65 protein-coding genes and 3 pseudogenes (2 of these 68 running past the window's edge) are annotated in these 55,006 nt (G+C 68.9%); 26 read left to right on the top strand and 42 right to left on the bottom strand.

From position 1 onward, the window contains the following. Window positions 1–66: the end of a nitroreductase family deazaflavin-dependent oxidoreductase gene (locus Q5696_RS18055; protein WP_305092629.1), read on the top strand. 444 nt of this gene lie to the left of the window's left edge; only the last 66 of its 510 coding nucleotides appear in the window; the start codon falls outside the window, past its left edge; it ends in the stop codon at window positions 64–66. Window positions 67–91: 25 nt separating this feature from the next. On the opposite strand, the gene Q5696_RS18060 is transcribed toward Q5696_RS18055, so the two are convergent. The 4 genes from Q5696_RS18060 to Q5696_RS18075 all read right to left on the bottom strand — a co-directional run bounded on the left by Q5696_RS18060 (window position 92) and on the right by Q5696_RS18075 (window position 2,967). Then, entirely contained in the window at window positions 92–694 is a 603-nt protein-coding gene (locus Q5696_RS18060) for a suppressor of fused domain protein (RefSeq protein ID WP_305092630.1), read from the bottom strand. A 38-nt stretch (window positions 695–732) separates the two neighbouring features. Further along, window positions 733–1,746, bottom strand: a complete 1,014-nt coding sequence (fgd, locus tag Q5696_RS18065; RefSeq protein ID WP_305092631.1) for a glucose-6-phosphate dehydrogenase (coenzyme-F420) — start codon at window positions 1,744–1,746, stop codon at window positions 733–735. 73 nt (window positions 1,747–1,819) lie between these two features. Further along, entirely contained in the window at window positions 1,820–2,296 is a 477-nt protein-coding gene (locus tag Q5696_RS18070) for an RDD family protein (RefSeq protein ID WP_305092632.1), read from the bottom strand. Further along, window positions 2,293–2,967 carry a hypothetical protein gene (locus tag Q5696_RS18075; RefSeq protein WP_305092633.1) on the bottom strand — a complete coding sequence of 225 codons (675 nt, stop codon included), beginning with the start codon at window positions 2,965–2,967 and terminating at the stop codon, window positions 2,293–2,295. The genes Q5696_RS18070 and Q5696_RS18075 overlap by 4 nt, the downstream gene beginning before the upstream one ends. Before the next feature lie 151 nt (window positions 2,968–3,118). Between Q5696_RS18075 and Q5696_RS18080 the strand changes: the two genes are divergently transcribed. After that, entirely contained in the window at window positions 3,119–4,105 is a 987-nt protein-coding gene (locus tag Q5696_RS18080) for an alpha/beta hydrolase (protein ID WP_305092634.1), read from the top strand. 54 nt (window positions 4,106–4,159) lie between these two features. Then, window positions 4,160–4,921: an HAD-IIA family hydrolase gene (locus tag Q5696_RS18085; RefSeq protein ID WP_305095365.1), complete on the top strand. Its 762-nt coding sequence runs from the start codon at window positions 4,160–4,162 to the stop codon at window positions 4,919–4,921. Here Q5696_RS18085 and Q5696_RS18090 read toward each other — a convergent pair. The 7 genes from Q5696_RS18090 to Q5696_RS18120 form a co-directional block, all read right to left on the bottom strand. Then, a complete protein-coding gene (locus Q5696_RS18090) occupies window positions 4,852–5,730 on the bottom strand; it encodes an MBL fold metallo-hydrolase (RefSeq protein ID WP_305092635.1) in 879 nt (292 codons plus the stop codon). The two genes, Q5696_RS18085 and Q5696_RS18090, sit on opposite strands and share 70 nt — an antisense overlap. After that, window positions 5,730–6,497, bottom strand: a complete 768-nt coding sequence (locus Q5696_RS18095) for an ABC transporter ATP-binding protein (protein WP_305092636.1) — start codon at window positions 6,495–6,497, stop codon at window positions 5,730–5,732. Before Q5696_RS18095 ends, Q5696_RS18090 begins: the two co-directional genes overlap by 1 nt. Then, a complete protein-coding gene (locus tag Q5696_RS18100; protein ID WP_305092637.1) occupies window positions 6,494–7,516 on the bottom strand; it encodes a FecCD family ABC transporter permease in 1,023 nt (340 codons plus the stop codon). The genes Q5696_RS18095 and Q5696_RS18100 overlap by 4 nt, the downstream gene beginning before the upstream one ends. Window positions 7,517–7,523: 7 nt before the next feature. Further along, a complete protein-coding gene (locus Q5696_RS18105) occupies window positions 7,524–8,384 on the bottom strand; it encodes an ABC transporter substrate-binding protein (RefSeq protein ID WP_370654948.1) in 861 nt (286 codons plus the stop codon). Between the two features lie 38 nt (window positions 8,385–8,422). After that, a complete protein-coding gene (locus Q5696_RS18110; protein ID WP_305092639.1) occupies window positions 8,423–9,646 on the bottom strand; it encodes an O-succinylhomoserine sulfhydrylase in 1,224 nt (407 codons plus the stop codon). Beyond that, complete coding sequence (locus Q5696_RS18115) at window positions 9,643–10,062, bottom strand: rhodanese-like domain-containing protein (protein WP_305092640.1); 420 nt, start codon at window positions 10,060–10,062, stop codon at window positions 9,643–9,645. Before Q5696_RS18115 ends, Q5696_RS18110 begins: the two co-directional genes overlap by 4 nt. 63 nt (window positions 10,063–10,125) lie before the next feature. Then, complete coding sequence (locus Q5696_RS18120) at window positions 10,126–10,548, bottom strand: Rv0361 family membrane protein (protein WP_305092641.1); 423 nt, start codon at window positions 10,546–10,548, stop codon at window positions 10,126–10,128. A 250-nt stretch (window positions 10,549–10,798) separates the two neighbouring features. Between Q5696_RS18120 and Q5696_RS18125 the strand changes: the two genes are divergently transcribed. Next, window positions 10,799–12,178, top strand: a complete 1,380-nt coding sequence (locus Q5696_RS18125) for an FAD-dependent oxidoreductase (protein ID WP_305092642.1) — start codon at window positions 10,799–10,801, stop codon at window positions 12,176–12,178. Between the two features lie 113 nt (window positions 12,179–12,291). After that, a complete protein-coding gene (locus tag Q5696_RS18130; RefSeq protein ID WP_305092643.1) occupies window positions 12,292–13,035 on the top strand; it encodes an amidohydrolase family protein in 744 nt (247 codons plus the stop codon). A 43-nt stretch (window positions 13,036–13,078) separates the two neighbouring features. Here the strand turns inward: Q5696_RS18130 and Q5696_RS18135 are convergent, their stop codons facing one another. Further along, window positions 13,079–13,789, bottom strand: a complete 711-nt coding sequence (locus Q5696_RS18135; RefSeq protein ID WP_305092644.1) for a GAP family protein — start codon at window positions 13,787–13,789, stop codon at window positions 13,079–13,081. Further along, complete coding sequence (locus Q5696_RS18140; RefSeq protein WP_305092645.1) at window positions 13,779–13,931, bottom strand: hypothetical protein; 153 nt, start codon at window positions 13,929–13,931, stop codon at window positions 13,779–13,781. Before Q5696_RS18140 ends, Q5696_RS18135 begins: the two co-directional genes overlap by 11 nt. Before the next feature lie 189 nt (window positions 13,932–14,120). Between Q5696_RS18140 and Q5696_RS18145 the strand changes: the two genes are divergently transcribed. Together Q5696_RS18145 and Q5696_RS18150 are read left to right on the top strand one after the other, a co-directional pair. Continuing rightward, the gene (locus Q5696_RS18145) at window positions 14,121–15,308 is read left to right on the top strand and encodes a sensor histidine kinase (protein ID WP_305092646.1); all 1,188 of its coding nucleotides are present in this window, start codon (window positions 14,121–14,123) and stop codon (window positions 15,306–15,308) included. Further along, a complete protein-coding gene (locus tag Q5696_RS18150; RefSeq protein WP_305092647.1) occupies window positions 15,305–15,961 on the top strand; it encodes a response regulator transcription factor in 657 nt (218 codons plus the stop codon). The genes Q5696_RS18145 and Q5696_RS18150 overlap by 4 nt, the downstream gene beginning before the upstream one ends. A 32-nt stretch (window positions 15,962–15,993) precedes the next feature. Here the strand turns inward: Q5696_RS18150 and Q5696_RS18155 are convergent. From Q5696_RS18155 to Q5696_RS18170, 4 genes and pseudogenes are all read right to left on the bottom strand, one after another. Further along, a pseudogene (locus Q5696_RS18155) lies at window positions 15,994–16,269 on the bottom strand (DUF456 family protein); the annotation flags it as partial. 3 nt (window positions 16,270–16,272) lie between these two features. Then, window positions 16,273–17,487: a formate-dependent phosphoribosylglycinamide formyltransferase gene (purT, locus tag Q5696_RS18160; protein WP_305092648.1), complete on the bottom strand. Its 1,215-nt coding sequence runs from the start codon at window positions 17,485–17,487 to the stop codon at window positions 16,273–16,275. Between the two features lie 157 nt (window positions 17,488–17,644). Continuing rightward, entirely contained in the window at window positions 17,645–18,367 is a 723-nt protein-coding gene (locus Q5696_RS18165) for an alpha/beta fold hydrolase (protein ID WP_305092649.1), read from the bottom strand. Beyond that, complete coding sequence (locus Q5696_RS18170) at window positions 18,364–18,744, bottom strand: VOC family protein (protein ID WP_305092650.1); 381 nt, start codon at window positions 18,742–18,744, stop codon at window positions 18,364–18,366. Before Q5696_RS18170 ends, Q5696_RS18165 begins: the two co-directional genes overlap by 4 nt. A gap of 129 nt (window positions 18,745–18,873) precedes the next feature. Between Q5696_RS18170 and Q5696_RS18175 the strand changes: the two genes are divergently transcribed. After that, the gene (locus tag Q5696_RS18175; protein WP_305092651.1) at window positions 18,874–19,971 is read left to right on the top strand and encodes a CaiB/BaiF CoA transferase family protein; all 1,098 of its coding nucleotides are present in this window, start codon (window positions 18,874–18,876) and stop codon (window positions 19,969–19,971) included. Window positions 19,972–20,029: 58 nt separating this feature from the next. On the opposite strand, the gene yczR is transcribed toward Q5696_RS18175, so the two are convergent. Then, window positions 20,030–21,493, bottom strand: coding sequence for a MocR-like transcription factor YczR (gene yczR / locus Q5696_RS18180; RefSeq protein WP_305092652.1), 1,464 nt, complete (start codon window positions 21,491–21,493; stop codon window positions 20,030–20,032). Between the two features lie 63 nt (window positions 21,494–21,556). Here yczR and Q5696_RS18185 point away from each other — a divergent pair, with 63 nt between their 5' ends. The 4 genes from Q5696_RS18185 (at window position 21,557) to Q5696_RS18200 (ending at window position 24,962) form a co-directional block, all read left to right on the top strand. Then, on the top strand, window positions 21,557–21,778 hold the full coding sequence (locus tag Q5696_RS18185; protein WP_305092653.1) for a hypothetical protein: 222 nt from the start codon (window positions 21,557–21,559) through the stop codon (window positions 21,776–21,778). A gap of 69 nt (window positions 21,779–21,847) precedes the next feature. Then, complete coding sequence (locus Q5696_RS18190; protein ID WP_305092654.1) at window positions 21,848–23,110, top strand: helix-turn-helix transcriptional regulator; 1,263 nt, start codon at window positions 21,848–21,850, stop codon at window positions 23,108–23,110. A 134-nt stretch (window positions 23,111–23,244) separates the two neighbouring features. Next, window positions 23,245–24,333, top strand: a complete 1,089-nt coding sequence (locus Q5696_RS18195) for an S-(hydroxymethyl)mycothiol dehydrogenase (RefSeq protein WP_305092655.1) — start codon at window positions 23,245–23,247, stop codon at window positions 24,331–24,333. After that, window positions 24,330–24,962: an MBL fold metallo-hydrolase gene (locus tag Q5696_RS18200; RefSeq protein WP_305092656.1), complete on the top strand. Its 633-nt coding sequence runs from the start codon at window positions 24,330–24,332 to the stop codon at window positions 24,960–24,962. The genes Q5696_RS18195 and Q5696_RS18200 overlap by 4 nt, the downstream gene beginning before the upstream one ends. A 78-nt stretch (window positions 24,963–25,040) precedes the next feature. Here Q5696_RS18200 and Q5696_RS18205 read toward each other — a convergent pair whose 3' ends face one another. Then, entirely contained in the window at window positions 25,041–25,649 is a 609-nt protein-coding gene (locus Q5696_RS18205) for a maltokinase N-terminal cap-like domain-containing protein (RefSeq protein ID WP_305092657.1), read from the bottom strand. A gap of 340 nt (window positions 25,650–25,989) precedes the next feature. On the opposite strand from Q5696_RS18205, the pseudogene Q5696_RS18210 reads away from it, so the two are divergent. Then, window positions 25,990–26,332 (top strand): annotated as a pseudogene (locus tag Q5696_RS18210) (DUF488 family protein). A 69-nt stretch (window positions 26,333–26,401) separates the two neighbouring features. Here Q5696_RS18210 and Q5696_RS18215 read toward each other — a convergent pair. Further along, the gene (locus Q5696_RS18215) at window positions 26,402–27,691 is read right to left on the bottom strand and encodes an adenylosuccinate synthase (RefSeq protein ID WP_305092658.1); all 1,290 of its coding nucleotides are present in this window, start codon (window positions 27,689–27,691) and stop codon (window positions 26,402–26,404) included. Between the two features lie 232 nt (window positions 27,692–27,923). Here Q5696_RS18215 and Q5696_RS18220 point away from each other — a divergent pair, with 232 nt between their 5' ends. Both Q5696_RS18220 and Q5696_RS18225 read left to right on the top strand, forming a co-directional pair. After that, a complete protein-coding gene (locus Q5696_RS18220) occupies window positions 27,924–28,598 on the top strand; it encodes a hypothetical protein (protein ID WP_305092659.1) in 675 nt (224 codons plus the stop codon). Between the two features lie 36 nt (window positions 28,599–28,634). Continuing rightward, the gene (locus Q5696_RS18225) at window positions 28,635–29,411 is read left to right on the top strand and encodes a site-2 protease family protein (protein ID WP_305092660.1); all 777 of its coding nucleotides are present in this window, start codon (window positions 28,635–28,637) and stop codon (window positions 29,409–29,411) included. Between the two features lie 60 nt (window positions 29,412–29,471). On the opposite strand, the gene Q5696_RS18230 is transcribed toward Q5696_RS18225, so the two are convergent. Continuing rightward, the gene (locus Q5696_RS18230) at window positions 29,472–29,777 is read right to left on the bottom strand and encodes a chorismate mutase (RefSeq protein ID WP_305092661.1); all 306 of its coding nucleotides are present in this window, start codon (window positions 29,775–29,777) and stop codon (window positions 29,472–29,474) included. A 61-nt stretch (window positions 29,778–29,838) separates the two neighbouring features. Continuing rightward, a complete protein-coding gene (locus Q5696_RS18235; RefSeq protein WP_305092662.1) occupies window positions 29,839–30,759 on the bottom strand; it encodes an aminotransferase class IV in 921 nt (306 codons plus the stop codon). A gap of 106 nt (window positions 30,760–30,865) precedes the next feature. Between Q5696_RS18235 and Q5696_RS18240 the strand changes: the two genes are divergently transcribed. After that, complete coding sequence (locus Q5696_RS18240) at window positions 30,866–31,828, top strand: DUF389 domain-containing protein (RefSeq protein ID WP_305092663.1); 963 nt, start codon at window positions 30,866–30,868, stop codon at window positions 31,826–31,828. Between the two features lie 20 nt (window positions 31,829–31,848). Here Q5696_RS18240 and Q5696_RS18245 read toward each other — a convergent pair whose 3' ends face one another. From Q5696_RS18245 to Q5696_RS18265, 6 genes are all read right to left on the bottom strand, one after another. Beyond that, window positions 31,849–32,181: an SH3-like domain-containing protein gene (locus Q5696_RS18245; RefSeq protein WP_305092664.1), complete on the bottom strand. Its 333-nt coding sequence runs from the start codon at window positions 32,179–32,181 to the stop codon at window positions 31,849–31,851. Continuing rightward, window positions 32,178–32,876: a thiocyanate hydrolase subunit gamma gene (scnC, locus tag Q5696_RS18250; RefSeq protein WP_305092665.1), complete on the bottom strand. Its 699-nt coding sequence runs from the start codon at window positions 32,874–32,876 to the stop codon at window positions 32,178–32,180. Before scnC ends, Q5696_RS18245 begins: the two co-directional genes overlap by 4 nt. A gap of 8 nt (window positions 32,877–32,884) precedes the next feature. After that, window positions 32,885–33,187, bottom strand: coding sequence for an SH3-like domain-containing protein (locus Q5696_RS21515; protein ID WP_370654818.1), 303 nt, complete (start codon window positions 33,185–33,187; stop codon window positions 32,885–32,887). Continuing rightward, window positions 33,184–33,618: a hypothetical protein gene (locus Q5696_RS21520; protein ID WP_370654819.1), complete on the bottom strand. Its 435-nt coding sequence runs from the start codon at window positions 33,616–33,618 to the stop codon at window positions 33,184–33,186. The genes Q5696_RS21515 and Q5696_RS21520 overlap by 4 nt, the downstream gene beginning before the upstream one ends. Window positions 33,619–33,683: 65 nt before the next feature. After that, window positions 33,684–34,499, bottom strand: coding sequence for a CbtA family protein (locus tag Q5696_RS18260; protein WP_305092666.1), 816 nt, complete (start codon window positions 34,497–34,499; stop codon window positions 33,684–33,686). After that, window positions 34,490–34,684, bottom strand: a complete 195-nt coding sequence (locus Q5696_RS18265) for a CbtB domain-containing protein (protein ID WP_305092667.1) — start codon at window positions 34,682–34,684, stop codon at window positions 34,490–34,492. Before Q5696_RS18265 ends, Q5696_RS18260 begins: the two co-directional genes overlap by 10 nt. Window positions 34,685–35,113: 429 nt before the next feature. Between Q5696_RS18265 and Q5696_RS18270 the strand changes: the two genes are divergently transcribed. Next, window positions 35,114–35,575 (top strand): pyridoxamine 5'-phosphate oxidase family protein, encoded by a 462-nt coding sequence (locus Q5696_RS18270; protein WP_305092668.1) that lies wholly within the window; start codon window positions 35,114–35,116, stop codon window positions 35,573–35,575. A 3-nt stretch (window positions 35,576–35,578) separates the two neighbouring features. On the opposite strand, the gene Q5696_RS18275 is transcribed toward Q5696_RS18270, so the two are convergent. The 3 genes from Q5696_RS18275 to Q5696_RS18285 are packed head-to-tail and all read right to left on the bottom strand — an operon-like array spanning window position 35,579 to window position 38,123. Beyond that, entirely contained in the window at window positions 35,579–36,514 is a 936-nt protein-coding gene (locus tag Q5696_RS18275) for a cation diffusion facilitator family transporter (RefSeq protein ID WP_305092669.1), read from the bottom strand. Window positions 36,515–36,574: 60 nt separating this feature from the next. Continuing rightward, a complete protein-coding gene (locus Q5696_RS18280) occupies window positions 36,575–37,666 on the bottom strand; it encodes an FUSC family protein (protein WP_305092670.1) in 1,092 nt (363 codons plus the stop codon). Between the two features lie 40 nt (window positions 37,667–37,706). Further along, window positions 37,707–38,123 carry a DUF3151 domain-containing protein gene (locus tag Q5696_RS18285; protein WP_305092671.1) on the bottom strand — a complete coding sequence of 139 codons (417 nt, stop codon included), beginning with the start codon at window positions 38,121–38,123 and terminating at the stop codon, window positions 37,707–37,709. Between the two features lie 94 nt (window positions 38,124–38,217). Here Q5696_RS18285 and Q5696_RS18290 point away from each other — a divergent pair, with 94 nt between their 5' ends. Further along, on the top strand, window positions 38,218–38,745 hold the full coding sequence (locus tag Q5696_RS18290; RefSeq protein WP_305092672.1) for an Rv0361 family membrane protein: 528 nt from the start codon (window positions 38,218–38,220) through the stop codon (window positions 38,743–38,745). 116 nt (window positions 38,746–38,861) lie between these two features. On the opposite strand, the gene fbaA is transcribed toward Q5696_RS18290, so the two are convergent. Then, window positions 38,862–39,902, bottom strand: a complete 1,041-nt coding sequence (gene fbaA / locus Q5696_RS18295) for a class II fructose-bisphosphate aldolase (protein WP_305092673.1) — start codon at window positions 39,900–39,902, stop codon at window positions 38,862–38,864. Window positions 39,903–40,045: 143 nt separating this feature from the next. Between fbaA and Q5696_RS18300 the strand changes: the two genes are divergently transcribed. From Q5696_RS18300 to Q5696_RS18310, 3 genes are all read left to right on the top strand, one after another. Next, the gene (locus Q5696_RS18300; protein ID WP_370654820.1) at window positions 40,046–41,020 is read left to right on the top strand and encodes a DUF368 domain-containing protein; all 975 of its coding nucleotides are present in this window, start codon (window positions 40,046–40,048) and stop codon (window positions 41,018–41,020) included. Between the two features lie 78 nt (window positions 41,021–41,098). Beyond that, the gene (locus tag Q5696_RS18305; RefSeq protein WP_370654821.1) at window positions 41,099–41,821 is read left to right on the top strand and encodes a DedA family protein; all 723 of its coding nucleotides are present in this window, start codon (window positions 41,099–41,101) and stop codon (window positions 41,819–41,821) included. A gap of 7 nt (window positions 41,822–41,828) precedes the next feature. Beyond that, a complete protein-coding gene (locus Q5696_RS18310) occupies window positions 41,829–42,488 on the top strand; it encodes a DedA family protein (RefSeq protein WP_305095367.1) in 660 nt (219 codons plus the stop codon). Between the two features lie 3 nt (window positions 42,489–42,491). Here Q5696_RS18310 and Q5696_RS18315 read toward each other — a convergent pair. From Q5696_RS18315 to Q5696_RS18330, 4 genes and pseudogenes are all read right to left on the bottom strand, one after another. Then, a pseudogene (locus Q5696_RS18315) lies at window positions 42,492–43,614 on the bottom strand (glycoside hydrolase family 76 protein). Window positions 43,615–43,648: 34 nt separating this feature from the next. Next, the gene (locus tag Q5696_RS18320; RefSeq protein WP_305095368.1) at window positions 43,649–44,329 is read right to left on the bottom strand and encodes a TrmH family RNA methyltransferase; all 681 of its coding nucleotides are present in this window, start codon (window positions 44,327–44,329) and stop codon (window positions 43,649–43,651) included. Between the two features lie 120 nt (window positions 44,330–44,449). Next, window positions 44,450–45,604, bottom strand: a complete 1,155-nt coding sequence (locus Q5696_RS18325; protein ID WP_305092675.1) for a hypothetical protein — start codon at window positions 45,602–45,604, stop codon at window positions 44,450–44,452. Beyond that, window positions 45,601–46,533, bottom strand: coding sequence for a metal-dependent hydrolase (locus tag Q5696_RS18330; RefSeq protein ID WP_305092676.1), 933 nt, complete (start codon window positions 46,531–46,533; stop codon window positions 45,601–45,603). The genes Q5696_RS18325 and Q5696_RS18330 overlap by 4 nt, the downstream gene beginning before the upstream one ends. A gap of 141 nt (window positions 46,534–46,674) precedes the next feature. Here Q5696_RS18330 and Q5696_RS18335 point away from each other — a divergent pair, with 141 nt between their 5' ends. After that, entirely contained in the window at window positions 46,675–47,289 is a 615-nt protein-coding gene (locus tag Q5696_RS18335) for a TetR/AcrR family transcriptional regulator (protein ID WP_305092677.1), read from the top strand. 41 nt (window positions 47,290–47,330) lie between these two features. After that, on the top strand, window positions 47,331–47,777 hold the full coding sequence (locus tag Q5696_RS18340) for a hypothetical protein (protein ID WP_305092678.1): 447 nt from the start codon (window positions 47,331–47,333) through the stop codon (window positions 47,775–47,777). Here the strand turns inward: Q5696_RS18340 and Q5696_RS18345 are convergent. Then, entirely contained in the window at window positions 47,774–48,517 is a 744-nt protein-coding gene (locus tag Q5696_RS18345) for a lysoplasmalogenase (protein ID WP_305092679.1), read from the bottom strand. The genes Q5696_RS18340 and Q5696_RS18345 overlap by 4 nt on opposite strands. A 175-nt stretch (window positions 48,518–48,692) precedes the next feature. Between Q5696_RS18345 and Q5696_RS18350 the strand changes: the two genes are divergently transcribed. Together Q5696_RS18350 and Q5696_RS18355 are read left to right on the top strand one after the other, a co-directional pair. Then, a complete protein-coding gene (locus Q5696_RS18350; protein ID WP_305092680.1) occupies window positions 48,693–49,163 on the top strand; it encodes a MarR family winged helix-turn-helix transcriptional regulator in 471 nt (156 codons plus the stop codon). Next, complete coding sequence (locus Q5696_RS18355) at window positions 49,160–50,407, top strand: MFS transporter (protein WP_305092681.1); 1,248 nt, start codon at window positions 49,160–49,162, stop codon at window positions 50,405–50,407. The genes Q5696_RS18350 and Q5696_RS18355 overlap by 4 nt, the downstream gene beginning before the upstream one ends. Window positions 50,408–50,525: 118 nt before the next feature. On the opposite strand, the gene galK is transcribed toward Q5696_RS18355, so the two are convergent. Next, window positions 50,526–51,629: a galactokinase gene (gene galK, locus Q5696_RS18360; protein ID WP_370654949.1), complete on the bottom strand. Its 1,104-nt coding sequence runs from the start codon at window positions 51,627–51,629 to the stop codon at window positions 50,526–50,528. A 56-nt stretch (window positions 51,630–51,685) separates the two neighbouring features. Beyond that, entirely contained in the window at window positions 51,686–52,786 is a 1,101-nt protein-coding gene (gene galT, locus Q5696_RS18365) for a galactose-1-phosphate uridylyltransferase (RefSeq protein WP_305092683.1), read from the bottom strand. 125 nt (window positions 52,787–52,911) lie between these two features. On the opposite strand from galT, the gene Q5696_RS18370 reads away from it, so the two are divergent. After that, window positions 52,912–53,421 (top strand): hypothetical protein, encoded by a 510-nt coding sequence (locus Q5696_RS18370; protein WP_305092684.1) that lies wholly within the window; start codon window positions 52,912–52,914, stop codon window positions 53,419–53,421. An 82-nt stretch (window positions 53,422–53,503) separates the two neighbouring features. Here Q5696_RS18370 and pyrE read toward each other — a convergent pair whose 3' ends face one another. The 3 genes from pyrE to Q5696_RS18385 form a co-directional block, all read right to left on the bottom strand. Beyond that, window positions 53,504–54,037, bottom strand: a complete 534-nt coding sequence (gene pyrE, locus Q5696_RS18375) for an orotate phosphoribosyltransferase (RefSeq protein WP_305092685.1) — start codon at window positions 54,035–54,037, stop codon at window positions 53,504–53,506. Window positions 54,038–54,122: 85 nt separating this feature from the next. Next, a complete protein-coding gene (locus Q5696_RS18380) occupies window positions 54,123–54,713 on the bottom strand; it encodes a LemA family protein (RefSeq protein WP_305092686.1) in 591 nt (196 codons plus the stop codon). Window positions 54,714–54,780: 67 nt separating this feature from the next. Continuing rightward, on the bottom strand, window positions 54,781–55,006 hold the final stretch of the coding sequence (locus Q5696_RS18385; protein ID WP_305092687.1) for a TtfA family protein. Its footprint extends 470 nt past the window's final position; 226 of the gene's 696 nt are visible here — the last part of the coding sequence; its start codon lies beyond the right edge, outside the window; the stop codon is at window positions 54,781–54,783.

Here is a 55,006-nt window from a genome sequence, read left to right on the forward strand (position 1 = left end):
GCCTACGGCGTCTACCGGGGACGCACCGACCGCGACCTGCGCATGTTCGTGCTCACCCGCCGCTGATCAGGCGACCTCGGCGGTGCCGGGATCAAGCAACCGACGGCCGGTCGATGTTCGACACGTCCGCGCCGGCTTTTTCGAGGCGGGTGAACAGCTCGTCGGTGCCGTAGCGGGATGCGAACTGCAGTTCGGCGTCGGTGACGGGGACGGCCTGCAGCCACGTGTCCACGGCGTCGTCCCGGTCGACGAGGATCTCGAGGTCGGGCCAGAGGAACGGGACGACCAGCAGCACGTGCCGTGTGGAGTGTCCCGGGTCGGCGTCGTGAACGGCGTTGGGCACGATGGTGTTCGGGGTGACGTGGAAGGAGCCGGCGGCGATCCGGAACGCGCACCGGGCGAGGACGTCGGACATGGGCCGGTAGTCGGCGCGGCCGACGGTGATCAGTTCGGTGCGGATCGGGCGGCCGTCCTCGGTGGTGACGTTCGTCGGGAACCGCGTCATGTCCAGCGTCGCGTACGACGCATATCCCGGGCCGGGGCAACCGTCGCCGACCGCGATCGCCACCTCGTCCGGCTTCTCGCCGTCCGTGTCGTCCGGGGTCGCGTCCCGGAACCGCAGCACCTGGGGTGCTCCACCGAACACCTCACCGATGCGGTGTGCTGCGGCCCGGACGTCTTCGCTGGATTCCATGGGAACGAGCCTAGAGGCCGGTTCCGGTGGAACCCGCGTCAGGCCAGTGCGCGCAGCCGCGGTGCGAGGTCACGCTCGAACAGGTCGAGGAACCGCTTCTGGTCGTGGCCGGGTGCATGGAACACGAGGTGGTTGAGTCCGGCGTCGAGGTAGGGCTTGATCTGTTCGACGGCGGCGTCGGGGTCGGAGGCGACGATCCACCGCTTGGCGACCTGTTCGATGGGCAGGGCGTCGGCGGCGGCCTCCATCTCGATGGGGTCGTCGATGGAGTGCTTCTGTTCCGCGGTCAGCGACAGCGGCGCCCAGAACCGGGTGTTCTCCAAGGCGGCCGCCGGATCGGTGTCGTACGAGATCTTGATCTCGATCATGCGGTCGACGTCGTCGAAGTTGCGGGCCGCCTTCTCGCACCCCTCCTTCACGGCGGGGATCAGCTTCTCGGTGTACAGGTCCATGCCCTTGCCGGACGTGCAGATGAACCCGTCGCCCGCGCGGCCCGCGTAGCGGGCGACGACGGGACCACCGGCAGCGATGTAGACCGGGATGCCGCCCTCGGGGACGTCGTAGATCGACGCACCCTTGGTGCGGTAGTACTGGCCCTCGAAGTCGACGCGGTCACCGGTCCACAGGTCCCGCATCAGCTGCACCGCCTCGCGCAGCCGTGCGAACCGCTCCTTGAATTCGGGCCACTCGCCCTCGAAACCGGTGGCGATCTCGTTGAGGGCTTCACCGGTGCCCACACCGAGCATGACGCGTCCCGGGTACAGGCAGCCCATCGTCGCGAACGCCTGCGCCACCACCGCCGGGTTGTACCGGAACGTCGGGGTCATCACCGATGTCCCCAGTTGCAGCCGCCGGGTGCGTTCCCCGACCGCCGTCATCCACGAGATCGAGAACGGGGCGTGCCCGCCGTTGTGCCGCCACGGCTGGAAATGGTCACTGACGGTGACGCTGTCGAGGCCGTGTTCCTCGGCCATCACCCCCAGCTCCACCAGATCACGCGGCCCGAACTGCTCCGCGGACGCCTTCAACCCCAACTTCAGTGCCTGTGCCACCGGTTCTCCGATCGTCTACCCGATTCGATGGTTCGAGTATGCCTGCCACCGGGTCGCGGATGTGGGCGGCATCTCACTCGTGGCCGGTCACCAGTTGCGGATCCGGTTTCCAGTCGTAGACGACGGACGTTCTCAGCACGATGTCCTGCAGGGAGCGCCGCCGCGGGTCGACGATCACCCAGGCCAGCCCGAATCCGAACAGCACGCACAGGATCGCGCGGGCCGCGCACCGCGGCCACCGCACCAGACGCCCACGACTGCCGACCAGGCGCAGCCCCATCGCGACCGCGCCGACCGTGCGCCCGTTCGTCGCCCAGCACACCGTCAGATAGGCGACGGACAGTCCGACGAACGTCGTGGCCGACTGCAGGAACTGGGCCTGCGGGAAACGGAACTCCTGCGGCGAGAACAACAGTCGGGCGAACACGAGGCCCATGTAGATGGTCCCCATCAGGAACAGCACCACCCCGATGTCGATCAGGGCCGCGATCCCGCGGGTGACGATGCCGGCCGGCCGATGCTCGGGGTCGAGCCGTGGGGGCGTGTTCACTCGGTGCCACCGTCACGGCCGAACAGGCGTCCGACGAACCCGGAGACGGCGTCGTCGGCGGCCATGCCCTGCGCCCGCGCGCCACGCACCGCCTCGGTCGACATCGTGCTGGTGGACTCACGGATGATCCGCTGCAGGTCGACACCGTCGATCACCTGGTTCGACAGGCCGACGAGGTCGAGGCGGTCGATGATCCGTTGCAGGTCGACACCGTCGGCGACAGCGTCCACGTCCACCCGCTCGAGGATCGGGGCGATGTCGACCTTCGCGGCGATGCCGTCGACGTCCACCCGGTCCACGATGCGGTCGATGTCGACCTTCGCCGCTATGCCGTCGACGTCCACCCGGTCCACGATCCGTTCGATGTCCACGCCGTCGACGATCGCGTCCAGGTCCACGTGGTCCCGGACGACGGCGGTGAGGTCCACCTCGGTGAGCGCGACCGCCACCACCTTGCGCAGCACCGCGCGCAGAACGTCGTCGACGACGCCGGCCGTGGCCCGGATCGCGGTGTCGCCGCGGGATTCGAGGGTCGCGAGCCCGTCACCCAGGACGGGGATCCTGGCGGCGGTGTCGAGCACGGTGCTCGCGGCGGCCCGGGCGCCGTCCCCGACGAGTGCGGCGAATCCGGCGATCACCCGCACCGGGTCGGGAGTTCGACTGCCGTCCATACCGACATCCAAGACTCTGTGGGCGCGAATGTCGATTCCCGGTCCCGGTCGCGGCCCCGATCGCACCCACCGGGACCGTTCGGGCCACTATGCTGGGACGAGCTTCGTTCAGCCGGAATGCAATTCACGCCGAATCGGCGGGAGGTGCGCGATGAGAAGCTTCGGTGCGATTCTCACGCTCGTCGGAATGCTCGTACTCACGGCCCTCGGCGCCGCCCCCGGCGGCGCGGCCACCGCACAGGCCAATCCGTCGCCGGTCGGGGCAGTGACGGGGACGACGGTCGTGAGCGATCGGGTGACGCGGGTGTCGGTGTTCTCGCCGTCGATGGGCCGGATCGTGACGAGCGATGTCATCCACCCGGCCGGGGGCGGACCGGCACCCACGTTCTACCTGCTCACCGGCATCACCGGCGGCGAGGACGGCGTCTCGTGGTTCAACAACACGAACGTCACCCAGTTCTTCGCGGACAAGCACGTCAACGTGGTGCTCCCGGTGGGCGGCGCGTTCTCGATGTACACCGACTGGGTCGCCGACGATCCGGTGCTGGGTCGCAACAAGTGGCAGACGTTCCTCACCCGCGAGCTGCCGCCGGCGATCGACGCCATGTTCGGGACGACCGGGGTGAACGCGATCGGCGGGGTGTCGATGGCGGCGGGCCCGGTCCTCGACCTCGCGATCCAGGCGCCCGACGTGTACCGGGCCGTCGGCTCGTACAGCGGCTGCGCGGGCACGAGCAGCGCGGGCGGGCAGGCGATGGTGCGGTCGATGGTGGAACTGCGCGGCGGCGGCAACGTGAACAACATGTGGGGTCCCGGCGGCGGCCCGCTGTGGGTGCAGCACGATCCACTGGTGCAGGCGGAAGGCTTGCGCGGCAAGGCCTTGTACCTGTCCGCGGCGTCCGGAATGCCCGGCGCGATCGACCAGCTCGATCCTCGGTGGGCGCTGCCGCAGGCCATCGGGGGCGGTGTCGTGGAGGCCGTCACCGACAACTGCACCCGCATGATGGACGCACGGCTGCGGTCGCTCGGCATCCCCGCGACCGTCGTGTACCGCGACGTCGGCGGCCACACGTGGGGCGTGTTCGAGGCCGAGATGCGCGATTCGTGGGCCGTGATCGGCCCGGCGATCGGCGCATGACGGATACTGGACCCCGTGAGCACCGATGAGCGGAACCCCGGCTGGACGTACCTCATGGACATGGACGGGGTTCTCGTCCACGAAGAACACATCATTCCCGGCGCCGACGACTTCCTCGCCGAGCTGCAGGAAGCCGGCACGCCCTTCATCGTGCTGACCAACAACTCGATCCGGACACCCCGTGATCTACGGGCGCGTCTGCTGCGCAGCGGACTCGACATCCCGGAGAAGTCGATCTGGACCTCCGCGCTGGCGACGGCGACGTTCCTGAAGAACCAGCGCCCCGGCGGGAGCGCCTACGTGGTGGGCGAATCCGGTCTCACCACCGCCCTGCACGAGATCGGTTACGTCCTCACCGACAACGACCCCGACTACGTCGTGCTCGGCGAGACCCGCACCTACTCGTTCGAGGCGATCACCACCGCGATCCGGCTCGTCGAACGCGGCGCCCGGTTCATCGCCACCAACCCCGACGCCACCGGCCCGTCCCGTGAAGGTTCGCTTCCGGCAACCGGTTCGGTGGCCGCACTCATCACGCGTGCGACGGGCCGCGAGCCGTACTACGTGGGCAAACCGAATCCGCTGATGATGCGCTCGGCGCTGCGCGCGATCGGGGCACACTCGGAGAACACGCTCATGATCGGGGACCGGATGGACACCGACGTCGTGTCCGGTCTCGAGGCCGGCCTGCAGACCATCCTGGTGCTCACCGGTATCTCCACCCGGCAGACCGTCGAGACGTTCCCCTACCGTCCGACGCTGGTGCTCGACTCGGTCGCCGATCTGGTGGGACGCACCGCCGACCCGTTCGGGTGAGCCCCCACCGGCACCCCCGCACCGACCGGTACCACCGTGCCGTCGTCGACGATGCGGGCACCGAACGGCCGCAACCGATCCGGTAGATCGACGGGATTGTGGTGGCCGAGGTGCACGGCGACGACGTCGGTGCGGCCGGTGATCGCACCGACGTTGCGCAGTGCCGCGAGCGCCTGCGGGAAGGTGCGCAGGTCGAGGTGGTCGCCGGCGTGCTCGACGAGGTCGCCGAACGTTTCCTCGAGGAACACGGCGTCGTAGGCGGCGCCGGACACCACGTCCATGGTCGACTCGGGGAGAGGCCCGGTATCCGTGGCCCACAACAGTTTCCGAGTATCCGCCGCCACCTCGTACAGCACACAGTCGCCGTCGCGCTGCACCCGGTGGGCGGCGCCGAGCACCCGGATCCGGTAGCCGTCGAGGTCGACGACGTCACCGGCCGCGACCGGGATCCAGCGAACCGCGGCGTCGGGCGCCACCCACTCCCGGCACAGGTCGAGTGCCTCGGGTGGGCCGACGACGTCGAGCGGTGCGACGCTCACCCACGAGCGCATCAGCAGCGCCATCGGCCCCACGTGGTCGGGGTGGGCGTGGGTGAGCAGCAGGTGCCGCACCCGGGACAGGGATCGTCCGGCCCGCACCGCGGACCTGGGCACCTCGGGCCCGCAGTCGAGGAGCAGGATGTCGTCGACGAGGGCCGCGGTCTGGGCGCGGACCTGCCCGCGCGCCATCGTGGTCCGGCACGAGTCGCAATCGCAGAACGGGTTGGGCCAGCCGTCGGCGGCACCGGTCCCGAGCAGCACGACCTCCATCAGACACCCACGATCGGCAGCACCACGGGCCCGCCCGGCCGGTCCAGGACCTCCACCCGCGCCCCGTACACGGCGGCGATCCGCTCCGCGGTGAGCACGTCGGCCGGGGTGCCGTCCGCGACGACCGCGCCGCCCGAGAGCATCACGATCCGGCGGCCGTACTGGCCCGCGAGGGTGAGATCGTGCATCGCCGCGACCACCGTCAACCCGTCGGCCTCCTGCAGGGAGCGCACGAGATCGAGCACCTGCTGCTGGTGGCCGATGTCGAGGGCGCTGGTCGGTTCGTCGAGCAGCAGGACCCGCGGCTGCTGTGCGAGGGACCGGGCCAGCACCACCCGCTGCAGTTCGCCGCCGGACAGTTCGGTGGCCGGCCGCGACGCCAACTCCCGCAGGTCGAGCCGGTCGAGGAGGTCGTCGACGATCGACAGATCGGCCGCCGTCTCGGTGCCGAACCGGGGCACGTGCGGGGTGCGGCCGAGCAGGATCAGTTCGCGCACGCTCACCCCGTCGGGGACGATCGGCCGCTGCGCCATCAACGCCACCGACCGGGCCATCGTCCGACGCGACGTCCGGGCCGGGTCGTGCCCGTCGACGGTGACCGTCCCGGTCGACGGCACCAGCCCCGCCAGGGCGTGCAACAGGGTGGTCTTGCCGGCGCCGTTGGGCCCGACGACCGCCACCCACTCCCCCGCCGTCACCGTGAGATCGACGCCGTCCAGGACGACCGCCCGCCCCCGCTCGACCCGCAGGCCCGCCGAGGTGATCACGAGACCGCCCGGGCGCGGCGCAGCACCAGCAGGAAGAACGGCGCCCCGATCGCGGCGGTCACGACACCGATCGGCAGTTCGGCCGGCGCGGTGAGGGTGCGGGCGAGGACGTCGGCCACCACCAGGAACGCGGCCCCCAGCAGCAGCGACAGCGGCAGCAGCAGCCGGTGTCCGGGGCCGACGACGAGCCGGATCATGTGCGGCACCACGATGCCCACGAACCCGATGAGCCCGCTGACCGACACCACCGCGGCGGTGCCGAGGGTCGCGGCCGCCACCAGCGTCAACCGCACCCGGGTGGGGTGCACACCGAGGGATGCGGCCTCGGTGTCGCCGACGGCCATCACGTCGAGCATCCGCCGGTGCAGGGCGATCACGACGGTCGCAACCACCACGTACGGCAGCACCATCACGACCTGCGTCCAGCCGTCGGTGGCGAGCCGGCCGAGCAGCCACGAATACACCTGCCGCAGGGTCTCGTCGTGCCGCTGCTGCAGGAACGTCTGGGCGGCGTTCGCGAACGCCGCGACCGCGACACCGGCGAGGATGATGACGACCTCGCTGCGGACCCCGCCGACACCGCGGCCGAGCAGATAGGTGACGGTGACCGCGAGGACGCCGCCGACGAACGCGGCCGCGGGAATCCCGAACGTGCCCATCGCGGCCCCCGACACGATCGCCGCGGTGGCGCCGAGCCCGGCACCGCTCGAGACACCGAGCAGGAACGGGTCGGCGAGCGGGTTGCGGAACACCCCCTGGTAGGCGGCACCGGCGAGGGCGAGCATCGCCCCGACCACAGCACCGAGCACCACCCGCGGCAACCGGATCTTCCACAGGATCGCGTGCTGCTGGGACGTCAGCCCCGAGTCGACGTCGATGCCGGGCACCGCGTCCAGGAGGTCGAGGAACACCCCGCGGGTCGTCAGCCCGGCCGGGCCCACCGTGATCCCGACGGCCAGTGCCGCCAGCAGCAGGATCACGGCGGCACCGACGACGACGGCCCGGCGGGTGGTCGTCACGCCGGGGTCACCTCGCCGGGGCGGGCTGTGCCGCGACGGCGGCCGCGACGGCGTGGACCAGGTCCACCACCCGCGGCCCCCAGCGGCTCGCCAGATCCTCGTCGAGAGTGTGGATCCGGCCGTCCTCGACCGCCCGCATCCCGGCCCAGCCGGGCCGCGCCGCGACGGTGGCCGCGGTGACGCCGTACTCGCCGTCGGCCAGGAAGATCAGGTCCGGGTTCGCGGCCACCACGAACTCCGGGGACAGCTGCGGATAGGTGTCGGCGGATCCGTCGGCGATGCTCTCGAGGCCGAACAGCCGGTAGATCTCGCCGAGGAACGTGTTCCCGGTGATCGTGTACAGGGTGTCGTCCACCTCGTGGAAGTACCGCAGCGGCTGTTCCCGGTCCGGGGCGGCGGCGACGGCGGCGTCGATCTCACTGCGCATGCGGGTGGCGAGTTCGTCGGCCTCGTCGGCGTGCCCCGTCGCGGCCCCGACCTGCTCGACCTGCTCGTACACGTCGTCGAGGGTCTTCGCGGCGGGCAGCAGCAGCGTCGGGACGCCGGCGGCCTGCAGTCCGGAGACCAGCCCGCCGATGTCGTCGGATGCGACCACCAGATCCGGATTGTGGCCGAGTACCGCCTCCACGTTCGGGGAGAACCCGGACAGGTCGGTGGTGGGGACACCGGCCGGGTAGTCGGACAGCGCGTCGACGGCGATCACCTGATCGCCGGCCCCGACCGCCCACAGTGTCTCGGTCAGCGACGGGCTGAGCGAGACGATCGCCTCGGGACGCTCGGTGCCGGCATCGGAGTCGGTGGCTGTCGTGCAGCCGGAGACGAGCGCGACGACAGCGGCGGCCGCACCCGCGACCGCCGACCACCGCATACGTGAAAACTTTTGTGCCACAGTCCGTTCCTTCGACGTCAGCGCAGTGCCTGCGCCACGTCCTCGAGCAGGTCCTCGGGGTCCTCGAGGCCGACCGACAACCGGACGACGCCGTCGGACAACCCGATCGCGGCGCGGCCCTCCGGCCCCATCGCGCGATGTGTCGTCGTCGCCGGATGCGTGATGAGGGTCTTGGCGTCGCCGAGATTGTTCGAGATGTCGACGATGCGCAGTTTGTTCAACAGCTCGAACGCCCGCTTCTTGCCTTCTCCGTCGGCCGACGCCAGCTCGAACGTGACGACGGTGCCACCGCCACTCATCTGCGACGTCGCCAGCGCGTACTGCGGATGCGATTCGAGGTACGGGTACTTCACCCAGCTCACGGCCGGGTCCGCCTCGAGGAACCGGGCGATCCGCAGCGCGGTGTCCACCGACCGCTCCACCCGCAGCGCCATCGTCTCGAGCCCCTTGAGCAGGGTGTGCGCGTTGAACGGGCTCAGCGACGGGCCGGTGTGCCGGATGAGGTTCTTGACCGGGCCGTCGATGTACTCCCGGCTGCCGAGGATCGCGCCGCCGAGGACCCGGCCCTGGCCGTCGATGTGCTTGGTGCCCGAGTACACGACGACGTCGGCGCCGAGGTCGAGGCTGCGCTGCAGCAGCGGCGTCGCGAACACGTTGTCGAGGACGACGGTCGCGCCGGCGGCGTGCGCCATCTCCGAGACACGTCGCACGTCGACGAGGGTCTGCATCGGGTTCGACGGCGTCTCGAAGAACACGGCCGTGGTCGGCACCGACAGCGCCTGCTCCCACTGGTCGAGGTCCTCGCCGTCGACGAACACCGTCTCCACACCCCAGCGGGGCAGGATCTCGTTGCACACCACGAAGCACGACCCGAACAGGCTGCGGGCCGCGACCAGGCGGTCGCCCTTGCCGAGCAGCGCGGCGAGTGCCGTGAACACCGCGGACATGCCGGACGCGGTGGCGTAGGCGGCCTCGGCGCCGTCGAGGGCGCGCAGCCGCTCCTCGAACATCGTGACGGTCGGGTTGCCGTACCGGGAGTAGACGAAGTGGTCGACCTCACCGGTGAACGCCTGCTCGGCGGCCTCCGCGGACTCGTACACGAAACCCGAGTTGAGGAAGATCGCCTCGGACGTCTCCTCGAAACCGGACCGCAGGATGCCGGCCCGCACTCCGATGGTGGCCGGACGGACGGTGTCGGGCAGGGTCTTGCGGAAGGATCCGCCCTGCGGGATGGCGCTCACGATTGCCTCCACGGGAGTCCGAGGGCGCGCCAGCCGGTCGCGCCGCGATGTCCGTCGGTGTCGAGTCCGCCCTCGAAACCGTCGAGCACGTTGTACGACGGCCCGATTCCGGCGGCGGTGGCCGCCTCGGCCGCGGCGATGGACCGTTGACCGGAGCGACACAGGAAGACGACGGGGTGTGCACCGTCCGCCACGATCCCGGAGCCGACCAACTGGTCGACGAAGGACGTGTTACGGGCGCCCGTGGGGTAGCTCACCCATTCGACGAGCACGGTCCGACGGTCGATCGACGACGTATCGGGCACACCGACGTATCGCCATTCCGCATCGGTACGCACATCGACGAGCACGGCTTCCGGATTCTCCCGCAGCAGCTCCCAGGCTTGCTGCGGCGTCATGTCACCTGCGTAGCTCACCGTGCCAGCTTTCCACACGGCCGATCGGGCAGGGCACGCGGACGGGTACGCGGTGGACCGCGGTCAGTTGCAGACGAGCCAGCGGTTGTCGCCCCGGACGAACTGCCACGACTCGGTGGTCTCGCCCTTGCCGTCGGGGGCGTCGATCCGCACGTCGGCGGTCGCCTCGTGGCCCACGACCCGGGCGTTCGCCACCTCGACGATCTCGATCTCGCCGTCGCGTCCGGCGATCGGGGACCGGTCCTCGGCGAAGGTGTCGCACAGCATCCGTGCGACCGCTTCGTCGTCGTCGTTGTTGTGGGCGCGCACGAAGTCGGAGACGGACGCGGTGAGCCGGTCGGTCTCGGTGAGTTGCTCGTCGGCCGGGGAGATGATCGCGGCCAGGACCATTCCGATCATCACGATCACGACTATTGACACTGCGAGAAGAAACGGGGTGGCCGTGGTCCGCGACGGGTCCTCGGCGGGCTCGGGCTGATCGGTCATACCTGCAAGTTTCCCGTGTCCAGCGGCATCGGAGCCGGCCGGGTCCCGATTCCCCTCGGCCACAAAAATTGCTTGTGCCCTCTCAAGGCGGAACCCGGTACCCGGACGCATCCCGTCACGGGAGCATGGGGTGCACTCGCCTCCCGGGTTCTAGCATGAAGACGTGGACGCGACCGCGCCCGGGGAAAACCGGGCCCGATCCACCGCCCACGCACGCTTGTCCGCCCGATCGAAAAGGTACCCGCCTCAGATGACTGACCAGACTCGTCCACTGCGCGTCGCCATCGTCGGCGCCGGCCCTGCCGGTATCTACGCTGCCGATGCGCTCATGAAGTCCGACACCGAGGTGAGCATCGATCTGTTCGAGCGGATGCCGGCCCCGTTCGGCCTGATCCGGTACGGCGTCGCCCCCGACCACCCGCGCATCAAGGGCATCATCACCGCCCTACACAAGGTGCTCGACAAGGACGCCGTCCGCCTCCTCGGCAACATCGACTACGGCACCGACATCACCCTCGAAGACCTGCGCCGCTTCTACGACGCGGTGATCTTCTCCACCGGCGCCAACGCCGACCGTGCGCTGAACATCCCCGGCATCGACCTCGACGGCAGCTACGGTGCCGCAGACTTCGTGTCCTGGTACGACGGCCACCCGGACGTGCCGCGCGACTGGCCGCTCGACGCCGAGAAGGTCGCCGTGCTGGGCGTCGGCAACGTCGCACTCGACATCGCCCGCGTCCTCGCGAAGACCGGTGACGAGCTGCTGCCCACCGAGATCCCCGCCAACGTGTACGAGGGCCTGAAGAACAACAAGGCCGTCGAGGTCCACGTGTTCGGCCGCCGCGGCCCCGCACAGGCCAAGTTCACGCCCCTCGAGCTGCGCGAACTCGACCACTCCCCCACCATCGAGGTCATCGTCGACCCCGAGGACATCGACTACGACGAGGGCTCCGAGATCGCCCGGCGCAGCTCCAAGCAGGTCGACATGGTCGCCAACACGCTGCAGGACTGGGCCATCCGCGACCAGGGCGACCGCCCGCACAAGCTGTTCCTGCACTTCTTCGAGTCCCCCCACGAGGTCCTCGGCGAGGACGGCAAGGTCGTCGGACTGCGCACCGAGCGCACCGAACTCGACGGCACCGGCAACGTCCGCGGCACCGGCAAGTTCAACGACTGGGACGTGACGGCCGTCTACCGCGCCGTCGGCTACCTGTCACAGAACATCCCGTCCATCCCGTTCGACGACCAGGCCGGCACCGTGCCCAACGAAGCCGGACGCGTCATCGGTGACGACACCGCGGACGGCGCATCGCGCTTCATCCCGGCGACCTACGTCACCGGCTGGATCAAGCGCGGCCCCGTCGGCCTCATCGGCCACACCAAGGGCGACGCCAACGAGACCATCGCGTGCCTGCTCGAGGACGCCCCCACCTTCGCAGGCGCGGCCGAGCCGAACACGGACGCCGTCATCGAGTTCCTCGAAGGCAAGGGCATCCCCTTCACCACCTGGCAGGGCTGGTACCGCCTCGACGCGCACGAGCGTTCCCTCGGCGAGCCCGAGGGCCGCGAACGCATCAAGGTCGTCGAGCGCGAGGACATGCTCCGCGCCAGCGAGCCGCACAAGGCCTGATCCGGCCCGGAACACCCAGTGGGGCCGTGCCCCCGAAACAGCTGAAGGGTCCCTTCGTTCGCCTCAGGCGTATGAAGGGACCCTTCAGCTGTCGGCGGGGCATGATGGAACACGTGTTTGACGCGCACGTGCACATCATCGACCCACGGTTTCCGCTGGTGGAGAACAACGGGTATCTGCCGGATCCGTTCACGATCGAGGACTATCGGGCCCGGATGGCGGGGTTCGGCGTGGACGGCGGGGCGGTGGTGACGGCGTCCTATCAGGGGGTGTTGGGGCGGCCGCAGTTGCTGGCGGCGCTGCGGGAGCTCGGGGACGGCTGGGTGGGGGTGACCCATCTCGATCCGGATGCCACGGACGAGGACATTCTGGAGTTGGATCGGGCCGGGGTGCGCGGGGTGCGGTTCAATCTGCGACGCAGCGCCACCGATGTGCAGATCTTGACGCGACAGGCGTTGCGGGCGTACGACCTGGCAGGCTGGCATGCGGAGTTCTACGTGGATGCGACGCTGTTGTTGTCGCTGGAGCCGGTGTTCGCGAAGCTGCCGGCGGTGAGTATCGACCATCTGGGGATGTCGACGCGGGGGCTGCGGTATCTGCTGAATCTGGTGGATCGGGGCGCGAAGGTGAAGGCGACGGGGTTCGGACGCACCAGTATCGACGACGTCGGGGATGCGATCCGGCAGATCCATGCCGTGAACCCGAAGGCTCTGATGTTCGGCACGGATCTGCCGGGGACGCGGGCCCGGCGGGCGTTCGAGGCGGCGGACGTCGACGTCATCGCCGACGCTGTCGGGGACGATCTCGAGGCGGTGTTGTGCACGAATGCCCGCGAGTGGTACCGCTGCCCGGCCTGACTCACAGCGCCACTACCACGCCCAGCCACAGCCCGACGGCTACTCACAAGGCGAGCAGGACATTCGCGGCGTCCATCGCGAGTAGAAAACCTGCGATTCCCATCGCCCATCCCACGGCGCTGTCCGCGTTGCGGGTGAAGAACTCGTCGAGGTTGTGCAGGATGCCGTCGGCGTGCTGCCCAACCAGCATCCGCAGCCCCAACAGGGCAACGGCGGGGAGGATCATTACCACGCAGTAGGCGGCCAGCAACGGAATCGACAGTGCGGCGGGCGCTCCCACGGAGACGATCAGTGCGATGGCGGCGAGATAGGGGACCATCGTGATCAGTTCCAGCGTTCCAACCGAGAGAGCCAGCGTGGTGACACCACCCGACCCACCCGCCGAGAGGGCTCGATCCCGCCAGCGGACGACCCGACTCGACTCGCCACGGTCACGGCGCTTCTTCGAGTCGAAGCGGAAGCTCAGTGCGAACAATGCCGCGCCGACCGCCAGTTGGACGGCCTTTGCCGCAGACGAATCCAGCATCCGGCCACCGACGTCGAGGCCGATCCGCGCCGCAGTCAGGAGCGCCATACCGACGAGGAGGTAGAATCCGGCGATTGCGACGAGGTAGCGGACGATACGACCGACAGGCGGGCGCCCGGGCGCGAGCAGCATCCACACCGGCAGCACCAGGGTTCCGATGCTCGTGCTGTCCACGAGTGCGAGACCCACCAGCGACGCGAGCAGCACCGCGTTCACGTCAATGGTCACCGCTGTTGGTCCTCCATGCGCTGACGACATCGATCACTCCGACCACCACGAGCACGACGCCGAGCGGTCCGCCGCGAAACCAGAAGAACTCGGCGTCTCGCGCAAACACCCACATCGCCGCCCCGGCGAGGATCAAAAGCACTCCGAACGCTGCCGCTGGTCGTATCTGCATGCCACGAATCCTGCGGGCACCCCGGCCCCGACACATCGGCCGCCGGGCAGACGCGATGTCATCACTTGGAATGACGAGGCCGGTATCCCGCTGTGCTGTGATGGAGCAATGGCGCACCCACCGACACCGCCGCGTGGTGGCCTGCGGGCTCGTCGACACGTGCACACTGCCCGTTCCCGACGCCGGGATGACGTCCTGATCGCCGGAGGGATGCTCGTCATCGGGCTGGTGCTGTACGCCGTCGGCGCCTTTCAACTCGGAACCGGGCCGAGCTCCGCCCCCAGCGGTGTGCGCGTCGCGCTGCTCGTCGCGATCGCCGCTGCGGACACCTTCCGTCGGACCTATCCGGCCACCGTCCTGGCCGTGGGGGCCGTCCTGTCCGCCATCGACCTCGTGCTCGGCCCCACCCTCCCGGTGTGGCTCGTACTCTCCGATCTCGTCTACGCCGCCGTGTTGTACGGGCGCCCCCGCGTCAGCCGAGCGGTCTGCTACACCACCGGGGCGACGGTCGTCGCGCTCACGACCGCCGCATACATCGGATGGCAGGACATCCGAGCGGCCGCCGCCGCGGGGATCGTGCTCGCGCTGTTCTTCACGACTCCCGTATGGTGGGCGCTCGCGATCCGTCGGCACCAGGAGGTCGCGGCCGCCGAACGGGAACAGGCAAAGACCCAGCGGGCGCTCGCGGAAGCGGATCGGGCGGCTGCCGTCGCCCACGAACGCAATCGCATGGCGCGGGATCTGCACGACGTCATCGCAAGTCACCTGTCCGCGATCGCCATTCAATCCGAGGCTGCGCTGTCACGCCGGACCGCCTCCACGGACCCGGCGCTGGACGACGTGCTGACCGCGATCCGGGCCGGCAGCGTGGCCGCTCTGGACGAGATGCGCTCGATGATCGATCTGCTTCGCGCCGAGACCGATCCGGACGAGTGCGGCGCCCCACCACGGCTGAGCGATCTCGACTCGCTGATCGCCGGTGCGAACGCCGCCGGAAGCGTCGTCGCCGCCAGAGTCACCACGAATCCCGACTCACTGACCAGCGTCGTGGACCACGCCGCATACCGAATACTGCAGGAGTCGATCACCAATGCGGTCAAACATGCTCCTGGCCAAAGGATCTCACTCACGATCCAGCAGGATTCCGATGCCGTGCGGCTGTGCGTGCGCAATCCCGTCCGGCACGGCCCGAGCAACAGTCCCCCACCCCCATCCGCCGGTCAGGGCCTGCAAAACATGACAGAACGTGCCCAACTCCTCGGTGGCCGGCTACACGCCGGAGCGACCCGGGACGGCTGGATCGTGGATTCCGTTCTTCCGCTCGAGCCGGGACGAGCGGCCGAGTGAACAAGCAGAAGGTATCACCGATCCGAGTGGTACTGGCCGACGACCATGCCGCCATCCGTGCCGGACTCGCGATGATTCTCGACGGCCAACCAGACATCGCCGTGGTGGCCGAAGCGGATTCCGGGACATCGGCGGTGACACTGGTCCGAACCCATCGACCGGACGTCGTCCTGATGGACGTGCGCATGCCCGGTGTGGACGGCATCACCGCGACGCGGGAAATCACCGACACCACCGGGAGCCGTGTCGTCGTACTCACCACGTTCGACCTCGACGAGTACGTGTTCGGGGCGCTGCGCGCCGGTGCGTCGGGGTTCCTCGTCAAGACCGCGACCGCGGACGAACTGACCGCGGCGGTGCGCACGGTCGCGGCTGGAGAGTCCGTGCTGGCGCCCAGCGCCGCGTCAGCGTTGATCGACCACTTCGTTCGCTCTCCTGCGCACCGCACTCCGCCCACGGCACTGGCCGAACTGACCCAGCGGGAACTCGAGGTACTACGGCTGCTGGGGCAGGGCCTGTCCAACGCCGAGCTGTCCGGGGCCCTGGGGGTGGGAGCGCCGACAGTGAAGACACACGTGTCGCGGGTGCTGTTCAAGCTCGGACTCACGTCGCGAGTCCAGGCCGCGCTGCTCGCTCGCGAACTCGACGTGTGACGAGCGCGAGTGGTACCGCTGCCCGGCCTGAGTCACAGCGCCAGTACCGCGCCCAGCCACAGCCCGACGGCGAGCAGCGCCCCGAACAGCTCGACGAGGATCAACAGCCCCACGGCCTTCGTCGCATGCACCGTCGAGGTCCACGCGTCGCGGTGGGTGCGGTGCCGAGCGGCCTCGGCGACGTAGGTTCCGAGCAGGAAACCGAGCAACAGCCCGACGACCGGGACGACGAAGAACCCGACGATCCCCACCAAGCCGCCGAAGATCACCGACCGACCCGGAACACCGGCGTCGCGCATGCGCAGGCCTGATCACTCCGGAACGACGACGCGCACCCGCGAGGCCGCCTCGCGGGCCCGCTCGCGGGCGGTGTCGACGTCCGCAGCGGTGGATACGGCGACACCCATGCGGCGCCGGGTGAACGCCTCGGGCTTGCCGAACAGGCGCAGGTCGGTGTCGGGGACGGCGAGCGCGTCGGCGACACCCTCGAAGGCGACTCCGACGGCGTCGACGCCGCCGTAGATCACGGCGGACGCGCCGGGTGCGGCGAGGCCGGTGTCGACGGGCAGGCCGAGGATCGCGCGGGCGTGCAGTTCGAACTCCGAGAACCGCTGCGAACGCAACGTCACCAGTCCGGTGTCGTGGGGGCGGGGGCTGACCTCGGAGAAGTAGACGTCGTCGCCCTTGACGAACAGTTCGACGCCGAAGATGCCGCGGCCACCGAGGGCGGTGGTGACCTTCTCGGAGACGTCGCGGGCGGCGGCGAGGGCGGCGGCGCTCATGGGCTGCGGCTGCCACGATTCGATGTAGTCGCCGGCGTCCTGCAGGTGCCCGATGGGTTCGCAGAAGTGGGTGCCGTCGGCGGCGCGGACGGTGAGCTGGGTGATCTCGTAGTCGAAGTCGACGAAGCCTTCGACGATGACCCGACCGAGATTGAGGCGTCCACCGGAAAGCGCGTATTCCCAGGACTTTTCGAGGTCGTCGACGCTGCGGGCCACGGACTGGCCCTTGCCGGACGACGACATGACGGGCTTGATCACACACGGGAACCCGACGCGTTCGGCGGCGGCGCGGACGTCGTCGAGGGAGTCGGCGAACGCGTACGGCGACGTGGGCAGGCCCAGCTCCTCGGCGGCGAGGCGGCGGATGCCCTCCCGGTTCATGGTGAGCTGGGTGGCGCGGGCGGTGGGGATGACGACGGTGAGACCGCGTTCCTCGGCTTCGGCGAGCGCCTCGGTGGCGATGGCCTCGATCTCGGGGACCACGAGGTGGGGTCGTTCGGCCTCGATGAGGCGCAGCAGTTCCGCCGGATCCCCCATGTCGACGGTGTGGGCGCGGTGCGCCACCTGGTGGCCGGGGGCGTCGGCGTAGCGGTCGACGGCGATCACCTCGACACCGAGACGTTGCAGCGCGATGATCACCTCCTTGCCCAGTTCACCGGAGCCGAGCAGCATCACACGGGTGGCGTTCGGGCTGAGCGGGGTACCGATCCGGGCGGGGGCGTCTGCGGGGATGTCACGGCGCATAGCTCGGACTATAGGCGCACCCGTACGTCGACATCGCACGTCGCGACACCACCGACCAGGTCGAGCACCCGGACACCGGGCTGCGTGTGTCGATGATCGCACTCGTCGTCGGTGAGATCGGCGCGTTCGCGGTCCTGCCGGCCGGGTTCGCGGCCGGTCAGCTGTTCCAGGTTCGGGCCAGGAACTCGAGGACGGCCGCATTGAACGTGTCGGGGCGCTGCGCGGCGCACGCGTGTCCGGCGTCGGGGATCGTCACGAGCTGCGCGCCGGGGATCGCCCCTGCGATCAGTTCGGTGTGCGGCCGCGGGATCAGTTCGTTCTCGCCGACGATCACGAGCGTCGGGACGGTGATCGACGCCAACGCGGATTCCGGGATGTGCGGGTGACGGACCATGAGCCCCAGCAGTTCCCGCTTGCGCGCCAGGTTCGGCGACAGTGGGGCGACGAGCCCGCCGGCGAGCCACAGGGCGGTCGCGGGGATCCGGAACTTCCAGCCGAGCCCGACCGGATCGAGGTTGGCGCCGTTGACGATCAGCGACCGCACCCGGTCGGGTCGGCGCAGTGCCAGGGTGAGCGCAGTGTTGCCGCCGTCGCTGTATCCCAGAACGTGTGCGTCCGGCACCTCGAGCGCGTCGAGGACGGCGCACACGTCGGCGGCGAACCGCGGGAAATCGAGGGGGCCGTCGCCGCGGGTGGAGCGTCCGTGCGCGCGGGTGTCGAGCGCGATCACCCGGTAGTGCTGCGCGAACACCGGCATCTGCGCCGCGAAATAGCCCAGGTTCTCGCCGTTGCCGTGCAGCAACACCAGCGGCTCACCGGCCCCGGTCGCCTCGTAGTACAGCCGCGCGCCGACGGCGTCGACGAATCCGGTGTCGGTCACCGGGGCGGCTGGTGCAGCGACAGCACGTTGCCGTGCGGGTCCCGGAACCACGCGACGCGGGTGCCGTCGGGTGCCGTCCACGCGTCGTGCTCGTCCTGATCCATGCCCTGGTAGCGCAGGAATTCGACACCCTTGCCGCGCAGTTCCTCGACGCTCGACGCCAGGTCCGGCGTCCGCCAGCCGAGCACCGTGTAACCGGCATCGACCTTCGATTGGACGAGCGTGATGCGCAGTTCGGTGCCGCTGCCACCGTCGACGACGAGTGCGAACGGCGTCCGCTCGGTGACCGTGAGCCCCAGCGTGTCGACGTAGAACATCGACGACACGTCCAGATCCGTGCTGGCCACGAACGCAACGAGAGCTTCGGGGAAGGACATGCCGTCCACTCTGCGTCACCGCCACCACCACAGACAAGGGGACATCCGGTAGTGGCCCGGACCACACGGGACGATCCGGACGGGTTACCGTCACACGAATCGGGTGTTCCTTACAGAAAGAGGTGTGACGTGACTGCAGGTGCCGAGCGGAAGGGCCCGCTGGCCGGGATCCGTGTCGTCGAACTGTCCGGGATCGGGCCGGGCCCGCACGCCGCGCTGCTCCTCGCCGACCTCGGCGCGGACGTCGTGTGCATCCAGCGCGCCGGCCAGCTGCCGGCCGAGGGCAAGCGGGCCGCCCAGACGCAGCGCAACCGCCGGGTCGTCGAGGCGAATCTCAAGGACCCCGCCGACGTCGAGAAGGTGCTCGGCCTGATCGAGCGCGCCGACGTGCTGATCGAGGGTTTCCGTCCCGGCGTCACCGAGCGCATGGGCCTCGGCCCCGACGTGGCACTCGAACGCAACCCGCGCCTCGTCTACGGCCGCATGACCGGCTGGGGGCAGGAGGGCCCGCTCTCGCAGTCCGCCGGCCACGACATCAACTACATCTCGCTGACCGGTGTCCTGCATGCCATCGGCCGCAAGGGTGAACGGCCCGTCCCGCCCCTGAACATGGTGGGCGACTTCGGCGGCGGCTCGATGTTCCTGATCTTCGGGATCCTCGCCGCCCTCGTCGAACGTCAGACCTCCGGGCAGGGTCAGGTCGTCGACGCTGCCATGGTCGACGGCACCCTCGCCCTGTCGCACATGATGTGGAGCTTCCGCGGCACCGGCATGTGGAACGACGAACGCGGCGTCAACATGCTCGACGGCGGCGCCCCCTACTACGACACCTACGAGACCGCCGACGGCAGATACATGGCGGTCGGCGCGATCGAACCGCAGTTCTACGCCGAACTGCTGCGCCTGCTCGAACTGGATCCGGCCGAGCTGCCCGGCCAGCACGACGCCGCCCGCTGGACCGAACTACGCCAGATCCTCACCGACCGGTTCCTGACCAAGACCCGCGACGAGTGGACCAAGATCTTCGACGGCACCGACGCCTGCACCACCCCCGTCCTCACCTTCGCCGAAGCCCCCCAGGACCCGCACATCGCGGCCCGCGGCTCCCTCGTCGAGGTCGACGGTGTCACCCAGCACTACCCGGCACCGCGGTTCTCCCGCACCCCCACCCGCACCCCGGAGCCCCCGGCCCGCACCGCCACCGATATCGACACGCTCTGGCGCTGACCCCGGTGCGCCTTCCGGCGACTACTGCTCCCGGAAGGCGCACGGGCGGCGCAGCCGTCTACACCACCAACGCGGGCTCGGCGGGGTCACGGGTGACACCGAGGGCCTCGTAGGCGGAGGCCACGGCGGCGACGGCACGACGCAGTTCGTCGGCGGGGCGGGCGTACGGCAGCCGGACGAAGCGTTCGAACGCCCCCTCGATACCGAAACGTGTGCCGGCCGCGAGGATCACACCGTGACTCGGCGCGGTCGCGGCGAGTGCCGACGAGACCGGTGCCGGCATTTTCAGCCACAGCGACATTCCACCCGCACCGACGGTCGGCACCCAGTCCGGTAGCCGTGCCGACAGTTCGTCGAGCAGTACACCGCGTTGTGCCCGCAGCACCTCGCGCCGCTCCGCGACGGGGCCGTCCCCGAGACCGAGCAGTCGGGTGGCTGCCAGTTGATCCATGACGGGGGTGCCGAGATCGTTCGCGGACCGGCCGCCGACGAGCCGGGTGATCAGTTCCTGGTCGGCGCGGATCCAGCCGACCCGCAGGCCGCCCCAGTGCGACTTCGACATCGATCCGATCGTCACGACCTCCGCACCGCTGCGGGCATACGACGCGACCGGGGCCGGCGGTGGCGCGTCGAGCCACACGTCGACCATCGTCTCGTCGACGACGAGCACCATCCGGGTGTCGCGGGCGATGCGGGCCAGTTCGGTGCGACCGGCCTCGTCGAGGCACAGTCCGGTCGGGTTGTGGAAGTCCGGAATCAGGTAGGCCATCCGGGCGGCTGTCTGTCTTGCGGCACTGCGTATTCCGTCGAGATCCCAGCCGCGTGACGCGCCCCCTTCCGGGCGTACCGGAACGGGTACCGGGCGGCCGCCGCCGCGCCGGATCGCTTCCAGTGCATTGGGATACGTCGGATGGTCGACGAGGACCCGGTCGCCGGGGGCGGTGAGCGCCCCGAGGAGCAGCCGGATCGCGTGCTGGGCCCCGGAGGTGACCATGATCTGCGCGGGTGTCGTCTCGAGGCCGCGGGCGCAGTAGCGGGCCGCGATCACCTCGCGCAGCACCCCGATGCCGTGCGGTTCCATACCGTGCGTGTCCAGGAACGGTGGAAGTGACTGCAGTGCAGACTCGTACGCGTCCTGCACCTCGCGCGCCGGTGCCGGCATCGCGGCATAGCTCAGATCGACGATGTCGTCCCCTGCTGTCCGGCGGGCCGGCGCACCGTGCCCGTACCTCTGCGCGGACGGCGGTATCGCGACCGTGCTCCGCGACCCCTGCCGGCTCGACAGGTAGCCCTCGTCGCGCAGCACCGAGTACGCCGTCGTGACGGTGGTGCGGCTGACGTTCAGTTCGGCGGCCAGTTCACGTTCCCCGGGCAGCGCCGCACCGAGCGGGATCCTGCCGTCGTGCACGAGCAGACGGATCCCGTCGGCCAGCGCACGGTAGGCGGGGCGTCGCCCGGCGTCGTCTCGCCATCCGCCGAGATCGCGGCCGACGGAACGCGCACTCACGGCATGCATCATCATGCAGGCCAGTATCCGCGTTCTGGCTATGCAACTCAAGGCCACTTACAGGAAAGACTGCTCGGTATGAGCACCGTGATCACCCTCGCCTGCATCGCCCTCCTGGCCTACGGCGTCTACCACTATCTGCCACCGGACCGGCCACGACGCCTCTTTCGTCTCGAACAGTTCCGTCCTGCAGCACCTTTGGCCGGAATCCTCGACGAGCCCACCGACCCGGAGGGCGATGGACACCCACACCTCCCCGCGCGACCCACCGATCAGTCCAGTCCGCAGCATCTGGCCTGAAATCTGTGCGAGAACGGAGGCGACGGGCGCGCCACCTCGCACCGTGCACAGGGCCGATATCGTGGCCCCGTGAGTGAGACCGGATCCGTGGAACTGCTGGACGGCCTGCGCGAGGTGCTCGTCGGCCGACTGTCCGACATCGGACGCCGCTTCTCTGCCCTCCTCGCCGGCACCGTCCCGCATGCGGCACTGGTGATCTTCACCCGCGAATGCACCGGGCGGCCACGCAAGGTCGCGGGCGACCCGCACATCGTCGACCGGGTGACGATCTCCGAACTGGATTCCCTCCGGGCGGATCTCGACCACGGTCAGATCTTCCGCGGACGAGCCTCCATCGCCGGCCGGGCACGGGAGGTGTACGCGATCCTCGACCGCACCGACACGCTGCTCGTCGTCGTCCCGGCGGGTGCGCTGTCGCGGACGCTGCCGCTCGGCCCGGTCCGGTCGATGTTCGGGATCGTGGCCACCGCCATCCAGTTGCAGGTGCAGGGGGCGAGTCCGGCGTATCTGGCGGAGTCCCGGGCCGCGTCCGCCGAGCGGGCCCGCACCGTCACCGAACTCACCGAGATCCATGCGACGACGCTGGAGACGCTGCTGTCGACGCTGCGGTCCGGGGACCTCGACGACACTCGGGCCCGTTCTGCGGCACGCGAGACGGCGTCGGCCGCACTGATCGGGTTACGGACCGCGGTGGACACGCACCGCGAGTTCGCCGAGGAGTCCGTGGTGACGGCGTTCGCCCGACTGCGCGGCGAACTGCGGGGGCTGCTGCGCCACCGTGACATCGCACTGGATCCGGTGGAACCGGCCGCCGCGGGACGAGCCGTGCCCGGCGAGGTGGCGCACGCCGCGCGGGCCGTGGTGCGGGGCGCGGTCCTCGCGCTGTCCGGGCCGGCCGACGTCACCCGCATCCGCGTGGCCTGGACCTGCCCCGAAGGAGAACTGGTCGTCGACGTCCGCAGCGACGGGGCCGGGCTCACCGACGCCGACGATCTGGACCGGCAGCTGCGACCGCGGGTCGAGACGCTGGCGGGGACGGTGGAGATCGAGACGACCGAGGGGTGGGGGTCGCGGGTGGTGGCGGTGCTGCCGTTACAGGCGCCGACGACCCCCACCACCCACCACGCCCTGGCCGATCTCGGCCCCCGCGAATCGGAGGTACTGGGGCATCTCGTCGCGGGGCGCCGCAACCGGGTGATCGCCGAGCGACTCGGGGTGAGTGAGAGCACCGTCAAGTTCCATGTCGCGGGGGTGCTACGCAAACTGGATGTCGCCACGCGGGCCGAGGCCGCCGCCCTCGGCAGCGAGGCGGGCATCCGCCCCACAGCCTGACCGATCGGCCAGGTTCACCCCGCCGCTCGGCCAGTCCCGAGTAGTTCCGCCGCTGGCTAGCCTCATAGTCGGATGCGCACCTCACCATGTGTGCGCCCGTGCGTTCACGTCGACCGAATTGGAGTGGAGAAACCATGCCGCAGCAGGTACGGGGCGTCATCGCCCGCTCGAAGGACGCCCCCGTCGAACTGGTCACCATCAACATCCCCGATCCCGGCCCGGGCGAGGCCGTCGTCGCGATCGCGGCGTGCGGCGTCTGCCACACCGACCTGACCTACCGTGACGGCGGCATCAACGACGAGTTCCCGTTCCTCCTCGGCCACGAGGCCGCGGGCATCGTCGAGGCGGTCGGCGAGGGCGTCGACACCGTCGAGGTCGGCGACTTCGTCGTCCTGAACTGGCGTGCAGTGTGCGGAAAGTGTCGCGCCTGCAAGCGTGGTCGCCCCCAGTACTGTTTCGACACCCACAACGCGAAGCAGAAGATGACCCTCGAGGACGGCACCGAGCTGACGCCGGCCCTGGGCATCGGCGCGTTCGCGGACAAGACGCTGGTCGCGGCCGGCCAGTGCACCAAGGTCGACCCCAGCGCCGATCCGGCCGTCGTCGGACTGCTCGGCTGCGGCGTCATGGCGGGCATGGGTGCCGCGATGAACACCGGCAACGTCACCCGCGGCGACTCGGTCGCGGTCATCGGCTGCGGTGGCGTCGGCGACGCCGCCATCATGGGCTCGCGCCTCGCCGGGGCGAACAAGATCATCGCGATCGACCGGGATCCCAAGAAGCTCGAATGGGCCGTCGAACTGGGCGCCACCCACACCGTCGACGCATCGAAGGTCGACGACGTGGTCGCGGCGATCCAGGAACTCACCGACGGCTTCGGCGCCGACGTCGTGGTCGACGCCGTGGGCCGCCCGGAGACGTGGAAGCAGGCGTTCTACGGCCGTGACCTCGCCGGCACCGTCGTCCTCGTGGGCGTCCCCACCCCGGACATGACCCTCGAGATGCCGCTGGTCGACTTCTTCTCGCGCGGTGGATCTTTGAAGTCGTCGTGGTACGGCGACTGCCTGCCCGAACGTGACTTCCCGATGCTCGTCGACCTGTACCAGCAGGGCCGGCTGCCGCTCGAGAAGTTTGTCACCGAACGCATCGGACTCGGCGACGTCGAAGCAGCCTTCGACACCATGCACCGTGGTGAAGTGCTGCGCTCGGTGGTGGTCCTGTGAGCGGCAAGATCAGGGTCGACCGGGTCGTCACGTCGGGCACCTTCGAGCTCGACGGCGGCACCTGGGACGTCGACAACAACATCTGGCTCGTCGGCGACGACAACGAGGTACTGGTGATCGACGCCGCGCACACCGCGCAGCCGATCATCGACGCCGTCGCCGGCCGCAAGGTCGTCGGAATCGTGTGCACGCACGGACACAACGACCACGTCACCGTCGCCCCGGAACTGTCCGAGAAGCTCGACGCGCCGATCTACCTCAACCCGGCCGACGACGTGCTGTGGCAGATGACCCATCCGGGCATCCGCCACCTGGCACTCGAGGACGGGCAGCGGATCACGGTGGCGGGCACCGACATCCAGGCCATCCACACCCCGGGCCACTCCCCCGGATCGACGTGCCTGTACCTGCCCGAGGCCGGCGAGCTGTTCTCCGGCGACACCCTGTTCTCCGGCGGCCCCGGCGCCACCGGGCGTTCCTTCTCGGACTTCCCGACCATCATCGGGTCCATCCGCGACAAACTGTTCGCCCTGCCCGCGGAGACCCGTGTCCACACCGGCCACGGCGACGGCACCACCCTGGGTACCGAATCGCCGCACCTCGAGGAATGGATCGCCCGAGGGCACTGATCCTCTCCCTGTTTCGAGCTGAAGGGACCCTTTGTGCGCTTGGAGCGTACGAAGGGTCCCTTCAGCTGTCGGGGTGGCTCACCGCAGCGACGCCAGTACCCCGCTGCCGCCGGGCCAGTTGCCGTGCAGGGCGGGCCCGGCGGCTGTGTCGAGAGGCCGGTGGTGCACGACGAGTGTCGTGCCGGTGGCGTCGACGACGGTGTCAGTGCCGTGGACTTCGACGTGCAGACGCGCCGTGTCGGGCACGACGACGCCCGGTGCGCCGCTTCCCGACACGTGCACGTGGTTCGGGATCTTGCGCGGGTCACCGCCGTCGACGTGTACGTACTGGTCCACTTCGTGTCCGGCATCGACGATCGCCGCGAGCAACTGCCGAACGTACACGGGGTCGGTGGTGCCGTCGTGGACGTAGCGGCGCCCGAGCACCGAATGGTCCATCTCCGCGATCACTGTGGCACCGGCGAGCGGCGCCGACCGGTAGGTCAGCGGTATCTGGTAGACGGTGCCGTCGGCGTCACGCACGAGGTGTGTCTCGATGCCCACCTCACCGGCCGGGTCGTCGAACCGGAACGCACCGATCACCTCGACGGGGGCCGACGCTGCGGGCGCGTACGGCGCCACCGGTAGCCAGGCTGCGAGCAGTTCGGGTTTCGTCGGCGACAGTGTCGCGTCGTACAGGAGTGCCATGCGGCAGATCGTAGCGCCGCAGCGAGCCGGCAACAGGGCCGTGGCCGGGCGGCCCGCACAGCGGATCACCCGGCCACGAATGCCTGACCGGCTACTGCGTCGGATCGGGCTCCGGTGTCTGACCGTCTCCGGACGAACCCAGGAACGCCAGCAGCTTGTTGATGATGCCCAGGAAGCCATCGAGTTCGGACGACATGGTGTCTCCCATCTGTCGGTGTTCTTTCTCCGACGCCCCGGCGGGGCGTGTGTGATCTTGTACCCAGGGGCCCTCGGCCCGTAAACACTTCACTCGCAAAAAGATTCACGCGCAGCCTGACGTGGGCTGTGAGAGCCTGGACCGGTGACGTTGTTCTCAGTGGGTCACGGACGCCTCACCTGCGAGGAACTGAGCGGGCTCCTGCGCTCGGCGGGAATCGAATCCGTCGTCGACATCCGGCGTTTCCCGGGAAGCCGCCGGCCTCGACCTGCTGCTGGAACGGGCCCGGACGTCACCGACCGTGATGCTGTGCAGCGAAAGTGTGTGGTGGCGTTGCCATCGCCGGATCGTCGCCGACGTCGCCGTTCTGCTGCGGGGCGAGAACGTACAGCACATCATGCCGAACGGCCGCTGCACCGAACACGAACCGGCCGCCGGCGCCCGGGTGCAGGACAGGCAGGTGTACTGGGATCTCCTCCCGTCCTGAAACGCCGAATGTCACATGCGTTCAGTCCGACTGAACGCATGTGACATTCGGTCACACACAGTGGTGGTGCTACGCCAGGATGTCGCGGCGGACGATGGTTTCGTCGCGGCCGGGTCCGACACCGATGCACGACATGAATGCGCCCGAGAGTTCCTCGAGCCGCAGCACGTAGTTCTGTGCGGCGACCGGCAGTTCCTCGAAGGTGCGGCAGCCCGAGATGTCCTCCGACCAGCCGGGCATTTCTTCGTAGATCGGCTTGGCGTGGTGGACGCCGGTCTGGGTCGTCGGCATTTCTTCGACGCGTTCGCCGTCGACGTCGTAGGCGACACAGATCGGGATGGTCTCCAGGCTGGAGAGCACGTCGAGCTTGGTGAGGAAGTAGTCGGTGATGCCGTTGACGCGGGTGGCGTAGCGGGCGATGACGGCGTCGAACCAGCCGGTGCGGCGGCCGCGGCCGGTGGTGACACCGACCTCGCCGCCCTTGTCGGCGAGGTACTCACCGAATTCGTCGAACAGTTCGGTGGGGAACGGGCCGGAGCCGACGCGCGTCGTGTACGCCTTGAGGATGCCGAGCACCGTCGTGATCTTGGTGGGGCCGATGCCGGAGCCGACGGCGGCGCCACCGGAAGTCGGGTTGGACGACGTGACGTACGGGTAGGTGCCGTGGTCGACGTCGAGGAGGGTGCCCTGGGAGCCTTCGAGGAGGACGGTTTCGCCGCGTTCGAGGGCCTGGTTGAGCTGGAGGCGGGTGTCGGCGATGCGGTGCTTGAAGCCGGCGGCCTGCTCGAGGACCTCGTCGACGACCTGCTGCGGGTCGAGGGCCTTGCGGTTGTAGATCTTGACGAGGACCTGGTTCTTGAATTCCAGTGCGGCCTCGACCTTCTGGGTGAGGATCTTCTCGTCGAGGACGTCGGCGACGCGGACGCCGACGCGGGCGATCTTGTCCTGGTAGCAGGGGCCGATGCCGCGGCCGGTGGTGCCGATCTTCTTGGCGCCGAGGAAACGTTCGGTGACCTTGTCGATGGCCACGTGGTACGGCATGATCAGGTGCGCGTCGGCCGAGATCAGCAGGCCGGTGGTGTCGACGCCGCGGGCCTCGAGGCCGGCGAGCTCGTCGAGCAGCACACCCGGGTCGACGACGACACCGTTGCCGATGACGTTCTTGACGCCCGGTGTGAGGATGCCCGACGGGATCAGGTGCAGTGCGAACTTGTCACCGTTCGGCAGAACGACGGTGTGTCCCGCGTTGTTGCCACCCTGGTATCGGACGACCCACTGCAGGTTTCCGCCCAGTAGATCGGTCGCCTTGCCCTTACCCTCGTCGCCCCACTGGGCACCGATGAGGACGATTGCCGGCATTTCGCTGTCTCCTACGGTCGACGTGCAGACGTATCCGACTGCATGGTCCTGCCGTGATCTCAGGCAGTGGCCGGACGCACAGTCTAGTCGAGAGCCGCCGTATCGTTTGCGGCGGTGCCCCCGATTCGGGTAGACATCGAAATGCCCTTGCGTGCGCCACATCGGCCGTGTCGCCGCCGGTGTGGAGTGGCGACGGACGTGTGCGTCGACGGATTCAGCAAGGAGTTCCCCCATGACGCCTGTAGTGCTCAAGTGCGGCGATGCGCCGTTGCCGCTGGCGCTGCGTTCGCTCGACGTGTTCACGGCCCCCGAGGTTCCCGAGAAGGACGACTTCGACGAGATCTTCGCGAAACTCGAGACGGTCGAAGGGCCGCGTCTGGTCGTCGTGGGCGGTGATGCGGCTCTCGCGGCCGCACTGACCCGACTGATGCGCACCGAACGGTTGCACATCGAACTCGCGTACGTCCCGGAGGAACGCACCGACGCCACGCACGCGTACGGCCTGCGGACGGGGTCGAAGGCGGCGGCGATCGCGGCGGCGGGACGGGCCCGGTCGATGCCGCTGATCCGGGACGACGCCGGGATCGCACTGGTCGGAAAGGCCGTCGTCCACGGCTCCGAACATGCCGGTGAACTGGTCGGTGAGGCGTACGTGGACGATCAGCGGCTGTTCTCCGGCACGATCCCGGGCATGATCGTCGTCCCGACCCCCGAGCTGCCCGGGCTGCGGGCGGCCGTCGACAAGCGGCGCTGGTTCGGTGGGCACCGGTGGTTGCCGGGACGGGCCGCGCAGCTCGGGTCGCCGTCGGCGGTGGTGACCCGCGACGGTGTCAAGACACGACGTGCGCTCAAGCGGTCCACGTTCTACCGGTACGACCAGGATTGGCTGCTGGTGTACGCGTCCTGACGGCGGGCGGCCCGGTCCTCCCGGATACTGGCAGGCATGTACTCCGATTCCCGGACCCGGTCCGCGGTGGTCCGTCCGAGTCCCGTGTTCCTCGGTATCGTCGCGGTCGCCGTCGTCGGCGGTGTCCTCGCGTGGCGGGCGGGCAGTGATGTGTCGTCCGGCCGGATCGGGGTGTTCCTGCTGGTCGTGGCGGGCTGGGTGGTCACACTGTGCCTGCACGAGTTCGCGCACGCGTTCGTGGCGTGGCGGGCCGGCGACCACGACGTCGTCCTGCGCGGCTATCTGACACTCGATCCCCGCAGGTACACGCAGCCGCTGCTGTCGATCGGGCTACCGGTGCTGTTCCTCGCACTCGGCGGTATCGGTCTGCCCGGTGGCGCGGTGTCCCTGAACACCTGGTCGATGCCGCCCCGCACCCGGACGCGGATCGCACTGGCCGGTCCGGCCGTCAATGCGGTCGCGGCCGTCGTACTGCTCGGGATCATTCGTGTCCTCGGTGTGGACAGCGAGCACCGGGTGTTCTGGTACGGCCTGAGTTTCCTGGCGTTCCTGCAGGTGATGGCGACGATCCTGAACCTGCTGCCGGTGCCGGGACTGGACGGCTATGCGGCGCTCGAGCCGCACCTGACGGCGTCCACCCGGGCCTCGCTCGACAAGGTGAAGCCGTACGGTCTGCTGCTGCTCATCGCACTGCTGTTCGTGCCGCAGATCAATACCGCGTTCTTCGATGCGATCTACGCGGTCTTCGGACTGTCCGGTATTCCGGACGTGTACGCGGCGTTCGGCAGCTATCTCATGCAGTTCTGGCGCTGACCGGCCACCGTTGACCGCACCGGCCCCGGTCCGCACGGTGTCGGGCCGAGGCGGGTGCGGTCACATGGCACGACCGAGACGCCCCCGCCCGAGCCGGAGCAGCAGCAACGCGAGCGTGTGCCCCTCCGGCCCCAGGTCGTCGAATCGCGACAGCACATCCATCTCCCGGGTGTGCACCAGTCGGGTGCCGCCGTCGTGCATGCGCATCTCACCGATCAGGCGGGACAGTTCGGTGCGCCGCTGGATCGCCACGAGGATCTGTTCGTCCAGGAGGTCGATCTCACCGCGGAGTTGCTCGATGTCGACGGCCGTCCGACGATCGGCCGCCAGGCTCGTCGACACGTTCGAAACCTGTGCGCTGGTCATGTCTCCACGCTAGGTACGAGTGCTCGCGGGAGTCTAGGTAGTTCACTACCCGATCCGACGGTCACGGTCGGGCGAGTGCCGTCACCCAGCCGTGCAGCGCGTCCGACCGCAGCGCCGACGCGTGCCGCTTGCCCAGGGCCTCGCACACCGGGCCCGGTTGCCCCGTTCCGACGACCCGGCCGTCGACCTCCGTCACCGGGGCCACCCCCGCCGACGTGCCGGTGACGAACACTTCGTCGGCGATGTACAGCTCGGTGAGGTCGACGGTCCGCTCGACGACCGGGATGCCGTCCTCGGTCGCGAGGGTCAGCAGGGTGCGCCGGTTGATGCCGTCGAGGATGTCGCACGAGACGTCGGGAGTGATCAGGGTGCCGCCGCGCACCAGGAAGATGTTCGCGGCACTGAGCTCGCACACGTGCCCGGCGCCGTCGAGGAAGATCGCGTCGTCGTAGCCGGCGTCGATCGCGTCCTGCTTCGCGAGCACCGAGTTGACGTACGCGCCGTTGACCTTGGCGCGCGACGGGATCGCCGAATCCGGGATGCGCCGCCACTGGCTGGTCTTCAGGCGCATCCCGTCCTGCGGGACGATCGGGACGGCGTCGTAGACGAACATCGAGACGACGGTCCGGCAGCCACGGACCCGGGTGCCGGGAATCGACTCGTCGACGTGCACGGTGGCACGCACGAACACGTCCGACGTGGGCGCGTTCGCCGTCACGAGTTCGGTTGCCGCGGAAACGAACCGGTCGAGATCCCAGTCGTCGTCGAATCGGTCGATACCGATGATGCGGCACGACTCGACGAGCCGACGGAAGTGGTCGGCGAGACGGAACGCGGTACGCACCGGGCCTTCGACGTGCACCGGGAAGACGGTGTAGACGCTCAGCCCGTACAGGACGGCCGACGTGGCGACGCCCAGGGTCGCGTCGGACGCGGGCACGAGCCGGTCACCGTAGTAGACGTGTGGATACGGGATCGCCATGCCCGACGATGCTAGCGACGGCGCCGGGGCCGGAAAAGCGAATTGTTCCGCGCACCATCGTCTCGTCCTCCCACCACCACCGCCACCCGCCCGGCACACTGTGCCCATGCTGCATCTGCGGATCCTCTCCCCCACCGACCTCACCGACGAGGCCGTCCGCATTCTCGAGGCCGAACCCGCGGTGAGCGGGCTCGCGGTGCTGCGGGGTGCCGCGATCCGGCCCCGCGGCGATCTCGTCCACGCCGACCTCGCGCGCGAGGTCGCCAACGACGTGATCGAGCAGCTGCGCGGGACCGGACTCCATCACCGCGGCACCATCGAGATCGAACCGGTTCCCACCTGGCTGTCGCGCAGCGGGCTGGACGCCGAAGTGAGCAGCCCCGGCAGCAGCGCCGACGCCGTCGTGTGGGCCGAGGTCGCGCAACGCTCCTACGACGACGTCGAACTGAACTGGACGTACCTGAGCTTCATGTCGATGGCGACACTCCTGGCGGGGATCGCGATCATCACCGACTCGCAGATCCTCGTCATCGGCGCGATGGTCCTCGGCCCCGAGTTCGGGGCGATCGCCGCGCTCGGCGTCGCCCTGGTCAAACACCGGTTCGTGCTGCTGGCCACGGCGGTCCGCACGCTCGTGTTCGGGTTCCTGGCCGCGATCGCGGTGGCGACGGTCGCCGCGCTGGTCGGCCGCCTACTGGGCTGGGTGACGATCGACGACGTCACCGGGCCGCGGCCTGAGACGGCGTTCATCTACACGCCCGACAAGTGGTCGTTCATCGTCGCGGTGATCGCAGCCGCGGCCGGGGTGCTGTCGCTGACGTCGTCGAAGCTCGGCGGCCTGTCGGGGGTGTTCATCTCGGTGACGACGGTGCCGGCCGCCGGCAACATCGCGCTCGGTATCGCGTTCGGTGCCGGGCACGAGATCTTGGGCAGTTCACTGCAATTGGTTCTCAACCTCGTCGGCATGGCGATCGCCGGGTGGGCGACGTTGGCCCTGCAGCAGAAGGTGTGGTCCCGGGTGTCGGTGCGCCGCGCCCGCGCCCTCGACCACCGCCGTCGCATGCTGTGACGTTCCGGACGCACACACCGTCAATCGCGTTCGAGTCTCGCCCGGATCTGGTCCATCTTTGCACGAAGTTCGTCCTGGCCGACGATGCCGCGGTCGAGGAAGGTGTGCGCGGTGGTGATCGCGGACCGCGAGTGGACGGGGAACTCGCTGTAGACGGTTTCGCCCAGCTCGTCCTCGGCGTGCCGGCGTTCGAGGTTGTCCCATGCACCGCGCCACGAGAGGCACTCGCACGTGGCCTGCATGGCCGATTCCCACGGATCCGGCTTGCGCTCGATGTCGTCGAAATCGCCGGCACGTCCGGTTCCCGGCTGCAGCGTCCGCAAGATGATCTCGTAGCCCTGGGGCGCGGTCATCGGGCACCTCCGGCGGAGGGCGCCGTCGAGGCGTCCCAGTCGGCGGAGGGTAGTGCCACTCCGATCATCGTGTCGCGTGTGACGATCTTCTCGAGTTGCTCCTCCGACCACCCCTCGGTGCCCTCGGGTCGCATGGGCATCACCATGAACCGCGACTTCTGGTTCGAATCGTGCACCCGTACTTCCACATCGGAGGGGAAGTGCAACCCGAACTCGGCGAGAACCTCGCGGGGACGACGCACCATCCGTCGTCGGTAGTTCGGTGTCCGATACCAGTCGGGGGACATGCCGAGCACGGGCCGCGGGTAGCACGAGCACAGCGTGCACACGATCACGTTGTGTACCTCGGGTGTGTTTTCGAGGACGTAGAAGAAGGTGTAGTCGCTGGGGGTGCCCGATCCCGTCGGGTCCCTCCAGTCGATGCCGACTTCCTTGCACGTCTCGGTACCGTTCTCCAGCAGGCGCTTCTTGAATTCCGGGTCGGTCCACGCCTTGGCAACCAATTTGGATCCGCCCGAGGGGCCGATCGATTCGGCCCATTCGGAGAAGCGCCGGTGGTCTTCCGCGGAGAAAAGTCCCTTCTCGATGGCGAGTTCTCGCAGGGCGAGTTCGAGGACCTCGAACTCGCTGATCTCCTCCGAAGCCTCTATGGGAGCGTGCGGGTCACTGTCCGGACGGCCGTGTGAATCGCTCACTTGTCCTCCTACGTGTCGGTTCGTCCGGCGGGCCGCAGCCAGCCCTCCGCACATTCGGTCTCGAGTGTGTCGACGTCGCATCCCGTGTAGCGCGGCCACAGGTCGGTCTGCCTGAACCGGACGACGTAGAACGGCTCCTTGCGGCCGGTCTCGACCTTGTCGAATGCCTCGTCCTCCGGAATCACCCATTCGGGGCGGTGCTCGACGACGACGCCCTCCTGCCCACGCACGAAAGCTTGTGTGCGGGTGTGGAAGAGGCTCGTCTGATTCTTCACGACCACACGGTCGCCGATCTCGAACTTGGCGGTCATCTCCGTTCCTCCCGAAGGCGTGCACGTACCTCGTCGACGCGGTCGCAGAGCTCGTCGAGAGGGATGAGGCCCTTGTCGACCATCACTTTCGCGGCGACGGTGAGCCAGCGGGCGTAGTACGGGTACCCGAAGTACTGCGTCTCACCGAGATCGACCTCGGCGCGGCGCCGCATCTCGGCGTTCCAGGCACCCCGCCAGGCGAGGCATTCGCAGGTGACGTAGGTGTTCATCTCCCATGCCTCCTCCTCTTTCTCGAGGTACTCGACGGGGAGGGCCGACTGTCCCCCGACGTCGTGCAGGACGTGTCTCAGCACGGCGTATTGCGCATTGGTGATCGTGTACGGGGAATCCTGAACGTCGTGTTCGGCCGGAGCGATCTTGGCCAGACCGTCGGTGAGTTTCTGGAATCGGGCCTGATTCGCGGTGGTCATGGAGGTCTCCCTTCCCTGGAGGGCTGGGTGCATTCACATGTTCCGAATTCTCGTCGGTGCTCCTCCTACAGTGGCGTCGTCCCCGCCGTCCTGTCGTTCACGGCGACGGGGGCGATCCTCTCGGATTGCGTTGTGCGCTGTGCCCGTTCGGTGAGGACGGCGAAAGCGAGCCCGAGAACGAGCCAGAGTGTGGCCTGTGTCGCCATCACCGACACCCGGAACTCCCACAGCAGGGTTGCGGGGAAGTTGTCGCCGACTTCGTTCACGGCCGGCAGCAGGAGGTAGCCGGCAGTCACGATCACCAGGAACGTCAGTATCGAGGCAGCGACGGGAACGGTGCGATATCTGTGTGCGACAAGTACCTTCGCAACATATCCCGCAGCGCAGACCGCGAACAGGCCGAGTACCAGCGCCGCCGCCCACAGCCAGGTTCGCTGACCGAGCGTGTCCGGATCCCCTACAGCCGGGGGATCGGCCGGGTATTTGAAGAACGGCACCGCCTCGATCGCGAGCCAGCCACCGCCGGCGAGGCAGAGCGCGAGAAGTGGACCGGGCAATGCGACGAACCGCCGCGCACAGTACGCGACCACCCCGAAGATCGCTCCGATCGCGAGGCCCGCACCGGTGGTGGCCAACAACAGTCCCGCCCGCTGACCGTCCCGCGAGACGAGTGCGTCGCCGTCGTGCGAATGTGCGGGCGTTCCGGGCTCGTGTTCGTGCTGCGCGGGGACGGTCGGAGGGGCCGATTCCTCGAGCTCGACGGCCGCTGCAATGTGTGGTTCTCCGAGCGTGAACGCCACTGCTCCGGCCAACAGGCCGGCGAGCAGACCCGCGAGCAGGCCTCGCAGCACCAGATTCTTCAGCGTCCCGGCTAGTGGCACGGGAGCCCCATGAGGTGGCGGCCGTCGTGCATCAGCTCGTGCATGTACATACCGGTGCGCGAGACAGCACCCTGGTCGAATCCCACGAGATAGAGAGCGAGCAAGGCGAGGAGCACCACACCGACTGCGACGAGCGCGATACCGATGGATTCGATTGCCCGGTCGGGGCCGTGGACGAGAGTCATGTTTCCTCCAGAATCATGTCTGGCGAGAACCGGCCGATACGACCCGGCCGAAAGTGGCGTGGGAGCGCTCGTCGTTCGGGCGCACCTCCAATTATCCGAGGCGACCGTAACACTGCAGCCCTCACCGGATATCGATTTCGAGAATCAACGATCACACCCACCCACAGGGCGGGTTCTTCGAAGAAACTGCAGATCCAACGGGTTTCGGACCGCTCGGCGCCGCTCACGCAAAACGGAGAAATTCACGAATTGGACCGACCTTCTCGCCGACATTTCACCCGAAGTAGAACCTTTACTCACAGCAGGGCTTTTCGAGTAGAAAATCTATATTTCACGACGAGACTCCGCTCGGTGCGCAATCTCGACGAACTCTGTACGGCTACGCACAATTCCGCGGAAGACGTCGGTGGCAGCCTGCACACTGGGTGCATGGCAACCTGGCAGGAGTTCACCGAAGCAGCCCCGGCACTGGCCGAGGCCGTCCACGCGCGGCTGACCGCGCACCGGCACCACGTCCTGGCGACGCTGCGGGCCGACGGCTCACCCCGGGTGAGTGGCACCGAGATCGACCGGCGGGACGGCAGGCTGATCCTCGGCTCGATGGCCGGCGCCCGCAAGGTGGCCGATCTGCGCCGCGACCCCCGGTTCGCACTGCACACCAATCCCGGCCACCACGACATGGTCGGCGGCGACGCCAAGATCAGTGGGCGGGCACGCGAGCTCGTCGGCACCGAGAAGGCGGCGATCACCGACACCTATCCGGAGGAGATCGGCCCCGCCGACGTCTTCGTCCTCGACATCGACGAGGTGATCCTCACGACGCTGGGGGACGGCCGGATGCACATCGACCTGTGGCGGCCGGGCACCGACGTCGTCCGCTTCACCCGGTGAACGTCACCAGGTGAGGTCCTCCTGGCAGCGCGATCCCTCGCTGCCGGACTCGACCTGCACGGTCGCGTGGCCGAGTCCGTGTCCGTCGAGCACGGTCTTGGCGGCGGCCAGTACACGCTGCGAGTCGGTGGTGTCGGAGGCCATCGTCAGGTGGACGGTGGCGACGTCCATGCCGGTGGTGAGCGTCCACACGTGCAGGTCGTGGACGTCGGCGACACCGGGCAGTGCGTGCAGGTCGCCGCGGACGGCGTCGACGTCGATGTGTGCGGGCGACGCCTGGGTGAGGATCCGCAGTGCCGCGCCGGCGAGCTTGAGGGCCCGCGGCACCACCCACAGCGAGATCAACACACCGACGACGATGTCGGCGTACGTCCAGTCGAACAGCACCAGCGCGAGGCCCGCGAGGAGGACGCCGACGCTGCCGACGGTGTCGGCGAGCACTTCGAGGTAGGCGCCGCGGACGGCGATCGAGTCCTTGGCGTCGGCGCGCAGCATCAGCATGACGACGACGTTGGCAGCCAGACCGGCGAGCGCGGTGAGCATCATCGGGAGGCCGGGGATGTCGGGGGCGTGCCCGATCCGGCCGATCGCCTCGTACATGATGAACGCGGCGACACCGAGCAACAGGACGGCGTTGGCCATCGCGGTGAGGACCTCGGCGCGATGCCAGCCGAACGTGCGGGCAGCGACCTTGGATCCCTGCCGGGCCAGTAGCAGCGCGGTGAGCCCCATCGACATTCCGACGACGTCGGTGAGCATGTGGCCCGCGTCCGCGAGGAGGGCGAGCGACCCGGTCACCAGCGCGACGACGACCTCGAGGACGAGGAAGCCGAGCAGGATGACGAGCGCGACCACCATCTTGCGAATACGTGTCGGCGACGGACCGGCACCCCCGGCGCTTGCGGTGTTGCCGTGACTGTGCCCGTGACCTGCACCCATGATCAGCCTCCCTCGACGGTCGGCCCATCATATGCACACATTCGCATATATGAAAACCCGTCAGTGGTCGGGCCGGTACGCCGGATTCGGAACCGTCGGCGGCAACGTCGCGATCGCCGAGATCCGGCCGAGCCCCGTCACCTGCAGCAGATCCACCAGGAGCGAGCGGAGCTGCGCGAACACGACCGTCGCGGAGATCCCGGCATTCTCGACGAGCGACGGCTTCATCCCGGACGACACCGTCCGCAGTGCCCGCGCCGCCTCGGCCTGGTCCGGCTGCTCCCCCGGATCCGCGAGGATCATCCGCCGCAACACCCCGACCGCGTGCGACAGCTTCTCGATCTGGTCGACCAACCGTGGGTCGAGGATCTCGTCGTCCCGCACCAGCGTCAGCGAACGCCGCGTGAGCACCCGGATGTTGCGCATCGCGTTGTCGATGGGGTCCGCGGTCGCCGTCAACCGCTCCAGCCGCGCCCGACTGCCCCAGTACATCGGCGACACCCGGCTGACCTCACGCCCACCCGACAGATTGCTGCGCAGCGAATCGATCGACGACTGCGTGTCCCGGGCACGGCGCAGCGCCGCCTCGATGGGTTTCGGATCGTTCGCGATCAACCCGTCCGCGACCAGGTGGAGCACCTCGGACGCGGTCGCCAGGATGCCCGCCGCGTCCCGACGAGCCCGCCGCACCGGATGCGTCGGCACCACCGCGACCACCAGGATCCCGACGACACCACCGACGAGGGCATCGATCATGCGCTCGATCCCGGCCACGTCACCCGGCGGCAGCAATGTCGCGACCAGCACCGCGGACGTGCCGGCCTGCATCGAGAAGATCGGCCCGGACCCGATGAGCACAGCCGTGCTCATCGCGAGGGTGACGACCAGCGTGATCTGCCACGGTCCCGTGCCGATCACCGAGATCAGCAGATCACCGACACCGATCCCGACGGTCACCCCGCACACCAGTTCCACCGAACGGCGCATCCGGGCACTCAGCGACAGACCGAGGGACACCACCGCCGCGATCGGCGCGAAGAACGGGCGTGGATGGCCGACGATCGTCGTCGCCACGAACCATGCGATGCCCGCGGCCAGCGCACACTGCAGAATCGGCAGCGCCGAGACCCTCAGGCGGCGGAGCGACGCCACCGCCTGGTCCCGGCCCACCACCGGACGCGGAACGAATCGGCTAGCCGAGGCCAAGGGCTTCGGCGGCACGCGGATCGCTGTCCTCGAGCAGATCCAGGCAGCGGGCGTACTCGTCGTTCTCGCCGATGGCCTTCGCGGCCTTCGCGAGCGCTGCGACACAGCGCAGGAAGCCCCGGTTCGGCTCGTGGCTGTAGGGCACCGCGCCGAAGCCCTTCCACCCGTTGCGACGCAACTGGTCGAGACCACGGTGGTAGCCGGTGCGGGCATACGCGTACGCGGTGATGGTGCGACCGTCGGCGAGCGCGGCCTCCGCGAGATACGCCCACGCGATCGACGCGGTGGGATGGTCGGCGGCAACCTTTTCCGGGTCCGCATGGTTGAGCAGTTCCGACTCCGCCTCGTCGTCACCGGGAAGAAGCGTGGGCTGCGGGCCGAGAAGATCACCGAAAGACGTCATAGTGTCCAGGTTACGTCCACTGCTGCGCCCGTTCGCGGCCACGGGCCGATAGGCTGCCCGTCGGTTGATCCGCTCCCCCACCGAGAGGCATCGCGTGCCCGACAACGACGACGTTTCCGCCCCCGCCACGACGGTCGGCCCCACCCGCATCGCCCCCGCTGCACCCACATCCACCGCCGGGCGCGCACCCCGGTCCGGTGGGCGGCGCGGCTGGATCGTCGCGTCGACGATCGCGGTCGTCGGGGTCCTCGCCGCGATCGGCGTCACCGCTGTCGTCGTTCTCCGCGGCGGCACCGACGAGAACCGGGTGCGGGACACCGTCGACGAATTCGTGGCCGCCCTCGGATCGGGTGATCTGCCGGCACTGCAGGCAGCGACGTGCGGCACCCTCGCCGACTACTACCGGGACATTCCCCCCGCCGAGTTCGCCGACGTCCACCGCGCCGCCGTCGACCGCGGCAACGTTCCCGTCGTCACCAGCATCGACACCGTGCAGGTCACCGGGGACACCGCGATCGCCCAGGTCACGGCGCACACACAGGCCACCCCGGACGACGCGTCACCGCGCACGTTCGATCTGCGCCGCGTCGACGACACCTGGAAGGTGTGCGACCCGGCCTGACCGGGCACGCCCGAAAACGCGTTTCGCGCACGTACCGCGGTCCCCGACCGGGGAAACCGACGACACGTGCGCGAAACGCGGTGGAACAAGCCACCGCCGAACGGGTGGCGCGGGCCTTACATTCCGGCGGACACCGAGCGACCGGCGGAGTGCAGGTCCTTGCAGGCCTCGATGACACGCTGCGTCATCGACGCCTCGGCCTTCTTCAGGTAGCTGCGCGGGTCGTAGACCTTCTTGTTGCCGACCTCGCCGTCGACCTTGAGGACGCCGTCGTAGTTGCTGAACATGTGCGCAGCGACCGGGCGGGTGAACGCGTACTGGGTGTCGGTGTCGACGTTCATCTTCACGACGCCGTAGCTGAGCGACTCCTCGATCTCCGACTTCAGCGAGCCCGAGCCGCCGTGGAAGACCAGGTCGAACGGCTTGGAGCCGGCCGGCAGGCCGAGCTTCGCGGATGCCGCGGCCTGACCGTCGGCCAGCACGGACGGCTTGAGCTTGACATTGCCCGGCTTGTAGACGCCGTGGACGTTGCCGAACGTCGCGGCCAGGAGGTACTGGCCGTTCTCGCCTGCGCCGAGGGCGTCGACAGTCTTCTCGAAGTCCTCGATCGAGGTGTACAGCTTGTCGTTGATGGCGTTCTCGACGCCGTCCTCTTCACCGCCGACGACGCCGATCTCGACCTCGAGGATGATGTTCGCAGCCTTGCTCAGCTTCAGCAGCTCCTGCGCGATCTGCAGGTTCTCGTCGATGTGGATGGCCGAGCCGTCCCACATGTGCGACTGGAACAGCGGGTTCTGCCCGGCATTGACGCGCTCCTGCGAGATGGCGAGCAGCGGGCGGACGAAGCTGTCCAGCTTGTCCTTGGGGCAGTGGTCGGTGTGCAGCGCGATCGTGACGTCGTACTTGGCGGCGACCACGTGCGCGAACTCGGCGAGCGCGACAGCACCGGTGACCATGTCCTTGACACCCAGGCCCGAACCGAACTCGGCGCCACCGGTCGAGAACTGGATGATGCCGTCGCTACCGGCGTCCGCGAAGCCCTTGATGGCCGCGTTGATCGTCTCGGACGAGGTGCAGTTGATGGCCGGGAAGGCGAAGGAGTTCTCCTTGGCCCGAGCGATCATCTCGGCGTAGACCTCGGGAGTTGCGATAGGCACGGCGGCTGTCCTCCATGTGACGAGTCGGGGGCGCGACCGACTGACGGCGCGCCGGTGTGTCCATGCAGTATGGCAGGTACCGCGAGCCCCGACGACTGCACTCGTTCGACCCGATGGTCCGATTCCCGGCTACCCTGGCCGACGTGACGACCGAGGCCCGCCCTGCGGCGAGAACGACGGCAGATACGACGACTCCACGACCGACCGCGTCCGCCGTGCTCGGCAATGCGGTCCGCGGTGGTCTGATCGGGGCCGCCGAGACGATCCCTGGCGTGTCCGGCGGAACGGTTGCCCTGGTCACAGGCATCTACGGCCGGTTGATCGCGTCCGCCAAACATCTCACCGACGTTCCGCGGGCGGTGGCCACGCGCGCAGACTGGCGGTCTGCGGCACGGCGGGTCGACTGGTGGTTGCTGGCACCGGTGGCGGCGGGCATGCTGCTCGCCGTCTTCGCACTCGCCGGTGTGATGGAGTCGTTCGTCAGCGACCAGCCGGTCGCCTCCCGGGCCCTGTTCCTCGGCATGATCGCCGCGTCGGTGACCATCCCGTTCCTCGAGATCACCCCGGGCGCCCTGCGGTCCACCCGAGCGAAGGGTCGCGCGCTCCTCTTGTTCACACTGACGGCCGCCGCCGTCTTCGCGCTGACCTCGCTGCCGCGCAGCGAATTCACCGATCCGCCGCTGCCACTGGTCTTCGTGGCGGCCGCGGTCGCAGTGTGCGCCCTCGTCCTGCCCGGCGTCTCGGGTTCGTTCTTCCTGCTCGTGGTCGGCCTCTACGCCCCCACGATGGCCGCGGTCGACAGCCGGAATCTGCCATACCTGGCGGTGTTCGCGCTCGGCGCCCTGATAGGGCTGGTGACGTTCGTCCGCGTGCTCGAATGGCTACTCGAACGCCACCACACCGCCGCCATGGTCGCCGCGGCGGGCCTCCTGCTCGGTTCGCTGCGCGCGCTGTGGCCGTGGCAGACCGACACCGGAGGGCTCCTCGGGGTGGGGGACGACGGGCCGCTCGCGCTCGGGCTGTTCCTACTCGGCGCCGCGGTGGTCGGAGTGGTCGCGCTGGTCCAGCGCCGGGCGTACGCTGCCGACGCCCGCGCCTCGCTCCCCACATCGGACTGACGCCGAGCGGGCGGAGGAACACCCGACCCGCAAATCCACGGGCCCACGCCGGCCGGTGAGTCGGTACTCTTGACGGTCGTGACCGATTCCGTCTTGACGACCACGACCAATCTGGCTTTGCTCCCGGGATTCCTCGATCCGGTGAATCTGCTGAACTCGTTCGGCACATGGATGCTGATCGGTCTGCTACTGGTGGTGTTCATCGAGTCCGGTCTGCTGTTCCCGCTACTGCCCGGCGATTCGCTGCTGTTCACGGCCGGCCTGATCGCGGCGTCCAAGTCCGCCGAGGTGGAACCGTTCGCACCGCTGTGGGTGCTGATGGTGACCATCCCGATCGCCGCGTTCCTCGGCGACCAGGTGGGCTACTGGATCGGCGCGAAGGGCGGGGCGGCCCTGTTCAAGTCCGACGACGCGAAACTGTTCAAGAAGAGTTACATCGACGAGGCGCACACGTTCTTCGAGAAGCACGGTCCGGTCACCATCTTCCTGGCGCGTTTCGTCCCGATCGTGCGCACGTACGCGCCGCTCGTCGCGGGCGCGTCCAAGATGAAGTACCCGGTGTTCCTCACCTACAACACCATCGGTGCGATCGTGTGGGGCGCGGGTGTCACCCTGCTCGGCTTCTGGCTCGGCCAGGTGCAGTTCATCGCCGACAACGTCGACCTGATCTTCATCCTCATCGTCCTGGTGTCGGTGATCCCGATCATCGTCGAGGTCGGCAAGCGTTTCCTCGCCGGCCGCAAGGCCACCGCCACCGCACAGGACGAGCCGGTCGTTCCCCAGAACGATCCGACGGCCTGACGGATTGATCGACACTCTCTCGGCCGGTTCGTTCGGTCCGCTCGAGTCCGCGGGCCCGGTGCTCGTCTGGATCGTCGTACTGACGTTCGTGTTCCTCGAGTGCGCGATCATCCTCGGCCTGTTCCTGCCCGGTGATTCGATGCTGGTGACCGCCGGTGTCGTGCTCGCCACCCACGATTCGGGTACCCAACACACGTGGGCGCTGTCGGTGGGTGCGATGGGTGCCGCGATCGCCGGCAACCAGGTCGGCTACGTGATCGGCCGCCGCAGCGGGCACCGTCTGATCGCCCGCCGCGGCGGGAAGTATCTCAATGCGGCGAACCTGCACAAGGTCAACGTGCTGCTCGATCGGCACGGATTCTGGGCGGTGGCGGTTGCGCGGTGGATCCCGTGGATCCGCACCCTGTGCCCGATGGTGGCCGGGGCCGCGAACATGGACCACCGCCGCTACACGATCGCCAGCAGCATCGGCGCCGTCGTGTGGGCACCGGTCCTGCTGCTGATCGGGTTCTACTGCGGGTCACTCCTCGAGCAGGTGCCGTGGCTGATGCCCGCAGCGATCGCCGTCATGGTGTCGCTGCTCGCCGTGGGCACCGCCCTCGGCATCTGGGGGTACCGCCGCGAGATGGCGCGACCCGCCGAATCGGTGACCGTCGACGACGTCTGACCGTCACCGCCGTTTCGGGTAGCCCGCCGCCGACACCAGGTACGCGGATTCCATCAGCATCCACCCACCGAGCTGCACCGACAGATCCCGTTCGGCGATCTCGGACGAGCTCACCGATCCCCCGGAGTACGTCGCGATCTCGCCCCCGAGTCCGGGAAGGTTCGCGGGCAGGCTCCAGTCCTTCCCGAACAGCGGCAGTTCCTCGACCTGCAGTCGGTTCTCCCACGCGGCCTCGGCCGACCCGAGGACGAGTTGCGCCGCGATCTGCCGGGCCCGCACGTCCTCGGGTTCGTCGCCGGGCAGTTTCAGCGCGACGAGCGCCAGGTTACGGGTGAGCAGACCGTTGAAGAGGCCCCCGTCACCGCCCCCCGCCGCCGCGGACGACGCCGCCGCTCGCAAGTTTGTCGTCGACCGCGTCGATCAGCCGGTGTACCCGCAGCCGATGCCGCGGATCACCGACCTGGACCGCCAGTTCCGTCTCGAGGCCCAGGACCGCCCCCTGGCAGTACGTGTAGATGTTGCGTTCGATCGTGCCGTCGCGCCGGATACCGTCGAAGATCAGCCCGGTGCGGGGATCGCGCAGCGTCTCGTCGATCCAGTCCGCCATCGTCTGCGCCCGCCACAGCCGCCCGGTGCGGGCGAGCACGAGGGCCGCCGGCCCGTTCGCCGGCGCGTTGAAGAAGTCGGAATGGCGGCGCCACGGGATCCCGCCCCCGGCGTCGGGCGACCACGCGTCGAACAGTTGCTGCCCGAGTGTCGCGAGGGGTTTGCGGTTGTCGATCAGCTGCGTTCGCTGTGCGCGTTCGAGAGCCAGCCCGAGCCACGCCATGTCGTCGTAGTAGTTGTTGGTCCAGCCGGTGAGATTGCGGACGCGGTGGCCGCGGATGATGCGCTGCAGCCGGCGTCGACGCCGCGGGGTGGGCCGACGTTCGGCCGCGTCGACGGCACAACTGATCAGGTGCGCCTGCCACCAGTAGTGCCAGCTGAGGAACATTCGCTCGCGGGCTGCTGCGGGCCACGCCACGACTGCCAGCGCCGTCCCGGGCAGCCCCCAGACCCGATGCATGTGCCGGCTCGTCACCGCGGTTTCCGCCGCGTCGGCCCGAGCAGACCATTCGCGCTGCATGAGTATCGATCTTGCCCGTCCACCGCGGGTTCCGCTACCAGGCGCGGCCGAGATCCGCGTGCTGTCTGATCCAGGCGTGCATCGCGATGCCCGCCGCGACGCCCGCATTGATGCTGCGGGTGGACCCGAACTGGGCGATCGACACGGTCATCGCCGCGACCGCGTGCCCCTCCGCGGTGACGCCGGGGCCTTCCTGCCCGAACAGCAGCAGGCAGTCGCGGGGCAGGTCGACCGTCTCGATCGGCACCGAACCGGGCGTGTTGTCGACGGCCACCACCGTCAGTCCGTGCTCGCGGGCGAACGCGGCCACCCCCGCGAGGTCGGAGTGGTGCACCAGATGCTGGTAGCGGTCGGTGACCATCGCACCGCGCCGGTTCCAGCGGCGCCGGCCGACGATGTGCACCGCGGCCGCCGCGAACGCGTTCGCGGTCCGCACGACGGTGCCGATGTTGGAGTCGTGGCCGAAGTTCTCGATCGCGACGTGCAACGGGTGGCGTCGGCTGTCGATGTCGGCGACGATCGCCTCACGCGTCCAGTACCGATAGGCGTCGACGACGTTGCGTCGATCCCCCTCGGCCAGCAGCTGCGGATCGTAGTGCGGGTCGTCGGGGATCGGCGCCCCGTGTTCGTGTTCCCACGGCCCGACGCCGTGCGGATGCTCACCCCATTCGGTGGGGCCGGGGGCGTCGACGTCGTCGCCGGCCGCGGTGTGCATCTTCGGTTCGTCGGTGCTCGGTTCGTCGGCACTCGGTTCGTCGGTACTCAGCTGGGGGCTCACACACGTCTCGTTCGGGTCGGGGAAGTCCCCCGGAACTGTAGTCGCCGCCCGAACCGGTCAGCTCGTCGTCACCGCCGGTTCGCCGGACTCCGGTTCGGGGACCGGCCCGGACGGACGCGGGATCGTGGCCGTTGCGGCGACGGACGCGATCGCGACCACGAAGCAGGCGATCGTGTACCAGAGGTTGCCGATCGGATCGCCGTCCCCGGTGACACCGTCGACGGCTCCGAAGAAGTCGGGCAGCGCGCTCGCCCACAGCACACCCATCACCACGATGTACACGGTCGCGTAGATGCGGACGAAGTCGTTCGAGTACACCGGCTGATCCGCCTCCTGCTTTCGCAGCCGCGACCACTGCGCGACCAGCAGGGGGATCGCGACGACGGTGACCGCGACGAGTTCGGCCGCGTACAGGACGCCGCGAACGGTGTCGCTGCCCATCCCGAACACGGTCGCCGGGAGCGGGAGCACGAAGACTCCGATCGAGGCGGTCAGGCCGATCACGACGGTGCGCCACACCAGTTCGAGCCCGGAGAACACTCGTCCCGTGTCGACGTGGCGGCCGACGAAGAACTGCACGCACAGTGCCAGCGACATCGGCCACAGGGTCGCGAACACCACGACACTCGGCAGCGGAACCGCATCGAAGAACGGCAGATTGACCTTGTTGTCGAGGGTCCACTCCCACCAGCGCAGTTGCGGCCCGAGCTGATCGAAGATCTCGTAGAACGCGTGGTGGACGAAGCCCACGCACACCGCACCGAGGAACACCCCGTAGCGCCGGAACACGCCGAGCATGCGAACGATCTCGAACGCCAGGGTCGCCATCAGCGGATAGATCGCGACGATGTACAGCGGCAGCCGCCCCCACAGGAAGTCGACCGTGAACACGTTGTGCGCGAACATCGTTCCGAGGTATTCCTCGGTGCCGAACGTTTCCGGGAAGTAGATGGGTGGTTCGATGACGAACAGGAACGCCGTCGCCCCGAACCACAGCACGAGATTGGTGGGATCGCCGTGCCGGTGCAGCCGCACGATCGCGTACACCAGGGCGAGGACCGCGCCGAGCACGATCATCCATTCGAGGACCGGCAGCGTCCAGTTCTCCAGTGCGGCCGGGTTCCGGAACTCGACCAGCCCGCCGGCCTCCTCACACGAAAATCCCAGCCGCGTGGCGAGATCCGCGAAGGTATCGGTACACGTGGGTGTCATCGGTTCGCCCCCGATGCTGCCGGCTCGGCGGTGTACCAGCGGGTGCAGTCGTCGCCGGCGTCGTAGCGGCGGAACCACTCGTCCGCGAGCACCGGCAGGTTCTCGTGGGCGGGGTCGTGGCCGGGGGTCTGGCTGAGGGCCGCGCCCTTGAGCGCGGTCAGCTGCTCACCGATCGGCAGTCCGTCGAACGCGCGCGGCATCGGCCCCTTGCTGAGGTACGGCGCGAAGAACGTGAGCACCCGCTGCTTGGCGCGGTGCCGGGCGAACATCGACAGTGCATCGACCTTGCGTTCGCCGAGCGGGACGTGCTGGTTGAAGCCGGCACACGCGATCCGGATCACCTTCAGCACGTGCGCGAACACCGACGGCGCCATCCGCATCCGGTACAGCTCGCTGCCGACGACGGCCTTGTAGAGGATCAGCGCGGAACTGCGGTGCTCCACCTCTTCGACGAAGTGCCACAGGAACAGTGACGCGACCCGGTCGTCGCCGGGCCGGAACAGCGTCTCCTCGTTGTCGAGCATCAGCTTGAACACCGGCGTGAACGTGGCCTCGAGGTCGGCGGTGTAGGCGAGCCGGTAGTTGATCGACGTGGCCTCGGTGAGCAGGTCGTACTCGCCGATCACGGCGTCGAGGGTGTTCTGCAGACCCGGGTAGCGCCGGATCAGGGCGGCCACGTGCTGGCGGTGCGCGGTGGAGTGATGCCCCTCCTGCCGCATGAACGCGACCGCCTCCTCGGCGACCGCGGGATCGGTCATGAGCGGCTTCGCCTGCCGGATCAGCTTGACGATCATCTTCTCGAAACCGACGGCGAGGAACGACACCGCGTTCGACATGCTCGACCAGGCCGGGTTCTCGGGGTTCCACAGGAATGGGACGTCGGCATCGTCGAACCCGAAGTCCATCTTCCGGGGTTTGAGATCCGTCATGGGCACTACCTCGTTCGTTGCTCGTTCGTTCGGTCGACTGCTGCCGCGATCATACGAACTGCAACACGTTTGTATGATTGGTTTCGCCGAAACGGCCGTGGCCTGCACCTCCACCGGCGCCGATGCTGATACCGTCCGCCCGTGGCACGCAGACGAGGATGGGGCGGCCGGCCGCCGGTCGACGACGAGGAGGCGGCCCGGCGCATCGTCGAGGCCGCGGTCGAGGCGATCTCCCGGACCGGCACGGCCGTGGGCATCGCCGAGGTGGCCGAATCCCTGGGCGTGATCCGGCAGACCGTGTACCGCTACTTCCCCAGCGCGGACGCCCTCATGCGGGCGTCCGCGATCGCGTCCGTCGACGCCTTCCTCGACCGGCTGACCGCCCACGTCCGAGGTCTGCACGATCCGACGGAGGCCGTGATCGAGGCCGTGATCTTCACGCTCGACGACGTCCGCCGCACCCCGCACCTCGGAATCATGCTGTCGGGGGACCACTCCCACACCGAGGGCATCGCATCCGACGAGGCCCAGGTGTTCGGTATGACGATGATCCGACGGTTCGACGTCGACTGGGGCCGGCACGGCTGGGACGAGCCGGCACTGCAGGGCCTCGTCGAGCACCAGCTGCGGATCATGCAGTCGTTCTTCGTCTCCCCCGGTAACCCGCCGCGCACCGACGACGAACTGCGCCGCTATCTGCACCGTTGGCTCGCACCGGCGATCACGGCGCAGGCCGCGGCCGGCCCGGACGGCTAGGCTGGACGACGTCACCGGAGGTAGGCGTTGAAGGTCGGCTCATGAACCATCCCCGTATCGTTCGCACCGTCTGTGTCGTCACCGTCGGCTACGTGATCGTGCTGGCCGTCTGGCTGGGATGGCTCGTCGAGCACACGCCGGAGGGCACGATCCCGTACCAGATCGGCGGGCTGCTCGCCGCCTACGGTTCGGCCCTGGGGCTGGGCATGATGTGGGCCGGTCGGCCCACTCGCGCGGAGCGCCGGCTCGAGCGGCACGGGCTCGAAGGGTGGGCCGAAATCACTCGCGCCCAACAGATCCGGAGCACCGTCGACCGCGCCGTGGTCACCGAACTCGATCTCGACCTCACTGTCCCCGGATCGGAGTCCTACCGCGGCCGGGTGCGGTACGAGGTCTATCCCGAGGACCGGGACCGTTTCGTCGTGGGCGAGACCGTCCCGATCCGCGTCGATCCCCACGATCGGGATCGAATCATGATCCTGCCCTAGGTGTTCCGCTTCCGTGACGCACCGAGCGCGATCATCCCCTCGGTCAGCAGAGCCTGTGCGGCGGCATAGGACGCGAGGATCGCGCCCTCCGCGATCGCCCGTGACTTCGCCCGGCGCAGAAACAGTTTGCGCACCATGATCAGCCCGTCCGAGCCGGTGAACAGCAACCCGCCCACGCCGAGCCGACTGCGCCGGTCGCGGCGGTTCGGTACCGGCAGACCGGCGACGGTAGCCGCGCCGGGTGCGAGTGCGGGATCGGCGGCGAGCGTCGCGGTGGTGCCGAGCAGAGCCCCGTAGCCGGTGAGTGTGGGCGCCACCTCCGGCGCCTTCGCCGCCAGCAGCCCGGACGCCGTCGCCCACGCCGCGAGCCGCGGCACCACCGCTGCCCGGGTCGGACGACCGCCGTGGCGGGCGAGCACGGCGACATAGGCGCCCTGCATGACACCGAACGACGTCGCACCGCGGCGCAGGCGGGCGTCGTCGTCCGGGTCGATCATGAAGACGTCGCCGACGGTCGCGGCCGCCAGACCGGTGACGAGAAGTGCGGTGTCGGGGGCAGGAAGGTCGTGTCGGCGTCGCAGCACCCGCGCCGCGAGAGCCGGCGCGATCAGCGGCTTCGCGACCTGCTGGACGTGTTCGCTCCCGACGACGCCCCCGTACACCGTCGCGGCCGTCGCCCCGACGAAGACGACCTGCTCCGCGTGCCCGAGGAGCCAGGCTCCGATCCGCCCGAATGCCATGCCCATTCCCTCACGTCTCGTTCCGTGTCCTGTTCGTCACGAACGTACCGGCCCGCTCCTCCCCCGTCTCCGCGTTTCGCGCACTTGGCGCGGGTTTTCCGGCCGTCCGGTCGCGACAAGTGCGCGAAACGCGGGGGTTTACATAGATAGTTAGCGTATGTAATGATTCGTATTCGTGAGTTCCACCGATCCCGAATTCCGAGACCTACTGGTCCAGTTGGTGAGCAACGCCCACCGCTTCACCCGCCTCGCGTCGGCCGTCGCCCGCGACGACCGACCGCGGTCGTGGATGCGGGCACTGTCACTGCTCGAGGAACAGGGGCCGCTGCGGGTCAGCACGTTCGCCCGGCTCGACAGTTCGTCGCAGCCGTCCGCGACCGCACTGCTCAAACGGCTCGGCGACGAAGGGCTCGTCTCGCGACACCCCGACCCGGAAGACAATCGCGCGATCCTCGTCGACATCTCCGACGCGGGCCGACGCTGGCTGACCGACAGCCGGCACCACATCGCCGACGACCTGACGCCCTACTTCGCGCACCTCGAACCGGCGCAGGTCGCGGCGCTGACCGAAGGGCTCGGTGAACTCCGCACCATCATCCGGTCCGTTGCGGCGGACCGCACGACACATCCGAGGAGGGATACATGAGCACCACGACCGCGCCCGCCGCGAGCACGAAGCCCGGCATCCTGCAGCAACCGAAATCCGTATGGGCCGTCGCGTTCGCGTCCGTGATCGCATTCATGGGCATCGGGCTCGTGGATCCGATTCTCAAACCGATCGCCGAGCAGCTCGACGCCAGCCCGTCGCAGGTGTCGCTGCTGTTCACCAGCTACATGCTGGTCACCGGTGTCGCAATGCTGTTCACGGGCATGATCTCGAGCCGGATCGGCGCCAAGAAGACGCTGCTGTGGGGTCTGGCGATCATCGTGGTGTTCGCAGCCCTCGCCGGATCGTCGGGCACGATCGACCAGATCGTCGGCTTCCGCGCCGGCTGGGGTCTGGGCAACGCCCTGTTCATCGCGACCGCGCTGGCCGCGATCGTCGGCGCCGCGAGCGGTGGGGTGGCCCGCGCGATCATCCTGTACGAGGCCGCGCTCGGTATCGGTATCGCGGTGGGCCCGCTCGTCGGCGGTGTTCTCGGCAACATCAGTTGGCGGGCACCGTTCTTCGGTGTCGCCACCCTCATGGCGGTCGCGTTCATCCTCATCGTCGTCATGCTGCCGACAGCCCCGAAGCCGCAACACAAGACGTCGCTGGCCGCACCGTTCCAGGCGCTGCGTCACCGCGGCCTGCTCACCGTCGCGATCACCGCGCTGCTGTACAACTACGGCTTCTTCACACTCCTCGCGTACACGCCGTTCCCCCTCGACATGGGCACGTACGCAATCGGATTCATCTTCTTCGGCTGGGGTGTCGCCCTCGCGGTCGCGTCGGTGTTCCTGGCGCCGCGCCTGCAGCGCCGCTTCGGGACGCTGCCGATGATGATCGCGGCGCTCACCCTGTTCGCGCTCGACCTCGCCGTGATGGCACTGTTCACCGAGTCGAAGCCGGTCCTGATCGTGTGCGTCGTCCTCGCCGGCCTGTTCCTCGGCGTCAACAACACCCTCATCACCGAGACCGTGATGATCTCGGCACCCGTCGAACGTTCGACTGCGTCGGCCGCCTACAGCTTCGTCCGCTTCGTCGGTGGCGCCGCCGCCCCGTACGTCGCCGGCAAACTCGGTGAGCACAACGTCCACATGCCGTTCTGGGTGGGCGCGGTCTGCACCGCCGCCGGCATCCTCGTCCTCATGACCGGACGCCAGGTCCTGGCCCACGTCGACGACCACGACCCGGCCCCGCACAGCATCGAAGAGGCGACCGCCGTCACCGTCGGCGACGCCGACTGAACCTACCGTCTCCCGCGTTTCGCGCACTTGTTGCGGATTTCCGGCTCCCGGAACCGCGTCGAGTGCGCGAAACGCATCCGGGGGGGTGGTCGCGACGAAGAGTCCGGCGCCGGACGGGTCAGGACACCTGCCGCGCCGCCGCCGATGCGGTGACCGTCGCGAACGCCGGTTCGGGCAGGCCGCGTTCGGCCGCGAGACGGCGTGCGTTCTCGACGACCTCGGGGGTTTCCCCGGCCGGCACGAGGGCGATCGCAGAGCCGCCGAAGCCGCCACCGGTCATCCGGGCGCCGAGTGCACCGGCGGTCAGGGCCGCCTCGACGGCGGTGTCGAGTTCGGGGCACGACACCTCGAAGTCGTGGCGCAGCGACAGGTGCGACGCCGTCAGGAGCCGCCCGAGTTCGACGAAATCCGCTGCCTCGAGCGCGGTCACGGCGAGCCGGACGCGCGCGATCTCACTGATCACGTGCCAGGCCCGGCGGCGCAGGACGTCGTCCTTCAGGGACCGGACCGCGTCGGCCCCCTCCCGTCCCCGGTCGGTGACCTCCCGCAGCGATGCGGCGCCGAGACGTCGCGCTGCCCGCTCCACCGCGGCGCGACGTCTCGCGTACTGCCCGTCGACGAGCCGATGCGGGGCACGGGTGTCGATCACCAGCAGTTCGACGCCGTGTGCCGTCGGCTCGAACGGCACGCGCCGGGTCCGGCCGGACGACGAATCGATCAGCAGGGCATGCCCTTCCGAAGCGAGCAGCGACGCCGCCTGATCCATGCCGCCCGTGGGGGCGAGTGCGATCTCGTTCTCGGCACGCACACAGGCCGCGGCGAGTGCGGTTCGGTCGGTGTCCGGTGACATTGCCGCGGCAAGAACGCATTCCAGAGCGGCGGAGCTCGACAGGCCCGCCCCGATCGGCACACTCGACACGAAGACCGCGTCGATGCCTCCCCGATCCTGCAGCGCCCACAGCACACCCGCTGGATAGGCCGCCCATCCGGTGGGCCGGCCGGGGGCGGTGTCGTCGATGCGCCCGTTCCACGGCTCTCCTGCTGTCGAACGCAGCCGGACGATCCCGTCGGTGCGGGGTGCGACGGCGACGACGGTGCTGTGCGGCAACGCGATCGGCAGGCACAGGCCGCCCGCGTAGTCGACGTGCTCGCCGATGAGGTTGACGCGTCCGGGGGCCGCCCACACGGTGTCCGGTGTCGTACCGAACTCGCGGACGAACATTTCCGATGCCGCCGAAGCGAGTTCCGTGTCGGATCCGGGTTCGAACCAGGTGGCGGTCACGGCGCGACCTCCCGGAATCGCTCCGCGATGGTCTCGGGGGTGGTGTCGCTGATCCATGCGCCCATCCCGGATTCGGAGGCGGCGAGATACTTCATCCGGTGCGGAGACCGCATGAGCGAGAACACGTGCAGGTACAGCCGTCCGAGATCGCGGCCCTCGCCGACGGGCGCCTGATGCCAGCCGGCGATGTACGGCAACCGGTCGACGCCGTCGAAGAAGCGGTCGAGCCGGCCGAGGATGTCGAGGTACAGGTGCGACAGTTCCTCGAGTTCGGCGTCGTGCAGTTCGGTGAGGTCGGCGACGTCGCGGCGCGGCGCGAGGTGCAGGTCGACGGGCCACCGTGCCGCCGCGGGCACGTATGCGGTCCAGTGTTCGCCGTCGACGACGATCCGGGTTCCGGCGCGGCGTTCGGCGTCGAGCATGTCACGTAACAGGTTGCGTCCCGTCCGGTTCCGGTGCTGCTCGGCCTGCCGCAGCAGCGCCGTGGTGCTCGGCGGCAGCGTGGGGTAGGCGTAGATCTGGCCGTGCGGGTGCGTCAGCGTCACCCCGATCTCGGTGCCCCGGTTCTCGAAGCAGTACACCTGGGCCACGTCCGGTCGCGCCGACAGCTCGCGGGTCCGGTCCCGCAGCGCCTCGAGGACCGTCCGCACCCGGCCCGGCGTCGACTGCCCGAAGCTGCGGTCGTGGTCGCTCGTGAAGCACACCACCTCACAACGTCCCGCAGCCGGCTGTTGCGGCCAGAGGTCTTCTCCGTCGACATGTTCCGGCACGGTATCGGCGGAACCCAGTGCAGGGAAACGGTTCTCGAACACGACGACGTCGTAGTCGGCGGCGGGGATCTCCGTCGCCGCCCGGCCGGGCCGCGTCGGGCACAGCGGGCACTCGTCGTCGCCGGGCAGGAACGTGCGGTTCATCCGGTGCGCCGCGAACGTCACCCACTCCCCCGTCAACGCGTCGAACCGCATGCTCGACGCCACCCGAACCGGGTCGAGTCCTCGACCGTCGAGCACCTCGCGTGACGGGAACGGCGCCGTGTCGTCGAAATAGATCAGCTCACGCCCGTCGGACAGGCTGGTGCGGGTGGTGCGGATCGGCATGCAGCCACGATAGGCGGGCCTCCCGGTTTGGCGGCGGTATCTCCCCTGTGCCACCATGCACGCGGCTATTTTTCCGACACCCTCGGTTACAGATAGCCGGGGGAGCATCACACAACGGGGGACACATGAAACTTCGCAGCCTTGCCGTGCGCGCGATCGGCGCCGCAGCCGTCACCACCGCCGCTGTCACCGGCATCGCCGGTACCGCCTCGGCGGCACCGGCGCCGGCACCGATCCTGTACCTGAGCCTCAACGGCCCGACCATGCCCACTCTCGGGCAGAACGACTTCTGCACCGGCATCATCGACACCGCCGTCGAGACCGACCCCACCCGCCCGGGCGTAGCCACCATCGCACTGACGCCGCGCGGAATGCACGGTGTCGGTCCGGGATGGGAGCAGAACCGAACGTGCCGCGTGCAGGTCTCGATCGTGTCCAGCCAGGGACTCTTCGGTCGCGAGGCCCGTGAGGTCGAGATCCTCGCCGGTGAGCAGCCGGGACCGACCGTCCGCACCGAGATCTACCCCGGACCGGGTGTGCAAGCACTCACCGTTGCCGCAAGCTGGGTCAACCCTTGGTTCCAACTCCGCCCGCAGATGTCCGTGCCCTCCCAGGGGTATTACCTCGTCCCCTGACCACCTACCCCATGAGCTGAAGGGACCCTTTGCGCGCTGCGAGCGCACAAAGGGTCCCTTCAGCTGTAAAGAGAAAGGCGACTCAGTCCAGCCCGAGGTCCCCGAGTCCGAGGAGCGAGCGGTACTCGAGTCCTTCGGCGGCGATGACGGCGTCGGCGCCGGTGGCGCGGTCGACGACGGTGGCGACGCCGACGACGGTGGCGCCGGCGTCACGCAGGGCCTTGACCGCGGTGAGCGGCGAGTTGCCGGTAGTGGTGGTGTCCTCGACGACGAGGACGCGTTTGCCGACGATGTCGGGGCCTTCGATCTGGCGCTGCATGCCGTGGGCCTTGGCGGCTTTGCGGACGACGAAGGCGTCGATGGGGCGGCCGGGGGCGTGCATGACGGCCATGGCGACGGGGTCGGCGCCCATGGTGAGGCCACCGACGGCGTCGAAGTCCCAGTCGGCGACGAGGTCGCGGAGCAGGGAACCGATGAGGGGGGCGGCGCGGTGGTGCAGGGTGGCGCGGCGCAGGTCGACGTAGTAGTCGGCTTCCTTGCCGGAGGACAGGGTCACCTTTCCGTGCACTACCGCCAGGTCGCGTACCAGCGTCGCGAGCTCGTCGCGATCGGTCATCTGCCGTTCTCCCATCACCGTGTCGGGCAGTCTTTCGGTCGTGTCGAAGCCTAGCGAGAAAGCCACGTCACAACGTTCCCGGGCCTCAGGCGGCGAGATCGGTGGTGGCTCTGTCGGGTGCGTCGCTGTCGGGAGTGCCGGTGTCGGGGACGGCGAGGAGTGGGGCTTCGAATAGGGGTGCTTCCGCGAGTCCGGACCATTTTCCGAGGAGATTCGTGGGGAAGGTGGCCAGTGCCCGGTTGTGGTTGCGGGCCTGGTCGTTGTAGACGCGGACCGCGCCGGTGAGCCGCTGTTCGGTGAGGTCGAGTTCGTGGGCGGGGCGGACGAACGCCCAGTCGTTGGCGAGCTGCGGGTAGCGTCGGCCGGTCGTGAGGACGGACTGCAGCGCCTCGGTGAGGGCTTTCTCGGCGCCGGCCTGCCGGCTGAGGTCGAGGTTCTCCTCGCGGATGCGCATGGCGAGGGAGCGGGCGCCGGTGACGGGGGCGATGAAGTCGCGGCCGACGATGTCCGCGGCGGCGAGGATCAGGCCGGGGATGTATTCGTAGCGTCGGTCGAGTTCGGTGTGGACGAGACGGAGGGAGGTCTCGACGTTCGACGCGTCACGTCGAAGCCCGCGGACCACCGACATCGTCCACGCAACACCCGCACCGATGAGGACAAGAACAACAAGCGACACGACAACCACAGCAGCGGAATCTACTAAGACGACGCGCTCATAGCCATCCCGTGTGGTTCCGGGCCGGTCAGGTGGCCGATTCGTGCTCGTCGAACGACTCGTGCGCCACCGGACGCCCGGGATCGTGGACTGCGGCGGCGGGAGGCTGCAGGGTGGTGGCCGGCGGCAGGACCCGCAGCATGCCGGACAGTCGGGCGACGGTTTCGATCGCGGCGTCCCAGTCGCGGCCCGAGCTGCCGATCGGCAGCGAGCCGAGGGTCCATTCGCCCTCGCTCCACAGCATCTGCAGCTGC

Origin of the sequence: Prescottella sp. R16, from assembly GCF_030656875.1 — a bacterium.
Lineage (GTDB): Bacteria > Actinomycetota > Actinomycetes > Mycobacteriales > Mycobacteriaceae > Prescottella.

Bases quoted from the DNA above. Each gene is read 5' to 3' on its own strand.
- Q5696_RS18355 (WP_305092681.1), top strand. From the start codon at position 49,160: ATGAGCACCACGACCGCGCCCGCCGCGAGCACGAAGCCCGGCATCCTG.
- Q5696_RS18325 (WP_305092675.1), bottom strand. From the start codon at position 45,604: ATGACACCCACGTGTACCGATACCTTCGCGGATCTCGCCACGCGGCTG.
- Q5696_RS18215 (WP_305092658.1), bottom strand. From the start codon at position 27,691: ATGCCGGCAATCGTCCTCATCGGTGCCCAGTGGGGCGACGAGGGTAAG.
- Q5696_RS18125 (WP_305092642.1), top strand. From the start codon at position 10,799: ATGACTGACCAGACTCGTCCACTGCGCGTCGCCATCGTCGGCGCCGGC.
- Q5696_RS18225 (WP_305092660.1), top strand. From the start codon at position 28,635: ATGTACTCCGATTCCCGGACCCGGTCCGCGGTGGTCCGTCCGAGTCCC.
- galK (WP_370654949.1), bottom strand. From the start codon at position 51,629: ATGTTCGTCCGCGAGTTCGGTACGACACCGGACACCGTGTGGGCGGCC.
- Q5696_RS18285 (WP_305092671.1), bottom strand. From the start codon at position 38,123: ATGACGTCTTTCGGTGATCTTCTCGGCCCGCAGCCCACGCTTCTTCCC.
- purT (WP_305092648.1), bottom strand. From the start codon at position 17,487: ATGCGCCGTGACATCCCCGCAGACGCCCCCGCCCGGATCGGTACCCCG.
- yczR (WP_305092652.1), bottom strand. From the start codon at position 21,493: ATGATGATGCATGCCGTGAGTGCGCGTTCCGTCGGCCGCGATCTCGGC.
- Q5696_RS18085 (WP_305095365.1), top strand. From the start codon at position 4,160: ATGGACATGGACGGGGTTCTCGTCCACGAAGAACACATCATTCCCGGC.
- Q5696_RS18195 (WP_305092655.1), top strand. From the start codon at position 23,245: ATGCCGCAGCAGGTACGGGGCGTCATCGCCCGCTCGAAGGACGCCCCC.
- Q5696_RS18245 (WP_305092664.1), bottom strand. From the start codon at position 32,181: ATGACCGCGCCCCAGGGCTACGAGATCATCTTGCGGACGCTGCAGCCG.
- Q5696_RS18060 (WP_305092630.1), bottom strand. From the start codon at position 694: ATGGAATCCAGCGAAGACGTCCGGGCCGCAGCACACCGCATCGGTGAG.
- Q5696_RS18120 (WP_305092641.1), bottom strand. From the start codon at position 10,548: ATGACCGATCAGCCCGAGCCCGCCGAGGACCCGTCGCGGACCACGGCC.
- Q5696_RS21515 (WP_370654818.1), bottom strand. From the start codon at position 33,187: ATGACCGCCAAGTTCGAGATCGGCGACCGTGTGGTCGTGAAGAATCAG.
- galT (WP_305092683.1), bottom strand. From the start codon at position 52,786: ATGCCGATCCGCACCACCCGCACCAGCCTGTCCGACGGGCGTGAGCTG.
- Q5696_RS18230 (WP_305092661.1), bottom strand. From the start codon at position 29,777: ATGACCAGCGCACAGGTTTCGAACGTGTCGACGAGCCTGGCGGCCGAT.
- Q5696_RS18340 (WP_305092678.1), top strand. From the start codon at position 47,331: ATGAACCATCCCCGTATCGTTCGCACCGTCTGTGTCGTCACCGTCGGC.
- pyrE (WP_305092685.1), bottom strand. From the start codon at position 54,037: ATGACCGATCGCGACGAGCTCGCGACGCTGGTACGCGACCTGGCGGTA.
- Q5696_RS18075 (WP_305092633.1), bottom strand. From the start codon at position 2,967: ATGGACGGCAGTCGAACTCCCGACCCGGTGCGGGTGATCGCCGGATTC.
- Q5696_RS18220 (WP_305092659.1), top strand. From the start codon at position 27,924: ATGACGCCTGTAGTGCTCAAGTGCGGCGATGCGCCGTTGCCGCTGGCG.
- Q5696_RS21520 (WP_370654819.1), bottom strand. From the start codon at position 33,618: ATGACCACCGCGAATCAGGCCCGATTCCAGAAACTCACCGACGGTCTG.
- Q5696_RS18370 (WP_305092684.1), top strand. From the start codon at position 52,912: ATGAAACTTCGCAGCCTTGCCGTGCGCGCGATCGGCGCCGCAGCCGTC.
- Q5696_RS18235 (WP_305092662.1), bottom strand. From the start codon at position 30,759: ATGGCGATCCCGTATCCACACGTCTACTACGGTGACCGGCTCGTGCCC.
- Q5696_RS18345 (WP_305092679.1), bottom strand. From the start codon at position 48,517: ATGGCATTCGGGCGGATCGGAGCCTGGCTCCTCGGGCACGCGGAGCAG.
- Q5696_RS18080 (WP_305092634.1), top strand. From the start codon at position 3,119: ATGAGAAGCTTCGGTGCGATTCTCACGCTCGTCGGAATGCTCGTACTC.
- Q5696_RS18265 (WP_305092667.1), bottom strand. From the start codon at position 34,684: ATGACTCTCGTCCACGGCCCCGACCGGGCAATCGAATCCATCGGTATC.
- Q5696_RS18270 (WP_305092668.1), top strand. From the start codon at position 35,114: ATGGCAACCTGGCAGGAGTTCACCGAAGCAGCCCCGGCACTGGCCGAG.
- Q5696_RS18090 (WP_305092635.1), bottom strand. From the start codon at position 5,730: ATGGAGGTCGTGCTGCTCGGGACCGGTGCCGCCGACGGCTGGCCCAAC.
- Q5696_RS18170 (WP_305092650.1), bottom strand. From the start codon at position 18,744: ATGTCCTTCCCCGAAGCTCTCGTTGCGTTCGTGGCCAGCACGGATCTG.
- Q5696_RS18105 (WP_370654948.1), bottom strand. From the start codon at position 8,384: ATGCGGTGGTCGGCGGTCGCGGGTGCGGCCGCCGCTGTCGTCGCGCTC.
- Q5696_RS18320 (WP_305095368.1), bottom strand. From the start codon at position 44,329: ATGCACACCGCGGCCGGCGACGACGTCGACGCCCCCGGCCCCACCGAA.
- Q5696_RS18240 (WP_305092663.1), top strand. From the start codon at position 30,866: ATGCTGCATCTGCGGATCCTCTCCCCCACCGACCTCACCGACGAGGCC.
- Q5696_RS18330 (WP_305092676.1), bottom strand. From the start codon at position 46,533: ATGACGGATCTCAAACCCCGGAAGATGGACTTCGGGTTCGACGATGCC.
- Q5696_RS18275 (WP_305092669.1), bottom strand. From the start codon at position 36,514: ATGGGTGCAGGTCACGGGCACAGTCACGGCAACACCGCAAGCGCCGGG.
- Q5696_RS18205 (WP_305092657.1), bottom strand. From the start codon at position 25,649: ATGGCACTCCTGTACGACGCGACACTGTCGCCGACGAAACCCGAACTG.
- Q5696_RS18185 (WP_305092653.1), top strand. From the start codon at position 21,557: ATGAGCACCGTGATCACCCTCGCCTGCATCGCCCTCCTGGCCTACGGC.